This window comes from Kitasatospora sp. NPDC048296 (assembly GCF_043201815.1).
Taxonomy (GTDB): domain Bacteria; phylum Actinomycetota; class Actinomycetes; order Streptomycetales; family Streptomycetaceae; genus Kitasatospora.
Genome location: NZ_JBICZB010000050.1, coordinates 1 through 56,683 on the forward strand (window position 1 = coordinate 1; position 56,683 = coordinate 56,683).

53 protein-coding genes and 5 tRNA genes (1 of these 58 cut by a window edge) are annotated in these 56,683 nt (G+C 72.6%); 48 read left to right on the forward strand and 10 right to left on the reverse strand.

The annotated features are described in order from the left end of the window. Window positions 1–256, reverse strand: a 256-nt coding sequence (locus ACGF12_RS25805; RefSeq protein ID WP_393034589.1) for a hypothetical protein, incomplete at its 3' end; no start/stop codon positions are given. A gap of 143 nt (window positions 257–399) precedes the next feature. Here ACGF12_RS25805 and ACGF12_RS25810 point away from each other — a divergent pair. The 7 genes from ACGF12_RS25810 to ACGF12_RS25840 all read left to right on the forward strand — a co-directional run bounded on the left by ACGF12_RS25810 (window position 400) and on the right by ACGF12_RS25840 (window position 3,604). Beyond that, the gene (locus ACGF12_RS25810) at window positions 400–1,200 is read left to right on the forward strand and encodes a fumarylacetoacetate hydrolase family protein (RefSeq protein WP_393034592.1); all 801 of its coding nucleotides are present in this window, start codon (window positions 400–402) and stop codon (window positions 1,198–1,200) included. Continuing rightward, entirely contained in the window at window positions 1,193–2,692 is a 1,500-nt protein-coding gene (gltX, locus tag ACGF12_RS25815) for a glutamate--tRNA ligase (protein ID WP_393034595.1), read from the forward strand. Before ACGF12_RS25810 ends, gltX begins: the two co-directional genes overlap by 8 nt. A gap of 398 nt (window positions 2,693–3,090) precedes the next feature. After that, a tRNA-Gln gene (locus ACGF12_RS25820) sits at window positions 3,091–3,162 on the forward strand. A 47-nt stretch (window positions 3,163–3,209) separates the two neighbouring features. After that, window positions 3,210–3,282 (forward strand) — tRNA-Glu (locus ACGF12_RS25825). A gap of 27 nt (window positions 3,283–3,309) precedes the next feature. Continuing rightward, a tRNA-Glu gene (locus ACGF12_RS25830) sits at window positions 3,310–3,382 on the forward strand. Window positions 3,383–3,407: 25 nt separating this feature from the next. Then, window positions 3,408–3,480, forward strand: a tRNA-Glu gene (locus tag ACGF12_RS25835). Between the two features lie 49 nt (window positions 3,481–3,529). Next, window positions 3,530–3,604 (forward strand) — tRNA-Gln (locus ACGF12_RS25840). Between the two features lie 155 nt (window positions 3,605–3,759). Here the strand turns inward: ACGF12_RS25840 and ACGF12_RS25845 are convergent. Beyond that, window positions 3,760–4,473, reverse strand: coding sequence for an IclR family transcriptional regulator (locus tag ACGF12_RS25845; protein WP_030246527.1), 714 nt, complete (start codon window positions 4,471–4,473; stop codon window positions 3,760–3,762). Between the two features lie 231 nt (window positions 4,474–4,704). On the opposite strand from ACGF12_RS25845, the gene leuC reads away from it, so the two are divergent. The 4 genes from leuC to ACGF12_RS25865 all read left to right on the forward strand — a co-directional run bounded on the left by leuC (window position 4,705) and on the right by ACGF12_RS25865 (window position 8,124). After that, window positions 4,705–6,144 carry a 3-isopropylmalate dehydratase large subunit gene (leuC, locus tag ACGF12_RS25850; RefSeq protein WP_393034598.1) on the forward strand — a complete coding sequence of 480 codons (1,440 nt, stop codon included), beginning with the start codon at window positions 4,705–4,707 and terminating at the stop codon, window positions 6,142–6,144. Window positions 6,145–6,147: 3 nt separating this feature from the next. Next, window positions 6,148–6,744, forward strand: a complete 597-nt coding sequence (gene leuD / locus ACGF12_RS25855) for a 3-isopropylmalate dehydratase small subunit (protein WP_380612652.1) — start codon at window positions 6,148–6,150, stop codon at window positions 6,742–6,744. 182 nt (window positions 6,745–6,926) lie between these two features. After that, on the forward strand, window positions 6,927–7,274 hold the full coding sequence (locus ACGF12_RS25860) for a hypothetical protein (RefSeq protein WP_380612653.1): 348 nt from the start codon (window positions 6,927–6,929) through the stop codon (window positions 7,272–7,274). A gap of 133 nt (window positions 7,275–7,407) precedes the next feature. Then, window positions 7,408–8,124 carry an HU family DNA-binding protein gene (locus tag ACGF12_RS25865; protein ID WP_393034601.1) on the forward strand — a complete coding sequence of 239 codons (717 nt, stop codon included), beginning with the start codon at window positions 7,408–7,410 and terminating at the stop codon, window positions 8,122–8,124. Window positions 8,125–8,301: 177 nt separating this feature from the next. Here ACGF12_RS25865 and ACGF12_RS25870 read toward each other — a convergent pair whose 3' ends face one another. After that, complete coding sequence (locus tag ACGF12_RS25870) at window positions 8,302–8,526, reverse strand: hypothetical protein (RefSeq protein WP_387622213.1); 225 nt, start codon at window positions 8,524–8,526, stop codon at window positions 8,302–8,304. An 87-nt stretch (window positions 8,527–8,613) separates the two neighbouring features. Further along, window positions 8,614–9,309 carry a 2-phospho-L-lactate guanylyltransferase gene (cofC, locus tag ACGF12_RS25875; RefSeq protein ID WP_393034606.1) on the reverse strand — a complete coding sequence of 232 codons (696 nt, stop codon included), beginning with the start codon at window positions 9,307–9,309 and terminating at the stop codon, window positions 8,614–8,616. A 230-nt stretch (window positions 9,310–9,539) separates the two neighbouring features. Between cofC and ACGF12_RS25880 the strand changes: the two genes are divergently transcribed. From ACGF12_RS25880 to ACGF12_RS25890, 3 genes are all read left to right on the forward strand, one after another. Next, complete coding sequence (locus tag ACGF12_RS25880; RefSeq protein ID WP_393034608.1) at window positions 9,540–10,373, forward strand: lysophospholipid acyltransferase family protein; 834 nt, start codon at window positions 9,540–9,542, stop codon at window positions 10,371–10,373. A 14-nt stretch (window positions 10,374–10,387) separates the two neighbouring features. Further along, window positions 10,388–11,371 carry an NAD(P)H-dependent glycerol-3-phosphate dehydrogenase gene (locus tag ACGF12_RS25885; RefSeq protein WP_393034710.1) on the forward strand — a complete coding sequence of 328 codons (984 nt, stop codon included), beginning with the start codon at window positions 10,388–10,390 and terminating at the stop codon, window positions 11,369–11,371. Between the two features lie 92 nt (window positions 11,372–11,463). Next, a complete protein-coding gene (locus ACGF12_RS25890) occupies window positions 11,464–12,609 on the forward strand; it encodes a D-alanine--D-alanine ligase family protein (RefSeq protein ID WP_393034610.1) in 1,146 nt (381 codons plus the stop codon). 308 nt (window positions 12,610–12,917) lie between these two features. On the opposite strand, the gene ACGF12_RS25895 is transcribed toward ACGF12_RS25890, so the two are convergent. Beyond that, window positions 12,918–13,436: a DUF3515 domain-containing protein gene (locus ACGF12_RS25895; RefSeq protein WP_393034613.1), complete on the reverse strand. Its 519-nt coding sequence runs from the start codon at window positions 13,434–13,436 to the stop codon at window positions 12,918–12,920. A gap of 20 nt (window positions 13,437–13,456) precedes the next feature. Continuing rightward, window positions 13,457–13,690 (reverse strand): Lrp/AsnC family transcriptional regulator, encoded by a 234-nt coding sequence (locus ACGF12_RS25900; protein ID WP_380612660.1) that lies wholly within the window; start codon window positions 13,688–13,690, stop codon window positions 13,457–13,459. A gap of 198 nt (window positions 13,691–13,888) precedes the next feature. On the opposite strand from ACGF12_RS25900, the gene ACGF12_RS25905 reads away from it, so the two are divergent. From ACGF12_RS25905 to thiD, 3 genes are all read left to right on the forward strand, one after another. After that, window positions 13,889–14,854 (forward strand): thiamine-phosphate kinase, encoded by a 966-nt coding sequence (locus ACGF12_RS25905; protein ID WP_387622227.1) that lies wholly within the window; start codon window positions 13,889–13,891, stop codon window positions 14,852–14,854. 178 nt (window positions 14,855–15,032) lie between these two features. Then, on the forward strand, window positions 15,033–16,058 hold the full coding sequence (locus tag ACGF12_RS25910) for an ATP-dependent 6-phosphofructokinase (RefSeq protein ID WP_393034617.1): 1,026 nt from the start codon (window positions 15,033–15,035) through the stop codon (window positions 16,056–16,058). A gap of 23 nt (window positions 16,059–16,081) precedes the next feature. Further along, window positions 16,082–16,954: a bifunctional hydroxymethylpyrimidine kinase/phosphomethylpyrimidine kinase gene (gene thiD, locus ACGF12_RS25915; RefSeq protein ID WP_393034620.1), complete on the forward strand. Its 873-nt coding sequence runs from the start codon at window positions 16,082–16,084 to the stop codon at window positions 16,952–16,954. Between the two features lie 377 nt (window positions 16,955–17,331). On the opposite strand, the gene rpmB is transcribed toward thiD, so the two are convergent. After that, window positions 17,332–17,517 carry a 50S ribosomal protein L28 gene (rpmB, locus tag ACGF12_RS25920; RefSeq protein WP_280718460.1) on the reverse strand — a complete coding sequence of 62 codons (186 nt, stop codon included), beginning with the start codon at window positions 17,515–17,517 and terminating at the stop codon, window positions 17,332–17,334. 281 nt (window positions 17,518–17,798) lie between these two features. Between rpmB and ACGF12_RS25925 the strand changes: the two genes are divergently transcribed. The 10 genes from ACGF12_RS25925 to mutM all read left to right on the forward strand — a co-directional run bounded on the left by ACGF12_RS25925 (window position 17,799) and on the right by mutM (window position 27,807). Then, on the forward strand, window positions 17,799–19,433 hold the full coding sequence (locus tag ACGF12_RS25925; protein WP_393034624.1) for a DAK2 domain-containing protein: 1,635 nt from the start codon (window positions 17,799–17,801) through the stop codon (window positions 19,431–19,433). Window positions 19,434–19,472: 39 nt separating this feature from the next. Then, window positions 19,473–21,701, forward strand: coding sequence for an ATP-dependent DNA helicase RecG (recG, locus tag ACGF12_RS25930; protein WP_393034627.1), 2,229 nt, complete (start codon window positions 19,473–19,475; stop codon window positions 21,699–21,701). A gap of 105 nt (window positions 21,702–21,806) precedes the next feature. Continuing rightward, complete coding sequence (locus ACGF12_RS25935; protein WP_393034630.1) at window positions 21,807–22,340, forward strand: hypothetical protein; 534 nt, start codon at window positions 21,807–21,809, stop codon at window positions 22,338–22,340. Between the two features lie 210 nt (window positions 22,341–22,550). After that, window positions 22,551–23,135 (forward strand): 16S rRNA (guanine(966)-N(2))-methyltransferase RsmD, encoded by a 585-nt coding sequence (gene rsmD, locus ACGF12_RS25940; protein WP_387622242.1) that lies wholly within the window; start codon window positions 22,551–22,553, stop codon window positions 23,133–23,135. A 47-nt stretch (window positions 23,136–23,182) separates the two neighbouring features. Next, window positions 23,183–23,674, forward strand: coding sequence for a pantetheine-phosphate adenylyltransferase (gene coaD / locus ACGF12_RS25945; RefSeq protein ID WP_393034633.1), 492 nt, complete (start codon window positions 23,183–23,185; stop codon window positions 23,672–23,674). A 187-nt stretch (window positions 23,675–23,861) separates the two neighbouring features. Continuing rightward, window positions 23,862–25,070, forward strand: coding sequence for an ATP synthase F0 subunit B (locus tag ACGF12_RS25950; protein ID WP_393034636.1), 1,209 nt, complete (start codon window positions 23,862–23,864; stop codon window positions 25,068–25,070). A gap of 132 nt (window positions 25,071–25,202) precedes the next feature. Beyond that, window positions 25,203–25,889, forward strand: coding sequence for a YceD family protein (locus ACGF12_RS25955; protein ID WP_393034639.1), 687 nt, complete (start codon window positions 25,203–25,205; stop codon window positions 25,887–25,889). 2 nt (window positions 25,890–25,891) lie between these two features. Beyond that, window positions 25,892–26,065, forward strand: coding sequence for a 50S ribosomal protein L32 (gene rpmF / locus ACGF12_RS25960; protein WP_030056747.1), 174 nt, complete (start codon window positions 25,892–25,894; stop codon window positions 26,063–26,065). A gap of 20 nt (window positions 26,066–26,085) precedes the next feature. After that, window positions 26,086–26,874 carry a ribonuclease III gene (gene rnc, locus ACGF12_RS25965; RefSeq protein ID WP_393034642.1) on the forward strand — a complete coding sequence of 263 codons (789 nt, stop codon included), beginning with the start codon at window positions 26,086–26,088 and terminating at the stop codon, window positions 26,872–26,874. Between the two features lie 54 nt (window positions 26,875–26,928). After that, on the forward strand, window positions 26,929–27,807 hold the full coding sequence (gene mutM / locus ACGF12_RS25970) for a bifunctional DNA-formamidopyrimidine glycosylase/DNA-(apurinic or apyrimidinic site) lyase (protein WP_393034645.1): 879 nt from the start codon (window positions 26,929–26,931) through the stop codon (window positions 27,805–27,807). Between the two features lie 4 nt (window positions 27,808–27,811). Here mutM and ACGF12_RS25975 read toward each other — a convergent pair whose 3' ends face one another. Further along, window positions 27,812–28,732, reverse strand: coding sequence for a hypothetical protein (locus ACGF12_RS25975; protein ID WP_393034648.1), 921 nt, complete (start codon window positions 28,730–28,732; stop codon window positions 27,812–27,814). Between the two features lie 315 nt (window positions 28,733–29,047). Here ACGF12_RS25975 and ACGF12_RS25980 point away from each other — a divergent pair, with 315 nt between their 5' ends. From ACGF12_RS25980 to ftsY, 6 genes are all read left to right on the forward strand, one after another. After that, window positions 29,048–30,385, forward strand: coding sequence for a hypothetical protein (locus tag ACGF12_RS25980; RefSeq protein WP_393034651.1), 1,338 nt, complete (start codon window positions 29,048–29,050; stop codon window positions 30,383–30,385). A gap of 121 nt (window positions 30,386–30,506) precedes the next feature. Next, a complete protein-coding gene (locus ACGF12_RS25985; protein WP_393034654.1) occupies window positions 30,507–31,025 on the forward strand; it encodes a winged helix-turn-helix transcriptional regulator in 519 nt (172 codons plus the stop codon). 29 nt (window positions 31,026–31,054) lie between these two features. After that, window positions 31,055–31,354 carry an acylphosphatase gene (locus tag ACGF12_RS25990; RefSeq protein ID WP_393034657.1) on the forward strand — a complete coding sequence of 100 codons (300 nt, stop codon included), beginning with the start codon at window positions 31,055–31,057 and terminating at the stop codon, window positions 31,352–31,354. A gap of 410 nt (window positions 31,355–31,764) precedes the next feature. Then, the gene (locus tag ACGF12_RS25995) at window positions 31,765–31,968 is read left to right on the forward strand and encodes a hypothetical protein (protein WP_045702518.1); all 204 of its coding nucleotides are present in this window, start codon (window positions 31,765–31,767) and stop codon (window positions 31,966–31,968) included. A 157-nt stretch (window positions 31,969–32,125) separates the two neighbouring features. Next, entirely contained in the window at window positions 32,126–35,716 is a 3,591-nt protein-coding gene (gene smc / locus ACGF12_RS26000; RefSeq protein ID WP_393034660.1) for a chromosome segregation protein SMC, read from the forward strand. Window positions 35,717–35,763: 47 nt separating this feature from the next. Next, entirely contained in the window at window positions 35,764–37,020 is a 1,257-nt protein-coding gene (gene ftsY / locus ACGF12_RS26005; RefSeq protein WP_393034663.1) for a signal recognition particle-docking protein FtsY, read from the forward strand. Between the two features lie 135 nt (window positions 37,021–37,155). Here the strand turns inward: ftsY and ACGF12_RS26010 are convergent, their stop codons facing one another. Then, window positions 37,156–37,833, reverse strand: a complete 678-nt coding sequence (locus tag ACGF12_RS26010) for a bifunctional DNA primase/polymerase (protein WP_393034666.1) — start codon at window positions 37,831–37,833, stop codon at window positions 37,156–37,158. A 616-nt stretch (window positions 37,834–38,449) separates the two neighbouring features. Here ACGF12_RS26010 and ACGF12_RS26015 point away from each other — a divergent pair. From ACGF12_RS26015 to ftsH, 7 genes are all read left to right on the forward strand, one after another. Then, on the forward strand, window positions 38,450–39,904 hold the full coding sequence (locus ACGF12_RS26015) for a hypothetical protein (protein ID WP_393034669.1): 1,455 nt from the start codon (window positions 38,450–38,452) through the stop codon (window positions 39,902–39,904). Between the two features lie 288 nt (window positions 39,905–40,192). Next, window positions 40,193–41,545, forward strand: coding sequence for an ammonium transporter (locus ACGF12_RS26020; RefSeq protein ID WP_393034672.1), 1,353 nt, complete (start codon window positions 40,193–40,195; stop codon window positions 41,543–41,545). Further along, the gene (locus ACGF12_RS26025; RefSeq protein WP_380612682.1) at window positions 41,545–41,883 is read left to right on the forward strand and encodes a P-II family nitrogen regulator; all 339 of its coding nucleotides are present in this window, start codon (window positions 41,545–41,547) and stop codon (window positions 41,881–41,883) included. Before ACGF12_RS26020 ends, ACGF12_RS26025 begins: the two co-directional genes overlap by 1 nt. A 142-nt stretch (window positions 41,884–42,025) precedes the next feature. Next, window positions 42,026–44,470, forward strand: a complete 2,445-nt coding sequence (locus ACGF12_RS26030) for a [protein-PII] uridylyltransferase (protein ID WP_393034675.1) — start codon at window positions 42,026–42,028, stop codon at window positions 44,468–44,470. Window positions 44,471–44,583: 113 nt separating this feature from the next. Further along, entirely contained in the window at window positions 44,584–46,149 is a 1,566-nt protein-coding gene (gene ffh / locus ACGF12_RS26035; protein WP_393034713.1) for a signal recognition particle protein, read from the forward strand. A gap of 151 nt (window positions 46,150–46,300) precedes the next feature. Beyond that, complete coding sequence (locus ACGF12_RS26040) at window positions 46,301–46,843, forward strand: GNAT family N-acetyltransferase (RefSeq protein WP_387622283.1); 543 nt, start codon at window positions 46,301–46,303, stop codon at window positions 46,841–46,843. Window positions 46,844–46,937: 94 nt separating this feature from the next. Next, window positions 46,938–48,974 carry an ATP-dependent zinc metalloprotease FtsH gene (gene ftsH, locus ACGF12_RS26045; RefSeq protein ID WP_393034678.1) on the forward strand — a complete coding sequence of 679 codons (2,037 nt, stop codon included), beginning with the start codon at window positions 46,938–46,940 and terminating at the stop codon, window positions 48,972–48,974. Between the two features lie 135 nt (window positions 48,975–49,109). Here the strand turns inward: ftsH and ACGF12_RS26050 are convergent, their stop codons facing one another. After that, window positions 49,110–49,934, reverse strand: coding sequence for a class I SAM-dependent methyltransferase (locus ACGF12_RS26050; RefSeq protein WP_393034681.1), 825 nt, complete (start codon window positions 49,932–49,934; stop codon window positions 49,110–49,112). Window positions 49,935–50,146: 212 nt separating this feature from the next. Between ACGF12_RS26050 and proS the strand changes: the two genes are divergently transcribed. The 8 genes from proS to lepB all read left to right on the forward strand — a co-directional run. Next, a complete protein-coding gene (gene proS / locus ACGF12_RS26055; protein ID WP_380612687.1) occupies window positions 50,147–51,559 on the forward strand; it encodes a proline--tRNA ligase in 1,413 nt (470 codons plus the stop codon). A 401-nt stretch (window positions 51,560–51,960) separates the two neighbouring features. Next, window positions 51,961–52,539, forward strand: a complete 579-nt coding sequence (locus tag ACGF12_RS26060) for a hypothetical protein (protein ID WP_188307074.1) — start codon at window positions 51,961–51,963, stop codon at window positions 52,537–52,539. Window positions 52,540–52,893: 354 nt separating this feature from the next. After that, a complete protein-coding gene (gene rpsP / locus ACGF12_RS26065) occupies window positions 52,894–53,316 on the forward strand; it encodes a 30S ribosomal protein S16 (RefSeq protein ID WP_393034686.1) in 423 nt (140 codons plus the stop codon). 2 nt (window positions 53,317–53,318) lie between these two features. Next, on the forward strand, window positions 53,319–53,558 hold the full coding sequence (locus ACGF12_RS26070; RefSeq protein WP_030056773.1) for an RNA-binding protein: 240 nt from the start codon (window positions 53,319–53,321) through the stop codon (window positions 53,556–53,558). A gap of 169 nt (window positions 53,559–53,727) precedes the next feature. Next, entirely contained in the window at window positions 53,728–54,366 is a 639-nt protein-coding gene (rimM, locus tag ACGF12_RS26075; RefSeq protein ID WP_393034689.1) for a ribosome maturation factor RimM, read from the forward strand. A 95-nt stretch (window positions 54,367–54,461) separates the two neighbouring features. After that, window positions 54,462–55,280 (forward strand): tRNA (guanosine(37)-N1)-methyltransferase TrmD, encoded by an 819-nt coding sequence (gene trmD, locus ACGF12_RS26080; RefSeq protein ID WP_393034715.1) that lies wholly within the window; start codon window positions 54,462–54,464, stop codon window positions 55,278–55,280. 154 nt (window positions 55,281–55,434) lie between these two features. Beyond that, entirely contained in the window at window positions 55,435–55,785 is a 351-nt protein-coding gene (rplS, locus tag ACGF12_RS26085) for a 50S ribosomal protein L19 (protein WP_063347674.1), read from the forward strand. Window positions 55,786–56,054: 269 nt separating this feature from the next. Beyond that, a protein-coding gene (gene lepB, locus ACGF12_RS26090) for a signal peptidase I (RefSeq protein ID WP_393034692.1) crosses the window boundary here: on the forward strand, window positions 56,055–56,683 show its 5' portion. Its footprint extends 151 nt past the window's final position; 629 of the gene's 780 nt are visible here — the first part of the coding sequence; the start codon lies at window positions 56,055–56,057; its stop codon lies beyond the right edge, outside the window.

The following is a 56,683-nucleotide window of genomic DNA, read 5'->3' on the forward strand; positions in this document are numbered from 1 at the left end:
TCGGGGCGGTGTTGGTCGCCCGCTCGGCTGTGAGTCGCTGGCTCGGGGCGGTGTTGGTCGCCCGCGCGGCGGTGAGTCGCTGGCTCGGGGCGGTGTTGGTCGCCCGCTCGGCTGTGAGTCGCTGGCTCGGGGCGGTGTTGGTCGCCCGCTCGGCTGTGAGTCGCTGGCTCGGGGCGGTGTTGGTCGCCCGCTCGGCTGTGAGTCGCTGGCTCGGGGCGGTGATTCGCCCGCTCGTATCCGGGTCCGCCCCAACCACGCTGAACAGGGGCAAAGCGGTCGGGAGGGGCCCCACGCGATAGCCTGGACGACGATTGACGGGGCCGCGCCCACGGAGGGCGGGGCGCCCAGCAGCGCCCGGGGGCGCCCCGGGCGGCCGACGAAGCGAGGGGTAGCCCAGCCGTGCGCATTGCCAGGTTTTCCGTCCGGGAAGGGAGCCCTGCCGCGGGCAGCGTCTCCTTCGGCGTAGTGGAGGGTGACCCTTCCCAGCCCGACTCGCTGGTCGTCCACGCGCTGGCCGGCCACCCGTTCGGCCAACCCCAGCCCACCGGCGAGAGCTACCGCTTCCAGGACGTCCGGCTGCTCAGCCCGATGCTCCCCAACAAGATCGTGGCGGTCGGCCGCAACTACGCGGCGCACGCGGCCGAGCTGGGCAACGACGTCCCGGACGCCCCGCTCACCTTCTTCAAGCCCTCCACCTCGGTGATCGGCCCGACCGAGAGCATCGCGTACCCGCCGTTCTCCTCGGACGTCCACCACGAGGCCGAACTCGCCGTGGTGATCGGCCGGATGTGCCGCGAGGTGCCGTTGGACCGGGTGCCCGAGGTGATCCTCGGCTACACCTGCGCCAACGACGTCACCGCCCGGGACGTCCAGCAGCGCGAGGGCCAGTGGGCGCGGGCCAAGGGCTTCGACACGGCCTGCCCGCTGGGACCGTGGATCGAGACCGACCTCGACCCGGGCGACCTCGCGATCACCTGCACGGTCAACGGCGAGCTGCGCCAGACCGGCCGCACCTCCCTGATGGTCCGCTCGGTCGCCGAGCTGATCGTCCACATCTCCGAGGCCATGACGCTGCTGCCCGGCGACGTCATCCTCACCGGCACGCCCGCAGGGGTGGGCCCCCTCAACGTCGGCGACGAGGTCGCCGTCTCCATCGAAGGCATCGGCACTCTCACCAACAAGGTGATCAAGCGTGGCTAACACTGACCCGGCCGTCCGGGTTCGCTTCTGTCCCTCCCCGACCGGCAACCCCCACGTGGGCATGGTCCGTACCGCCCTCTTCAACTGGGCCTACGCCCGCCACACCGGCGGCACCATGGTCTTCCGGATCGAGGACACCGACTCCGCCCGCGACTCCGAGGAGTCGTACGACCAGCTGCTCGAGGCCATGCGCTGGCTCGGCCTCGACTGGGACGAGGGCCCGGAGGTCGGCGGCCCGCACGCGCCGTACCGCCAGTCGCAGCGGATGGACATCTACGCCGACGTCGCCCGCCGCCTGCACGAGGCCGGCCACGCCTACTACTGCTACTGCAGCACCGAGGAGCTGGACGCGCGCCGCGAGGCCGCCCGCGCGGCCGGCAAGCCCTCCGGCTACGACGGCCACTGCCGGGACCTGACGGACGACCAGGTCGCCGTCTGCAAGCTGGAGAAGCGCGAGCCGATCCTGCGCTTCCGGATGCCCGACGAGACCATCAGCTTCGACGACCTGGTCCGCGGCACGCTCACCTTCGAGCCGGAGAACGTGCCGGACTACGGCATCGTCCGGGCCAACGGCGCCCCGCTGTACACCCTGGTCAACCCGGTGGACGACGCCCTGATGGGCATCACCCACGTGCTTCGCGGCGAGGACCTGCTCTCCTCCACCCCGCGCCAGATCGCGCTGTACGCGGCGCTCGCCGAGATCGGCGTCGGCGCCGGCCTCACCCCGCGCTTCGGCCACCTGCCGTACGTGATGGGCGAGGGGAACAAGAAGCTCTCCAAGCGCGACCCGCAGTCCTCGCTCAACATGTACCGCGAGCGCGGCTTCATCCGCGAGGGCCTGCTCAACTACCTGTCCCTGCTGGGCTGGTCGCTGGCCGAGGACCGCGACCTGTTCGACATGGACGAGATGGTCGCCGCCTTCGACGTCGCCAAGGTGAACGCCAACCCGGCGCGCTTCGACCTGAAGAAGTGCGAGGCGATCAACGCCGAGCACGTCCGCAGGCTGGCCCCGGAGGACTTCGTCCGGCGCCTGGTGCCGTTCCTGCAGGCCCCTGGCCTGCTGCCGGCCGAGCCGACCGCCGAGCAGCTGGACCTGCTCGCCAAGGTCGCGCCGCTCACCCAGGAGCGGATGGTCGTGCTGAGCGAGATCGTCAACATGGCCGGCTTCCTGTTCGTCGATTCGGCCGACTTCACCGTCGACCCGGACGACGCAGCCAAGGTGCTCACCCCGGACGCCCGCCCGGTGCTGGAGGCCAGCGTCAAGGCGCTGGAGGAGCTCGCGGACTTCACCCCGGAGCCGATCCAGGCCGCGCTGCGCGAGGCGCTGGTGGAGGGCCTGGGCATCAAGCCCAAGTTCGCCTTCACGCCGCTGCGGGTGGCCGTCACCGGCCGCCGGGTCTCCCCGCCGCTGTTCGAGTCGATGGAGCTGCTCGGCCGCCCCGAGACGCTGCGCCGGCTGCGCTCCGCCCTGGACGCCCTGCCCACCGCCTAGGGGCTGTGAGGGCCTGCCCGGCGGGGGATCCGCAGGGCAGGCCCGGGCGGGCCGCTGAGCAGGCCGCGGGGGGGGGGGGGCGCCCGGGCCCCCCCCCCCCCCCCCCGGCCCCCCGCCGCCCCCCCCCCCCCCCCCCGGGGGGGGGGTTTTTGTTGGGGGGGGGGGGCGGTGCGCCGCCCCGGGGCGCGTCTGCCGGCCGGCCCCGCGGCGCACCCGGAGGTCACCGGACGGCCTCCCCACCGCTGCCTGCGGTTATCGATTTTGGAGCCGGGGCCGACGTCGGGTAATGTTCTTTCTGCGCCGCCCGGGAGGGAACGGACGAGGGAGCGAAAGCCCCTCGGAAGGGACCGATCGAGAGGCGCAACGCCTGAGAAGGCCCCGCAGGGGTTCAACTCTGGTGGGGTATGGTGTAATTGGCAGCACGACTGATTCTGGTTCAGTTAGTCTAGGTTCGAGTCCTGGTACCCCAGCGCTGTACAATCGGTGACGATCGCACCGCAGAACAAATGAAGATCAAGCCCCCGTTGTGTAGCGGCCTAGCACGCTGCCCTCTCACGGCAGTAGCGCCGGTTCGAATCCGGTCGGGGGTACTGATCCCGCAAGGGATCACCTGGAAAGCCCCCGTTGTGTAGCGGCCTAGCACGCTGCCCTCTCACGGCAGTAGCGCCGGTTCGAATCCGGTCGGGGGTACTGATCCCGCAAGGGATCGCCAGGAGCCCCCGTTGTGTAGCGGCCTAGCACGCTGCCCTCTCACGGCAGTAGCGCCGGTTCGAATCCGGTCGGGGGTACTTCAGAGCAGGAAGCCGGTGGGCTCGCCCATCGGCCCTTGCTTTGTGTTGGGGTATGGTGTAATTGGCAGCACGAGTGATTCTGGTTCATTTAGTCTAGGTTCGAGTCCTGGTACCCCAGCCAGAAATTGGAAAGGCCCCTGTTCCGGGGTCTTTTTGCTTTGCACCGGGAAATGCTTTTGAAGGGCCCCGCTCGAATCCGAGCGGGGCCCTTTTCGTTTTCGGTGGGGGAGGTGGGGGTGGGGGTGGGGGAAGGGGTGGGTGGGGGAGTCGGCCGGGTCAGCTCCGGCGCAGCGCCTCGGTGAGCCGGTTCGCGGCCTCGATGATGGCCTGGGCGTGCAGGCGGCCCGGGTGGCGGGTCAGCCGCTCGATCGGGCCGGAGACGGAGACGGCGGCCACCACGCGGTTGGAGGGACCGCGGACGGGCGCGGAGACGGACGCGACGCCCGGCTCCCGCTCGCCGATCGACTGGGCCCAGCCGCGCCGCCGGACGCCGCTCAGCGCGGTGGCGGTGAAGCGGGCGCCCTGGAGGCCGCGGTGGAGCCGCTCGGGCTCCTCCCAGGCCAGCAGGACCTGGGCGGCCGAGCCGGCCTTCATCGGCAGGGTGCTGCCGACCGGGACGGTGTCCCGCAGGCCGGAGAGCCGCTCGGCGGCGGCTACGCAGATCCGCATCTCGCCCTGGCGGCGGTAGAGCTGTGCGCTCTCGCCGGTGACGTCGCGCAGGTGGGTCAGGACCGGGCCCGCGGTGGCGAGCAGCCGGTCCTCGCCCGCCGCGGCGGAGAGTTCGGACAGCCGGGGGCCGAGGATGAAGCGCCCCTGCATGTCCCTGGTGACCAGGCGGTGGTGTTCGAGTGCGACGGCGAGTCTGTGGGCCGTGGGGCGCGCCAGACCGGTGGCGGCGACCAGCCCCGCCAACGTGGCGGGGCCCGACTCCAGTGCGCTCAGCACCAGAGCGGCCTTGTCGAGAACGCCGACGCCGCTAGTGTTGTCCATGCGCTAAGACTGCAGTCTCATTCCGCGAGACGCAAGTTCAATCTTCCAGGAAAAGCGCCACTCTGGATGCAGCAGCCCGGGAGACATCCAGGATGGGGCCTCGTCAGAGTGTCCGCATCGTGGACAGCGATCCGGCGTGCAGGTTGCGCGAACGCGCCCCGCGGTGGGCGGCGCAAGCGTTTACCCGACGACACGAAAAGGCCGGCAACGCGGCCGGCTGGAGGGAATCCGATGGGACGGACACTCGCAGAGAAGGTCTGGGACGACCACGTCGTGCGGCGCGCGGAGGGCGAGCCCGACCTCCTGTTCATCGACCTGCACCTGCTCCACGAGGTGACCAGCCCGCAGGCCTTCGACGGGCTGCGCCTGGCCGGCCGCAAGGTCCGCCGCACCGATCTGACGATCGCCACCGAGGACCACAACACCCCGACCCTGGACATCGACAAGCCGATCGCCGACCCGGTCTCCCGCGTGCAGCTGGAGACCCTGCGCCGGAACGCGGCCGAGTTCGGCGTCCGGATCCACTCGCTCGGCGACGTCGAGCAGGGCGTGGTGCACGTGGTCGGCCCGCAGCTCGGCCTGACCCAGCCCGGCACCACCGTGGTCTGCGGCGACTCCCACACCTCCACCCACGGCGCGTTCGGCGCGCTGGCGTTCGGCATCGGCACCAGCCAGGTCGAGCACGTGCTGGCCACCCAGACCCTGCCGCTGGCGCCGTTCAGGACCATGGCGATCACCGTCGAGGGCGAACTGCCCGAGGGCGTCACGGCCAAGGACCTGATCCTGGCCGTCATCGCGAAGATCGGTACGGGCGGCGGCCAGGGCTACGTCCTGGAGTACCGCGGCTCGGCGATCCGGAGCCTGTCCATGGAGGCCCGGATGACCGTCTGCAACATGTCCATCGAGGCCGGCGCCCGGGCCGGCATGATCGCCCCGGACGAGACCACCTTCGCCTACCTCGAAGGCCGCCCGCACGCCCCGCAGGGCGAGGACTGGGACGCCGCCGTCGCGTACTGGAAGACCCTGGTCACCGACGAGGACGCGGTCTTCGACCACGAGATCTTCATCGACGCGAGCGAGCTGACCCCGTTCGTCACCTGGGGCACCAACCCCGGCCAGGGCGCCCCGCTGGGCTCCAACGTCCCGAACCCCGCGGACTTCGCCGACCCGCAGGAGCGCCTGGCGGCCGAGAACGCCCTGGCGTACATGGGCCTTGAGGCCGGCACCCCGCTGCGCGAGGTCGCGGTCGACGCCGTCTTCGTCGGCTCCTGCACCAACGGTCGGATCGAGGACCTGCGGGCGGCCGCCGCCGTGCTGGAGGGCCGCAAGGTCGCCGACGGCGTACGGATGCTGGTCGTCCCGGGCTCGGTCCGGGTCGCCCTGCAGGCCGTGGAGGAGGGCCTGGACAAGGTGTTCACCGCCGCCGGGGCCGAATGGCGGCACGCCGGCTGCTCGATGTGCCTGGGCATGAACCCCGACCAGCTCGCCCCCGGGGAGCGCTGCGCCTCCACCTCGAACCGCAACTTCGAGGGCCGGCAGGGCAAGGGCGGCCGCACCCACCTGGTCTCGCCGCAGGTCGCCGCCGCGACCGCCGTCCTGGGCCGCCTCGCGTCCCCGTCGGACCTTTCCGCCAACGCCCTCTCTTCGATCCAGCACAGCGTGGAGGCCTGAGCCATGGAGAAGTTCACCACCCACACCGGCCGGGCCGTCCCGCTGCGCCGCAGCAACGTGGACACCGACCAGATCATTCCGGCCCATTGGCTCAAGAAGGTCACCCGATCCGGTTTCGAGGGCGGGTTGTTCGAGGCCTGGCGCAAGGACGAGTCGTTCATCCTCAACCGGCCCGAGCGCCAGGGCGCCACCGTCCTGGTGGCCGGCCCCGAGTTCGGCACCGGCTCCTCCCGGGAGCACGCCGTCTGGGCGCTGCAGAACTACGGCTTCCACGCGGTGATCTCCTCGCGCTTCGCCGACATCTTCCGCGGCAACTCTCTGAAGAACGGCCTGCTGACCGTCGTGCTGCCGCAGGAGACCGTGGAACGCCTCTGGGTGCTCACCGAGAGTGACCCTTCGGCCGAGATCACCGTTGACCTGGAGAAGCGCGAAGTGCGCGCCGAAGGCGTCACCGCGAGCTTCGAACTGGACGACAACGTGCGGTGGAGGCTGCTCAACGGGCTGGATGACATCAGCATCACGCTGCAGAACGAGGCCGACATCGCGGCCTACGAGGCGACCCGCCCGGCGTTCAAGCCCCGTACTCTGCCGGTCTCCTGAGTTGCCTTCAGAACAAGCATTCTGACGATCCACCGGATGGCCCGCGCCCCCCTCGGGGGGGCCGGGCCATCCGGCGTTCCGGAGCACGAGTTAGCGCCGAGGCCCGCCCCGGATTGCCCATTTGGCTTTGCGGAAGAGGGCCCCGCGCAAGTACAACTGCGGGTAGATGGCACAATCAGTACATGCACCGGCACCATGAACCTCCGTACGCGGGCGGCGAACCCGCGTCCGAGGAGTCCACGGGCCGGGGATCCGAACGCCGAATTGACGATCGGCCGGACGTCACCTCCGCACCAGCTGAGGGGCCGGACGACCAGGAAGTCGCAGCGCTCTACGCGCTTGTGGCCGAGCGGTTGAAGCAAGCTCACGCCCGCGTGCATGCGCTGAACGTGTCTGCCGATGCAAAGACCGCTCTCACCCGTCAACTGCTCATCGTCACGGAGACCGCCAAGCGCGATCTTCCCGAGGCGGCACGGCGGTTGAGTCGCTTTGTACATGACCTCGACGAGGGGCGCCCGCCGCTCGACTGAGGTCGCGGACGCGCAAATCCATTGCGACACTAGGGTGATTCGCGCGTTTGGTAATTGAAAGTCCGCAGATACATACCTAACGTGCGAAAAGAACGGATGGAATCATCCGGCGCCCGTTTCCGAAGGGGAAGACGTGAACAAGGCTCAGCTTGTCGAAGCGGTGGCCGAGCAGCTGGGCGGTCGCAAGGCTGCCGCAGAGGCCGTCGACGCAGTGCTCGACACCATGGTCCGTGCCGTTGTGGCCGGTGACCGGGTTTCGGTCACCGGTTTCGGCACCTTCGAGAAGGTGGAGCGCTCCGCGCGCTTCGCCCGCAACCCGCAGACCGGCGAGCGGGTCAAGGTCAAGAAGACCTCGGTCCCCCGCTTCCGTCCGGGCCAGGGCTTCAAGGACCTGGTCAGCGGCAGCAAGAAGCTGCCGAAGGAAGGCCCCTCGGTGAAGAAGGCCCCCAAGGGCTCCCTCACCCCGGGCAAGGCCGGCGTCGCCGCCACCCCGGCCGCCAAGCGTGCCGCCACCAAGCGCGCCGCCGCCGCTGCCGCCGCCCCGGCCGCGACCAAGAAGGCCGCCGCCAAGAAGACGGCCACCACGGCTGCCGCCAAGAAGACCACGGCCACCGCCGCGAAGAAGGCGCCCGCCGCCAAGAAGGCCGCCACCACCACCGCTGCCGCCGCCAAGAAGACCACGGCGACCGCGACCAAGAAGACGGCCGCCGCGAAGAAGGCGACCACCACGGCTGCCGCCAAGAAGACCACGGCCACCGCCAAGAAGGCGACCGCCACGGCCAAGAAGACGGCTCCGGCGAAGAAGACCGCCACCCGCAAGACCACCGCGCGCAAGACCACTGCCAAGTAAGTCCCGCGCGACTGTCCTCGGACGGCCTTCGGCTCAGAGCCGCGGCACCCCTTCCGCGAATTGCGGGGACCGGGTGGCCGCGGCTCTTTCGTTTTCCGGGCGCTTAGTCAGGATTCGGCGGCGGCCGGTGCCCGATGCGTGGGAAAAGGCGGGCGCGCGGTCCGAATCCCGGCCCGGTCAGCGTTCGTCGGCCGGGTCGGGGAAGGTCTGGAGGGTCACGAAGACCACCCGACGGGCCTCGCCGGTGCCCTCGGTGCGGATCCGCACCCGCTGGCCGGGCCGCAGCAGTCGCAGGCCGCCGGCGTCGAAGGCGGCCGCGTCGAACGGCACCGGGGTCCCGTCGTCGAGCAGCACGGAGCCGGCCCGGGTGGCGGGGTCGAAGGTGAACGCGGTGGCCTGCATGCCAGCAGCATAGCGAGCGGGTCCGACAAGCCCCCGGGCCAGGACCCTCGGTCGGGACCGCGGCCAGGACCGCGGTCGGTGCTGCGGTCAGGTCTGCGGGCGGGACCGGCCCAGACGGGCGAACAGGGCACTGGTGTGCGGGCCGAGGCCGAGCCTCGCGGCCTCGCCGAGGTCGCTGCCGGTGTCGACGTCCCGGCGCACCGACTCCACGTCCGCCAGGCGCAGTTCGAGCGCCCCTCCGGCCGCGTGCCGGGCCCGTGAGCCGTCCCCGAAGGCGGGGGAGAGCGGGTGGCCGGGGGCACTGGCGAGCAGGGTGGTGCCGAGGCCGGGGGAGTCCGGCAGGAAGGCCCGGCCGTCCGTCGGCACCGCGCCCAGCACCCGGGCCAGTTCGGCCGGGCGCAGGGCGGGCAGGTCGGCCGAGAGGGCGGCCAGCGGTGCCCGGGGGGCGAGCGCCAGCGCGGCCGAGGCGCCGTGTACCAGCGCCCGGTTGAGGCCCCCGCCCGGCTCGTCGGCGACGACCAGGGCGCCCAGCGCCGCCAACCGGGCGCCGGCGACGGCGTCCCTGGTGACCACCAGGACCCGGGCCACGCCCGGTGTGGCGAGTGCCGCGGTGACGGTGTCGAGCGCGAAGGACAGGGCCAGGTCCGGCCGGTGCCGCCCGGCGTACGGGGCCAGTCTGCTCTTCGCCAGAGTGAGCGGCTTGAGCGGCAGCACCAGCGACCAGTCGGCGGTGGGTGCGGCGGGCGCGGCGGGCCCGCTGGGGCGTACGGTGTCCTGGGTCATCGGCGTCATTGTGACGCCGGTCCCGGAGCCCTCGCCAGGCCGTCCGAGCTGTGTGGACGTGCGTTTGATCACGACCGTCGGGCGGGTTGGGGCGGTCGCTCGACAGTCGGCGAGCGAGCGGGCGACACTGTTCCGCGCCCGTGGACCGGGCACCGGACAGACCGGTGCGAGGCACCGGGACGCACTGACCGCGGCACCCCACGTGCCGCATGTGATGAGAAGGAGCTGGGGTGGCCCGCCGCTCGTACGCCAAGTTCGGCAATGCCGACTACGGCATCTGGTACCGCTTCGCGGCCGTGCTGGTGAAGCCGGTGACGACCGCCCTGGTGAAGCCCGACTGGCGGGGCTGGGAGTACATTCCGAAGGAAGGCGGCTTCATCGCCGCGGTGAACCACAATTCGATCATCGATCCGGTGGTCTACGCGCACTGGCAGTACAACAGTGGCCGTCCGCCGCGGATTCTCGGTAAGTCCTCGCTGTTCTCGATTCCCTTCATCGGATTCATGCTGCGCAAGACCGGCCAGATTCCGGTGTTCCGCGAGTCCACCGACGCCGCGCAGGCCTTCCGGGCCGCGATCGACGCCGTCAACGGCGGGCAGTGCGTGCAGTTCTACCCGGAGGGAACGCTCACCCGCGACCCGGACCTGTGGCCGATGACCGGCAAGAACGGCGTCGCCCGGGTCGCGCTGATGACGGGTGCGCCGGTCATCCCGGTCGCGCACTGGGGCGCCCACGAGATCATCCCGCCGTACGGCCGGCCCGGTTACGGCAAGGGCAAGTTCAACCTCTTCCCGCGCCACAAGGTCACCGTCGCGGCCGGGCCCGCGGTGGACCTCAGCAAGTACGAGGGCCAGGAGCTGACCGCCCAGGTGCTCTCCGACGCGACCGAGGACATCATGACGGCGATCACCGCCGTGCTGGCCGGAATCCGCGGCGAGGAGCCGCCGGCCGAGCGCTACGACATGCGCAAGGCCGCCCGTGAGCGGGCCGCCGCCGCGGTGGCCGAGCGCCGCCGGGCCAAGGGCGCCAGGAACGACAACGACGGTGAGGGGACGGGCCGGTGACCCGCTGCGCAGTGATGGGGACCGGGTCCTGGGGCACCGCCTTCGCGATGGTGCTGGCGGACGCGGGCTGCGAGGTCGTGCTGTGGGCGCGCCGCCAGGAGCTGGTGGACGCCGTCAACAGCACCCACGAGAACCCCGACTACCTGCCGGGCGTCCGGCTGCCCGACACCGTCCGGGCCACCACCGACGCCGCCGAGGCGCTGGCCGGCGCCGACTTCGCGGTGCTGGTGGTGCCCTCGCAGACGCTGCGTGACAACCTGGCCGCCTGGGCACCGCTGATCGAGCCGCAGACCGTGCTGGTGAGCCTGATGAAGGGCATCGAACTCGGCACCGCCAAGCGGATGAGCGAGGTGATCGACGAGGTCACCAAGGTCGGCCCGGAGCGCGTCGCGGTGGTCAGCGGGCCCAACCTGGCCAAGGAGATCGCCAACCGGCAGCCCGCCGCCAGTGTGGTCGCCTGCACCGACGAGGCGGTCGCCAAGCGGCTCCAGGCGGCCTGCCACACGCCGTACTTCCGGCCGTACACCAACACCGACGTGGTCGGCTGCGAACTCGGCGGCGCCGTCAAGAACGTGATCGGCCTGGCCGTCGGCATGGCGGCCGGCATGGGGCTCGGCGACAACACCAAGGCGACCCTGATCACCCGCGGGCTGGCCGAGACCACCCGGCTCGGCGAGGTGCTGGGCGCCGACCCGCACACCTTCGCGGGGCTCGCCGGGATGGGCGACCTGGTCGCCACCTGCTCCTCGCCGCTGTCGCGCAACAACACCTTCGGCATGAACCTGGGCCGCGGCATGTCGCTGGCCGAGACCATCGCGGCCACCCGGCAGACCGCGGAGGGCGTCAAGTCCTGCGAGTCGGTGCTGGACCTGGCCCGGCGCAGCGGGGTCGACATGCCGATCGTCGAGGCCGTGGTGGACGTGGTGCACAACGGGCGGCCCACCCAGGAGGCGCTGCAGACGCTGATGTCCCGCTCGGCCAAGGCGGAGCGGCGCTGAGGGCTCCGGGACTCCCCGGACCGGCGCTACGGGGCCCGTCGGGCGACCGTTGACTTCCCGGAAACACCTCGCACGGTAGTCTCAAACCCGATATGAGCATCGAACAGTCCTCCCCGAACCCGTCCGCCCGCAAGCCGCGCGTCGCGCTGGTCTTCGGCGGCCGCAGCTCCGAGCACGCCATCTCGGTCTCCACCGCGGGCAGTGTGCTCAGGGCGATCGACCGTGACAAGTACGACGTGCTGCCGATCGGCATCACGCACGAGGGCCGCTTTGCGCTGACCAGCGACGAGCCGGCCCGGATGGCCATCACCGACGGCAGGCTGCCGGACGTGGCGCACGTCGCCGAGTCCGTGGACGGGCAGGTCACGCTGCCCGCTGCCCCGGGCAGCCGGGAAGTGGTCCTCAGCGAGCCGGGAAGCGCCCCCAAGGCCCTCGGCGAGGTCGACGTGGTGTTCCCGCTGCTGCACGGCCCGTGGGGCGAGGACGGCACCCTGCAGGGCCTGCTGGAGCTCTCCGGCGTCCCGTACGTCGGCAACGGCGTGCTGGCCAGCGCCGCCGGCATGGACAAGGAGTTCGCCAAGCGGATCCTGGCCTCGCACGGCCTGAACGTCGGCAGCTACACCATCGTGCGGCCGCGGGACTGGGAGACCGAGCAGGGCCGCGCGGCCGTGCGCGAGCGCGCCGCCGGGCTCGGCCTGCCGCTGTTCGTGAAGCCCTGTCGGGCCGGCTCCAGCATCGGCATCACCAAGGTCGGCGACCTCGCCGAGCTGGACGCCGCGATCGAGGAGGCCCGCCGGCACGACCCCAAGCTGATCATCGAGGCCGGTGTCTCCGGCCGCGAGATCGAGTGCGGCGTGCTGGAGTTCGAGGACGGCCCGCGGGCCAGCGTCCCGGCCGAGGTGCTGGTCGGTGAGGGCTTCGACTTCTACGACTTCGAGGCCAAGTACATCGACTCCTCCGAGGTGCAGATCCCGGCGCGGCTGACCGCCGAGGAGACCGCCGAGATCCAGCGCCAGGCCGTGATCGCGTTCGAGGCCTTCGGCTGCGAGGGCCTGGCCCGGGTGGACTTCTTCCTGCTGGCGGACGGCACCTGGATGATCAACGAGATCAACACCATGCCGGGCTTCACCCCGATCTCCGCCTACCCGAAGATGTGGGAGGCCAGCGGGGTCGCGTACGCGGAGCTGATCGACCGGCTGCTGGCGTCGGCGCTGCGCCGCTCGACCGGACTGCGGTAGTCGTACCGACGGTGCGAGGGCGGGCCGGGAGCTTCCGGCCCGCTCTGTGCTGGTCGCCCGCTCGCCTCCGGGGCGCTCTGATCCGGTGCCGACGGTCGGCGCACTGATACTCGCCCGCTCGCCTCCGGGGCGCTCTGATCCGGTGCCGACGGTCGGCGCACTGATACTCGCCCGCTCGCCTCCGGGGCGCTCTGGCCCGGTGCCGACGGTCGGCGCTCCGGCGCTCGTGCCTCGCTTGTCGCTTCTCCCTTTCGGCACCGGCGCGCCCCTTCGGCTCGGGGCGGGGCAGCGTGGTCGGGGCGGGGAGCTCAGCCCGGGATCTTGGCGTTCACCAGGCTGCTCAGGGCGGCTGCCGGGTCGAAGGAGTTCTGTGCGGCGCAGGCCGGGACGGTCACCTCGACGTAGGCGGCGCGCATGGTCGTCACGAAGCGGTAGCCGCCGTCGGAGAGCTTCTGCGACCACCAGGTGACGTCGTCGGCGGTCGGGGACCAGTCCGCGGCGTGCTCGCCGTCCAGTTCCTCCGGCCGGTCGATGCCGCAGCGCAGCACCGTCCGGGGCGAGCTGCCCCAGGCCGCCGTGTACGGGGACGCGGGCGACGGGTCCTTTCGGGCGTGCCCGAGCAGCTCCTGCGGCAGCGCGGCGGAGAGCGCGCGACAGTAGTCCGCGGCCTTCCCGCTCGGCCGCGGAACCTCGACCTGGGAATCGGCCGAACTCCAGCTGCCGATCAGCACCACGACCGTGCAGGTCAGTGCGACCGGCACGGCCAGCCAGCGGACCGGCGCCGGAAGCGCGGTCAGCGCCTTGGGGATGCGGAGTTCTCTGGCCACCCGCCGATGGTAGCCGGGGCTTACAGGTGAACCACCGGACAGGTGAGGGTGCGGGTGATGCCCTCGACCTTCTGCACGTTGGCGACGACCATGCGGCCCAGGTCGTCCACGGTGTCGGCCTCGGCCTTGACGATCACGTCGTAAGGGCCGGTGACGTCCTCGGCGGTGAGCACTCCGGGGATCTCGCCGATCGTGTCGGCCACGGCGCTGGCCTTTCCGACCTCGGTCTGGATCAGGATGTATGCCTGTACCACGGGGGCCTCCCGGCGGCCGGTTACGGGGGTCGCCGCCGTGATCGCCCGGTCGGGCACAGGGGTGGGAACGGGTTCACCGGCAGACTGATCACCACGCTACCGTGCAGCGGGCAGGGGAGGGGAGACTTTCGCACCCTCGAAGGGCGTACGCTGCGCGCGGGGGAGCCATACACGGATGGAAACGCGAGAGGACGGCAGATGCAGGGGACCGTGGGCGAGCTGGGCGAGTTCGGCCTCATCAGGGAGCTGACCGCCCGGGTACCGCTCACCGACGCGGTCGACCTCGGTCCCGGGGACGACGCCGCGGTGGTGAAGGCTCCGGACGGCCGGGTGGTGGCCACCACCGACGTCCTGATCGAGAACCGGCACTTCCGCCGGGACTGGTCCACCGCCTACGACGTGGGTCGCAAGGCCGCCGCCCAGAACCTCGCCGACGTGGCCGCGATGGGCGCGGTGCCGACCGCGATACTGCTCGGCCTGGTCGCCCCCGCCGACCTGCCGACCACCTGGGCCACCGAGCTGATGGACGGCCTGCGCGACGAGTGCCAGGTGGCCGGGGCGACGGTGGTCGGCGGCGACGTGGTGCGCGGCGACACCGTCACGCTGGCCATCACGGCGCTCGGCGACCTCCAGGGGCGCGCGGCGGTGACGCGCTCCGGCGCCCAGGTCGGCGACGTGGTCGCGGTGACCGGCTGGCTCGGCTGGTCGGCCGCCGGACTGACCGTGCTGCAGCGCGGCTTCCGCTCCCCGCGCGCCTTCGTCGAGGCGCACCGCCGGCCCGAGCCGCCGTACCACGCGGGCCCGGCCGCCGCCGAGTTGGGCGCGACCTCGATGATCGACGTGAGCGACGGGCTGGTCGCCGACCTCGGCCACGTGGCCCGGGCCAGCGACGTGGACATCGACCTCAAGGCCGCCGACTTCGACGTCCCGGCGCAGATGGCCGACATCGGCCAGGCGGTCGGGGTGGACCCGCTGGTCTGGGTGCTGTCCGGCGGCGAGGACCACGCGATCGTGGCCACCTTCCCGCGCGGGGTCCAACTCCCGGCCCGCTGGCGGGTGGTGGGCGAGGTGACCGGTCGTCCGCGGGGCTCGCGCAGCGGCCGGGTGACGGTGGACGGCGCGCCCTGGGACCGGGTCGGCGGCTGGGACCACTTCGCCGAGTGAGCGCCGATCGGCGTACGGAGTACGGCCGATGGGCGCTGGACGCCGGTACGGCACGTGGCGCTCCGGGCGTGCGGCGGACGGGCTTCGGGGGTGCGTTTTGCGTAGGCTTGCGGCATCCGAGCCCGCCCGCCGTCCCTCGCGGGTGGTCCGAACCACTGCGAGCGGGAGCACACCACACATGCGTATCGGTGTACTGACCAGCGGCGGCGACTGCCCCGGCCTCAACGCGGTGATCAGGTCGGTGGTGCACCGGGGAACGGACGTCCACGGGGACGAGATCGTCGGCATCGAGGACGGTTTCCTCGGCCTGATCGAGGGCCGCACCCGGCCGGTCTCGCACGACGACGTCACCGGCCTGCTCACTCTCGGCGGCACCATCCTGGGCTCGGCCCGGGTACGGCGGGAGCGGATCGCCTGGGCGGTGGAGAACGCGCGGACGCTGGCCCGGGACATCGGCATCGACGCGCTGATCGCGATCGGCGGCGAGGGGACGCTCACCGCGGCCAAGCTGTTCAGCGAGGCAGGGCTGCCGGTGGTCGCGGTGCCGAAGACCATCGACAACGACATCGAGGCCACCGACGTCACCTTCGGCTTCGACACCGCGGTGCACGTCGCGACCGAGGCGATCGACCGGCTGAAGACCACCGCCGAGTCCCACCAGCGCGTCATGGTGGTCGAGTTGATGGGTCGGCACACCGGCTGGATCACCCTGACCGCGGGCATGGCCGGCGGTGCGCACGGCATCCTGATCCCGGAGAAGCCCTTCGACATCGAGGCGGTGGCCCGGATGGTCGACGACCGCTTCGCCCGTGGCAAGAAGTTCGCCATCATCGCCGTCGCCGAGGGCGCGGCCCCGCAGCCCGGCACCATGCGCTTCGACCACGGCGAGGTCGACCAGTTCGGGCACCGCACCTTCGGCGGGATCGGCAACCGGCTCGCCCACGAGCTGGAGGACCTGCTCGGCAAGGAGGCCCGCCCGGTCATCCTCGGCCACGTCCAGCGCGGCGGCACCCCGACCGCCCGGGACCGGGTGCTCGCCTCGCGCTTCGGCTGGCACGTGGTGGAGGCCGTCCACCAGGGCGCCTTCGGGCACTTCACCGCGCTGCGCCGGACCGAGATCGAGCTGGTGCCGATCGGTGACGCGGTGACCCGGCTGAAGACGGTGCCGGAGGACCGCTGGGCGGAGTCCGAGGCGGTGCTCTGAACCCTCAGGAGTAGGTTGACCTCATGTCCCTCCCGTCTCCCACCCCCGCCCCTGGTCGGCCCTCCCCCGGACTCCGTCCGGGGGCACCCCCACCGCGTGGCGCCTCCGATGCGCCGCCCCGCGTCCTCACGATCGCCGGCTCCGACTCCGGCGGCGGCGCCGGCATCCAGGCCGACCTCAAGGCGATGCTCGCCCTCGGCGTCCACGGCATGAGCGTGATCACTGCCGTCACCGCGCAGAACTCGCTCGGCGTCCAGGGCTACTGGGAGCTGCCCGCCGAAGCCGTGCGGGCGCAGTTCCGCAGCGTGGTGGACGACATCGGGGTGCAGGCCGTGAAGACCGGCATGCTCGCCTCGATCGAACTGGTCGAGACCGTCTCCGAGCTGCTGTCCGGGGTGGCCGCCCCGGTGGTGGTCGACCCGGTCGGAGTCTCCAAGCACGGGGACGCGCTGCTGGCCGCCGAGGCGGTGGCCACCGTCCGGGAGAAGCTGCTGCCGGTCGCCACCGTGGTCACCCCCAACCTGCACGAGGTGACCCAGCTCACCGGCCGGACGGTCGAGGACGAGTCGCAGATGCTGGACGCCGCCCGGGCGCTGGTCGACCTCGGGCCGCGCTGGGCGCTGGTCAAGGGCGGCCACCTGGAGGGCGAGGCCGCCGACCTGCTGTACGGCGGGCCGGACGAGGCGCACTGGTACCGCGCGCCGCGCTACGACAACCGGCACACCCACGGCACCGGCTGCACCCTGGCCAGCTCGATCGCGGCCGGCCTGGCCAAGGGTGAGTCGCTGCCCGAGGCGGTGGGCTCGGCCAAGGAATACATCACCGGCGCGATCGCCGGAGGCTTCGCGCTGGGCGCCGGGATCGGCCCGGTCGACCACGCCTGGCGCTGGCGCTAGCCGTCAGCCGCGGAGCAGTGCCGGAAAGCAGTGGTGGGGGGGGGGGGGGGGGGGCCCCCCCCCCCCCCCGCCGGCGCGCGGGGGGGGGGGGGGCCGCGCCCCCCCCCCCCCCGCCCCCCACGCAGTAACACAGCACAACGAGAGGGCGCGGACGGGGGGGGGGGGGGGGGCCGGGGGCGCCCGCGCGCCCCCCCCCGGGGGGCGGGGGCCCGCGCCGCCCCCGGCGGCGCCGCGCCCGGGGGGGGGGGGGGGCGCCCCCCCCGCCCCCCCCCCCACCACGGTTACGTCCGGAAAGCGTGACCGGTCCCGGAAACAGCGAAGCCGGTCCATCCGAGGATGAACCGACTCACTGGAGGACCGGCATGCCGGTCTGCGCGTCAGCGCGAGACCTTACCGGCCTTGATGCACGAGGTGCAGACGTTGAGCCGCTTCGGCGTCCGCCCAATCACAGCGCGCACCGTCTGGATGTTGGGGTTCCAACGACGGGGGGTACGGCGGTGCGAGAAGGAGATGCTGTTGCCGAAGCCCGGCCCCTTGCCGCAGACGTCGCAGTTGGCAGCCACAGGAGTCACTCCAAGACTTCAGATCAGATACTTTCGAAAACCCCACTCACCCACCGGAGCACTCACGTGAACCAGACCGGACAAGGAGGTGAGCCTGGACGGTTCCAGGCAACCGGAAGAGCATACAACGCTTGCTTCCGTCCCACGAAACTACCATGACCGGCTGAGTGATCGCTCCGGTCGCCGGACCGGGCGACCCCGCCCGGCCCCGATAACCTGCCGGTATCACCCCATGCCGCTGCCCGTCAGGCCGTATCGGCGTCCCATCCGGAGGAGACCTGGTGCTGCACACGCTCGACGCCCCGGCCGTGCGCACCTGGTGCCAGCTCGCCCTGCGCGCGCTCGGCCAGGCCCGCGAGGAGATCGACGCGCTCAACGTCTATCCCGTCCCGGACGGCGACACCGGCACCAACCTGTACCTGACCGTCGAGTCCGCCGCCGCCGAGGTGGAGAGCCGCTTCGCCGACCCCGCGGCCGACCCGGCCCCCGGGCTGGCCGACGCGGTCCGGGCGATGGCCCGCGGCGCCCTGGTCGGCGCCCGCGGCAACTCCGGGGTGATCCTCGCCCAGTGGCTGCGCGGCACCGCCGAGACGCTCGCCGACGGCGGCGGCGCCGAACAGCTGCGGGCCGCCCTCCAGCGGGCCGCCGACTCCGCCTACCAGGCCGTCGCCGAGCCCGTCGAGGGCACCCTGCTGACCGTCGCCCGGGTCGCCGCCCGGGAGGCCGTCCGGGCCGGGGACGGGCTCGCGCAGGTCGCCGACACCGCCTACCGGGCCGCGCGGGACGCGCTTCGGCACACCCCCGAGCAGCTCGCCGTACTGGCCGAGAACGGGGTGGTGGACGCCGGCGGGCGCGGCCTGGTGGCCGTGCTCGGCGCGCTCGCCGACGCCGTCGCCGGGCAGCAGCCGATGGGGCCGGTCGCGTTGCGCGGGGACGTCCGGGCCGTCGAGAGCTGCGAGGTCCACCTGCGGCCGCCCGGCCCGGGCCACCCCGCCTTCGAGGTCATCTACCTGCTGGACGCCCCCGACCAGGCGCTGCCCGCGCTGCGCGAGCGGCTCGGCGGGCTCGGCGACTCCCTGGTGATCGGCGGCGGCGACGGCCTGTGGAACGTGCACGTCCACGTGGACGACGCGGGCGCCGCCGTGGAGGCCGGCGTCCGGGCCGGGCGCCCGCGCCAGATCCGGATCACCCACTTCGCCGAGGCCGCCGCCCGGGCCGGCAGCGCCGCCGCCGAGCGCGGCGAGCGCGAGGAGCGGGCCCGTACGGTGCTCTGCGTGGTCTCCGGCGAGGGCCTGGCCGAACTGTGCGAGCAGGCCGGCGCCGTCGCACTGCACACCGACCCGGACCGCCGCCCGGCCAGCGCCGAACTCGCCGCCGCGGTCCGCCGCTCGGCCGCCCGCGAGGTGGTGCTGCTGCTCAACGACCCCGAACTGCGCGCCGCCGCCGGGGCCGCCGCCGACCAGCTGCGCGAGGAGGGCGTGCGGATCGCCGTCCTGCCCACCCGCTCGCCGGTCCAGGGGCTCGCGGCGCTCGCGGTGCACGAGGGCGGCCGCCGCTTCGACGAGGACGTGGTCGCCATGACCTCGGCCGCCGGGGCCACCCGGTACGCCGAACTCGCCGTGGCCGAGGGGGAGTCCTGGACCATGGCCGGGGTCTGCCAGGCCGGGGACGTGCTCGGCCTGATCGACGGCGACGTCGCAGTGATCGGCGGCGCACTGGCCGAGGTCGGCGAGAGCGTGCTGGACCGGATGCTCGGCGCCGGCGGCGAACTCGTCACCCTGATCGTCGGCGAGGGCGCCGACCGGACGCTCGCCGACCGGCTGGTCGCGCACGTGCGCCACCAGCGGCCGGAGGTGGACGCGGTGGTCTTCCACGGCGGGCAGGAGTCCACGCCCCTGCTCATCGGAGTGGAGTAGGGCCCGGTTTGTCGGTCCCGTGGTGTAAACAGGGGCCTGATGGGCGCTCTCGATGAACCACTGACCAAGCTCGTCGGCGACCGTACCGCGAAGGTGCTCGCCGACAGCCTCAAGCTGCGCACGGTCGGGGACCTGCTGCACCACTACCCCCGCCGCTACGTCGAACGCGGCCAGCTCACCAGCCTGGACGAGCTGGAGATCGACGAGCACGTCACCGTGCTGGCCCGGATCGAGAAGGTCACGCTCATCCCGTTCCGCGGCCGCAAGGGCGACCGCCTGGAGGTCGTGGTCACCGACGGCCGCAGCCGGCTCTCCCTGGTCTTCTTCAACCAGGGCTGGCGGCAGAAGGAGCTCAAGGCCGGGGCCCAGGGCCTGTTCGCGGGCAAGGTCGGCGTCTTCAACCGCACCCGCCAACTGGTCTCGCCCGACTACCAACTGCTCGACGAGGACGCCGGGTCCGACGCCGCCCGGCAGTTCGCCGGCCGGCTCATCCCGGTCTACGGCGCCAGCGCCCAGATGCCCAGCTGGAAGCTGTCGATCTGCATCGAGACCGCGCTCACCAAGCACCTCGGCGACGTCGGTGAACCGCTGCCCGCCGAACTGCGCGAGCGGCACGACCTGATCCCGCTGCCCGAGGCGCTGGAGCTGATCCACCGCCCGCGCAGCCAGGCCGACCGCGAGCGCGCCCAGAGCCGGCTGCGCTGGGACGAGGCCTTCGTGCTGCAGGTCGCCCTCGCCCAGCGCCGCGCCGCCGACTCCGCCCTGCCCGCCAAGGCGCGCAAGGCCCGCGAGGGCGGCCTGCTGGACGCCTTCGACGCCCGGCTGCCGTTCACCCTCACCGAGGGCCAGCAGAAGGTGTCCGGCGAGATCGCCGCCGACCTGGCGACCGAGCACCCGATGCACCGCCTGCTCCAGGGCGAGGTCGGCTCGGGGAAGACCCTGGTCGCGCTGCGCGCGATGCTCGCCGTGGTGGACGCGGGCGGCCAGGCCGTCCTGCTCGCGCCCACCGAGGTGCTGGCCCAGCAGCACCACCGTTCGATCGTCGAGATGATGGGGGACCTGGCCGAGGGCGGCATGCTCGGCGGCTCCGACCTCGGCACCCGGGTGGTGCTGCTGACCGGCTCGATGGGCGTTCCCGCCCGTCGGCAGGCGCTGCTCGACATGGCCTGCGGGGACGCCGGGATCGCCATCGGCACCCACGCGCTGATCGAGGACAAGGTCCAGTTCCAGGACCTCGGCCTGGTCGTGGTGGACGAGCAGCACCGCTTCGGCGTCGAGCAGCGGGACGCGCTGCGCGCCAAGGGCGAGCAGCCGCCGCACCTGCTGGTGATGACCGCCACCCCGATCCCGCGCACCGTCGCGATGACCGTCTTCGGCGATCTGGAGACCTCCGTCCTGGACCAGCTCCCGGCCGGGCGCTCGCCGATCTCCACCCACGTCGTCCCCGCGCTGGAGAAGCCCAACTTCCTCACCCGGGCCTGGGAACGGGTCCGCGAGGAGGTCACCAAGGGCCACCAGGCGTACGTGGTCTGCCCCCGGATCGGGGACGAGGAGCCCGCGGCCGCCACCAAGGGCGAGTCGAAGAAGAAGCGCAAGGCGGCCGAGGAGGACTTCGAGGAGGTCGCCGACATCGGCGCCGCCAGTGACGAACGGCGGCCGCCGCTCTCGGTGGTGGAGACCGCCGAGAAGCTCGTCGAGGGACCGCTGAGCGGCCTGCGGGTGGAGATCCTGCACGGCCGGCTCGCCCCGGAGGCCAAGGACGAGGTGATGCGCCGGTTCGCGACCGGGGAGGTGGACGTGCTGGTCGCCACCACGGTCATCGAGGTCGGCGTCAACGTCCCCAACTCCACCGTGATGGTCATCATGGACGCGGACCGCTTCGGCGTCTCCCAGCTCCACCAGCTGCGCGGCCGGGTCGGCCGTGGCAGCGCGGCGGGCCTGTGCCTGCTGGTCAGCGACATGCCCGGGGGCAGCGCCGCCCGGGCCCGGCTGGACGCGGTGGCCGGCACCCTGGACGGCTTCGAGCTGTCCCGGATCGACCTCGAACAGCGCCGCGAGGGCGACGTGCTGGGCCAGGCGCAGTCCGGGGTGAAGTCCTCGCTCAAGGTGCTCTCGGTGCTGGAGGACGAGGAGGTCATCCTCACCGCCCGGACCGAGGCCACCCGGCTGGTCGCCGAGGACCCGGACCTCGCCGCCCACCCGGAGCTGCGCACCGCACTGGAGAGCCTGCTCGACGAGGACCGCGCGGCCTACATGGAGAAGGGCTGAGCGGGCCCTCGGGGAGGCCGGACTGTCAGACCCCCACGAGAGAATGAAGGTGTTCAGGACGCACCCTCAAGGTGCGTACCTGGCGCGACACTTGGGGGTCCTGCCATGGCATTCCGTCATCTCAACGAGCTCCCGCTCGGCGACAAGGTCTTCCGGATCGAACTCGCCAGCGACGACGACCGCGAGGTCACCCTCACCCTGACCGGCTGGCGCGAGGGGGCGGCCGCCGCGCCGCTCGCCTCGGGCAAGCTCCGCCTGCCGGTCGAGGACGTCGCCTCGCTGCGGATCGCGCTCAACCGCGCGCTGCGGGCGCTGGCGATCGTCGCCGACGTCTCCGAGCCCATCCCCGACCGCGACGTGCTGCGCGAGCTGTACCCGGGCCACGGTGCCCCCTGGGTTCCGCAGCACGAGGAGGAGCTGGTCCGGCGCTTCCACGACGGCGAGACCGTCGCCCGGATCGCCGCCCGCTTCGGCCGTACGCCCGACTCCGTCCGGACCAAGCTGCGCGAGCTCGGGCACGACCCGCGCCGCCCCGAGTTCTGCCCGCCCGACGGCTGCCTGTCCTGGTCCCGCTACGCCTCGCCGGCCCTGCTCGGCGCGGCGGTCCCGGCTCAGGGGGCGGGCTCCGAGGCGAGCTGACCGCCCTGGTGTGCGGGTGCGGTCCGTCGGGCCGCACCCGCTCGCTGTGACTCGCCCGCTCGCCTCCGGGGCGCTCTGGCCCGGTGCCGACGGTCGGCGCTCCCGCGCTCCTTCGTCGCTCCGTCGCTTCTCCCTTTCGGCACCGGCGCGCCCCTTCGGCTCGGGGCGGGATAGCGTGGTCGGGCAGCGACGAAAGGACCCTTCACCACCATGACCCGCGTGATCGCCGGGTCGGCCGGCGGCCGCCGGCTGGCCGTACCGCCTGGCCGGGGCACCCGCCCGACCTCCGACAAGGCCCGGGAGGCGATGTTCTCCACCCTGGAGGCGTTTCGCGGCACCCTGCACGGGGCCCGGATGCTGGACCTGTTCGGCGGATCGGGCGCGGTCGGCCTGGAGGCCCTGTCGCGCGGGGCCGAGCACGTCCTGCTGGTCGAGGCGGACGGCCAGGCGGCCCGGGTGATCCGGGAGAACGTCCGCACCATCGGGCTGCCGGGCGCCGAGGTGCGGGCCGCCAAGGCGGAGAAGGTGATCGTCGGCCCGCCCCCGCAGACCCCCTACGACCTGGTGTTCCTCGATCCGCCGTACGCCGTGACGGACGGGGAGCTGCGGGAGATGCTGATCACACTGTTGGCTGGGGGCTGGCTCGCGGAGGACGCACTCGTCACCGTGGAGCGCAGCACCCGTGGCGGCGAGTTCGGCTGGCCCGAGGGCTTCGAGGTGCTGCGCTCCCGCCGCTACGGCGAGGGCACGCTCTGGTACGGTCGCGCCGCCGCCGAGGCCAGCGACCACGAGTAGCGGGCCGCGGCCCGCAGCAGCCGTCACCCCACGAGGGAGCACACGCCATGCGCCGAGCCGTCTGTCCCGGTTCGTTCGACCCGATCCACAACGGCCACCTCGACATCATCGAGCGCGCCTCGAAGCTGTACGACGTGGTGCACGTCGCGGTCCTGGTCAACCCGAACAAGCAGGGCATGTTCACCATCGGGGAGCGGATCGGCCTGATCGAGGACGTCACCGCGGAGTTCGGCAACGTGGTGGTCGAGTCGCACCAGGGCCTGCTGGTGGACTACTGCCGGGAGCGCGGCATCCCGGCGATCGTCAAGGGCCTGCGCGCGGTCAGCGACTTCGACTACGAGCTGCAGATGGCGCACATGAACAACGGCCTGACCGGCGTGGAGACGCTGTTCCTGCCGACCTCGCCGACGTACAGCTTCCTCTCCTCGACGCTGGCCAAGGAGGTGGCCTCGTACGGCGGTGACGTCTCGCACCTGCTGCCGGAGACGGTGCACCGCCGGCTGGTCGAGCGGATCGCGGAGCGCAAGGCCGAGCAGTAGTCGACCTTTAGTCCGTTTCTGCCGGTTCGTCACGGATTGTCCAGGGCGGTGGAGGCCGGTTCGGCTCAGGCGTTGTGAGCTCGCCGCGCGGGGGCCGTACAGTCTGTATCCCTGCCCCGCGGTGAGGTACGCCGTGCCGGGCCTGCCTCCGCCGGACCGTCGGCGGCACACGGAAAGACGAAGCCCCGTGGACGTGCAGAACAAGGTCGACGAGATCGTGGCGGCGGTCGAGAACGCCCGCTCGATGCCGATGTCGGCCTCCTGCGTGGTGAACCGGGCCGAGCTGATCGGCCTGCTCAACGACCTCAAGGCGGCCCTGCCCGCCGAACTCGCCCAGGCGCAGTCGGTGATGGCCGACCACGAGCAGGTGGTGGCGGACGCCGAGGCCGAGGCCGAGCGGATCATCCAGGGCGCGCACGCCGAGCGCGGCTCGCTCATCTCGGACACCGAGGTGGTCCGCCGGGCGCAGGCCGAGGCGGACCGGATCCTGGCCGAGGCCCGGGGCGAGGTCGAGACCAAGCGGGCCGAGGCGGACGACTACGTGGACAGCAAGCTGGCCAACTTCGAGGTCGTGCTGACCAAGACGCTCGGCGCGGTCGGCCGCGGCCGGACCAAGCTGCGCGGCGACTCCAGCGTCTTCGAGGCCGACCACGAGGGCGAGACCGACGGCGAGGAGTTCCAGCCGCAGCGGATCAGCCCGAGCCCCGAGGTCGACGAGTACGTCGATGTGAAGCTCGCCACGCTGGAGAACGTGCTCGGCGCCACCCTGGAGGCGGTCGGCAAGGGCCGCGACAAGCTCCTCGGCAAGCGGCCGATCGACGAGCTGGGCGCCTACCTGGCCGCCGCCGACGAGGCGCAGCAGGCCAAGGAGCGGGCCGAGGCGGTGGCCGCCGGCTTCGCCGCGGACGCCGACGGCGACGACATCGCCTGGTACCGCGAGGACGTCCCGCAGCAGCAGACCTGGCCCGAGCAGACCCCGGCCGCGGCCGGCTGGCAGGACTCCGGCGCCGACCAGTACGCGGCCGCCGCCCACCAGCAGGGCGGGCAGTACGCCGAGGTGTACGGCGGGGGCTTCGACCCGGCCGGCCAGGGCGACCCGTACAGCGCCCAGTGGGGCCACCAGCAGCAGGGCGGCTACCCGCAGCAGCAGGGCTATCAGGACCAGCAGCAGGGCGGCGCCTACGGGTATCCCCAGCAGCAGGACGGCTACGGGGCCCAGCCGTACGACGGCTACACCTACCTGCAGCAGCAGGCTCTGCCCCCGGCCGTGTCGCACCACCAGCAGCCCGCCCTGCCCCCGGCGGTGCCGCACCAGCAGCAGGGCCTGGACGAGACCAGCTTCTTCGACACCAGCATGATCGACATGACCCGGCTGCGGGAGCTCGGCGGTCGCTGAGCCGGCCCCCGGTGGGGCTGCCGGGAGTCTCTTGACGGGGCCGAAGTTGGGCCTGACGGGAGACTCCGGTAGTCTGACCACTCCGGCATCCCCATGTCCGGCCGTCGGCTTGCCCTCGCAACGCCGATTCGAATGGGGACACAGAGCATTGATTCCGATGGAAGTCAGGACACCTTGAACCGCCTCGACCACCGCGACCCCCTCGTGTTCGACACGCACGAGCTGGGCCGTCGTGCGGGCGCCATGCGCAAGGTGAGTCGGACCCTGGAGGCCCCCGAGGGTTTCGGGATCATCGACGTGATCGGCGTCCCGGAGAAGAGCCCGATCGAGCTGGAGCTCCGCCTGGAGTCCGTGGTCGAGGGCGTGCTGGTCACCGGCACCGCCGACGCCCACGTCGAGGGCGAGTGCGTCCGGTGCCTGGAGCCCGTCGAGTTCGACATCGACGTGGACTTCCAGGAGCTGTACTACTACCCGGAGTCCGACGAGCGCCACCGCGCCCGGACCACCGGGACCGAGGACCTCGACGAGGACTCGGAGGAAGAGACTTACCGCCTGGAGGGCGACTTCTTCGACCTCCAGCCGGTGCTGCGTGACGCGGTGGTGCTCGCACTGCCGCTGCAGCCGGTGTGCCAGGACGACTGCCTGGGCCTGTGCTCCGAGTGCGGAGCACGCCTGAGCGACGACCCGGCGCACCACCACGACGCCGCCGACCCCCGGTGGGCGGCTCTGCAGGGACTCTCCGCCGCCCCCGGCGACGAGGGTGACGGGATCAAGAACAGCGACACCCGTGAGGGTGCCGCCGAGAACCAGGAGAAGTAGCCGTGGCTGTTCCGAAGCGGAAGATGTCGCGCAGCAACACGCGCCACCGCCGTTCCAACTGGAAGGCCGTCGTTCCGGCCCTCGTGGCGTGCGACCGCTGCCACGAGCCGAAGCTCGGCCACATCGCGTGCCCCAGCTGCGGCACGTACAACCGCCGCCAGGTCCTCTCGGTCTGATCGGCGGGGTGTACGGATCGATGTCGGACGGTAACTCCACCCGCAAGGCGTCCTCTGCCTCGAAGGGTTCTTCGGGTAGCGGCAAGGCCGGCGGGCCGGCTTCGACCGAATACGACGTCCTGGAAGGGCGCCTCGGGTACACGCTTGAGCGCGCCCTTCTGGTACGTGCCCTGACCCACCGCTCGTACGCGTACGAGAACGGGGGTCTTCCCACCAACGAGCGCCTGGAGTTCCTCGGCGACTCGGTGCTGGGCCTGGTGGTGACCGACACCCTCTACCGCGTCCACCCGGACGTCCCGGAGGGCACGCTCGCCAAACTGCGCGCCGCGGTCGTCAACTCCCGCGCGCTCGCGGACGTCGGCCGGGGCCTGGACCTCGGCACGTTCATCCGGCTCGGCAAGGGCGAGGAGGGCACCGGCGGCCGCGACAAGTCGTCGATCCTCGCCGACACGGTCGAGGCCGTGATCGGGGCCGTCTACCTGGACCGCGGTCTGGAGGCGGCGACCGAGTTCGTCCACCGGCTGTTCGACCCGCTGATCGAGGAGTCCTCTCAGCTGGGAGCCGGCCTGGACTGGAAGACCAGCCTCCAGGAGCTCACCGCCTCGGTGGGCATCGGGGTGCCCGAGTACGTGGTCATGGAGTCCGGACCGGACCACGAGAAGACCTTCACCGCGGCGGCCCGGGTGGCCGGCGAGGACTTCGGCAGCGGCGTCGGCCGCTCCAAGAAGGAAGCCGAGCAGAAGGCCGCCGAGAGCGCCTGGCGCGCGATCAAGGAGAAGTACGCGGACCGGCTGCCCGCCGGGGCGTGACCTCGAAGTAGCCTTCACTCCTGTCGACATCTTCTTCGCAGGAGGCCTGTTCCCGTGCCCGAACTTCCCGAGGTCGAGGTCGTCCGCCGCGGTCTGGCGAACTGGGTCGCCGGGCGGACCGTCGCCGACGTCCAGGTGCTGCACCCGCGCGCGGTGCGCCGCCAGCCGGCCGGCGCGGCCGACTTCACGGCCCGGCTGACCGGCACCACCCTCGGCACCGCGCAGCGGCGCGGCAAGTACCTCTGGCTGCCGCTGACCGGCACCGGCGCGGGTTTCTCGCTGATCGGCCACCTCGGGATGAGCGGCCAGCTCCTCGTCCAGGACCCGTCGACGCCGGACGAGACCCATCTGCGGGTCCGGCTGCGCTTCACCGACGGCGGGCGCGAGCTGCGCTTCGTCGACCAGCGGACCTTCGGCGGCCTGGCGGTCGAGGAGGCCGAGGAGGGCGACCCGGAGGGCACGCCGGTCTCCATCGCGCACATCGCCCGCGACCCGCTCGACCCGCGCTTCGACGACGAGGCCTTCGCGGCCGCGCTCCGGGCCAAGCGCACCACGGTCAAGCGGGCGCTGCTGGACCAGACCCTGATCAGCGGCGTCGGCAACATCTACGCCGACGAGGCGCTGTGGCGCTCCAAGCTGCACTACGACCGCCCGACCGGGACGCTCACCCGCCCGCAGGCCGCCCTGCTGCTGGCCAACGCCCGGGACGTGATGACCGCGGCGCTCGCCGTCGGCGGCACCAGCTTCGACAGCCTGTACGTCAACGTGAACGGCGAGAGCGGCTACTTCTCCCGGGACCTCGACGCCTACGGCCGCGAACAGGAGCCCTGCCGCCGCTGCGGCACCCCGATCCGGCGGGCCGCCTGGATGAACCGTTCCAGCTACTTCTGCCCCCGCTGCCAGCGCGTGCCGCGGACCCGCAGCGGGGGCTGAGCCGCTACTTCCCGGCGAGTTCCGGCTGCCCGGCGGGCTCCTCGGCCGGGGCGCCGTGAGTGTCCTGGCCGAAGTAGGCGACGCCGACCGCGGACACCACCGCGAGCAGGAAGCCGACCACGCCGAGCCAGCCCAGGCCGGCCTTGGAGGAGTCGCCGAGCCAGAGCACGCCGACCGCGCCGGGCAGCACCGTCTCGCCGACCACCAGCGCGGCGGTCGCGCCGTTCACCGAGCCGATCTGCAGCGCCACGGTGTGCACGTACATGCCGCCGAGGCCGCCGATCAGGATCGCGTACAGCGCCGGGTCGGAGAGCAACTGCCCGAGGTCGAAGGGCCCCAGGCCGTTGAGGATGCGCACGCCCACGCCTAGGCCGCCGAAGCCGAGGCCGGAGAGCAGACCGGCGACGATCGCGCCCTTGGAGCCCATCCGGCGCACCAGCAGGCCGCCGCCGACCAGCAGCACGGTGGTGACGATCAGCAGCCACCAGTGGAAGGCCATCTCCGCGTGGTGGCCGCCCTCCGGCCCGGCCGAGACGGCCAGCAGCACCAGCGCCGAGCAGAGCACGCCGATCGAGGCCCACTCCAGCTGCTTGAGCCGGATGCCCAGCAGCTTGATGCTGAGCAGCGCGGTGATCACCAGGTTGGCGCTGATGATGGTCTGGGAGAGGAACAGCGGCAGCAGCCGCGCGGCCAGCGCGCCCAGCCCGAAGCCGATCAGGTCGAGAACCGAACCGGCGATGAACTCCCAGGTGACGGCGGCCTTGGCGGTGGAGGACAGACTCGGTCCGCCGTGCTCGGTGGTCGAGGTGGTGGCGCCCTTGGCCGCCTCCTCCTCGGCGGAGCGGCGGGATCCGACGGCCTGCAGGACCGAGCCGGTGCCGTAGCAGGCGGATGCCGCCACGGCTGTGACGAGGCCGATGATCACCGAGCACTCCGATCGGGAGTTGAGTCAAGAACAGGCAATGGGACCAGCGGTCCGGGACCCACTATGCCCGTTCGCGCGGTACGGTCGGGACGCCCCCCGGGCCGCCGCAGGGCCGCCCCGCACCACCCCGGGCCCGCCGGGACGTACGTCCGGGCGCCTCCGCTGGTTCCCGCGCCCCACCCGTCTCAGGGTCGACTGGGGGAAATCTCATCCGCGAGAAGGGGTACCGCCCCGGCGGTCGGCGGGGAATCCTGTCATAACCAGTATGCGAAGGGTATGCCGTGCTCTGCCGCTGGTCGCGGTAGCGTCGGGGACATGAGAACCCTTGCACGACGTACCCGGGGCACCGGGCCGCTTGCCCTGGTGGCGGCGCTGCTCGGGCTGATGCTCCTCCTGGCGCCCTCGGCCTCCGCGGCCGGCGGCCTGAGCGACGCCGCAGCCACCCTGAAGAAGGGGCAGGTCTACGTCGCCCCGACGATGCTGGACCGCTTCAGCCAGGCCCAGGCCGACGCCCTGACCAAGAAGATCGAGAAGGCCGACAAGCCGATCTTCATCGCGGTCGTCCCCGACGCCGCCAACAAGGACACCGTCCTCACGGACCTGCGCACCCTGGTGGGCATCGACGGCGTCTACGGCGTCTGGCGGGGCAACAGCGGCTTCCTGGCCCGCGCCGACCGCGGCGCGATGGGCGTCGGCGTCGCGGACCGGATCGGGGGCGCCGTCTCCCGTGCCGACAAGGGTGACATCAACGCGACCCTGAACGACTTCGTCGACCAGGCCGCCCCACAAACCAAGGGCACCGGGGTCAACCACAGCACCTCGATCGCCTGGGTGATCATCCCGGTCGTGCTGGTGGCGCTGGCCGGCGCCGGCGTCTTCTTCCTCTTCCGCCGCGCCAAGAAGCGCAAGGAGGAGCAGGCCCGCGCCGAGCTGGAGCAGCTGCGCCGCGTCGTCGACGAGGACATCACCGCCTTCGGCACCGAGCTGGAGCGGCTGGACTTCAGCCCCGGCGCGTCGGACGCCGACGACGCCCAGCGCACCGACTACAGCCGCGCCCTGGACTCGTACGAGACCTCCAAGCGGCTGATGAACGAGGCCAAGAAGCCGGACGACGTCAAGCAGGTCACCGAGGCGATCGAGGACGGCCGGTTCGCGCTGGCCACCCTGGCCGCCCGGCGGGAGAAGCGCCCGCTGCCCGAGCGTCGTCCCCCGTGCTTCATGGACCCGCGCCACGGCCCGTCCGTCAAGGACGTCGACTGGGCCCCGGCCGGCGGCGCCGCCCGCTCCGTCCCGGTCTGCCAGGCCGACGCCGACCGGGTCGCGGCCGGCCTCGACCCGGCGGTCCGCACCGTCGACACCGAGTACGGCCCGCAGCCGTACTGGAACGCCGGCCCGGCCTACGCGCCGTACGCGGGCGGGTACTACAGCAGCTTCGGCGGCGGCCTGCTGCCGGGCCTGCTGGTCGGCACCGTGCTCGGCTCGATGATGAGCGAGCCCGCCTACGCCGCGGCGCCGATGATGGAGAGCCACCACGGCTACCAGGACCAGTACGACGGCGGCGACTACACCGGGGCCGACTTCAACGCCGCGGACTTCAGCGGCAGCGACTGGAGCGGTGGCGGTGACTTCGGTGGCGGTGGCGACGACTGGTGACCCGCTGATCCGAGCCTGACCCCACGGCCCCGCCGGTTCTTCCGGCGGGGCCGTTCGCCGTCCTCGGGCGGGGCCGAGCGAAGCGGTTTGAGAAGCCAACCCGGTGTGGCAGGCTGGCGCTGTGACCTCCGACACCACCGGCACCGCCGACACCCCTGCGACCGCTCGGGCCGCCGTTCCCGGCCGACCGTGCTCGATGGCGGCGGCGCTCCAGGTGGTGGGCGAGAAGTGGGCGCTGCTGGCGGTGCGTGAGCTGTTCTACGGCAACCACCGCTTCGACCGGATCGCCCGCAACACCGGCGCCCCGCGCGACCGGCTGACCGCGCGGCTGCGGGCGCTGGAGGAGGCCGGGGTGGTCGAGCGCCGCCCGTACAGCGAGCGGCCGCCGCGCTACGAGTACCACCTCACCGAGGCCGGCCGGGACCTCGCCCCGCTCGCCCACGCGCTGCGCGTCTGGGGCGACCGCTGGCTGGGGCCGGATTCCCCGGTGACCTTCGCCCACGAGCCCGAGGGCCACCAGTCGCACCCCTTCGACCCGGCCTGGGTCTGCCGCACCTGCGGCCGGGAGGCCCGCCGTGGCGAACTGCACGCCGAGGTGCACACCCCGGGCTGGACGGTCGAGGGCCCCGTGGAGCTGTGACCGGCCGCACCGCCGGTTAGGGTCGGGGCATGCACGGTCGCGACGCCCACAGTGATGAACCGGTCCGGGTGACCGCCTGGGTCCGGGGGAAGGTCCAGGAAGTCGGGTTCCGCTGGTGGACCAGGGCGCGGGCGCTGGAGATCGGCCTGACCGGCTACGCCAGCAACCTCGGCGACGGCCGGGTGCAGGTGGTGGCCGAGGGGCAGGCGGCCGACTGCGAGGAGCTGCTGACCCTGCTGCGGGGCCCCGACACGCCCGGCGCGGTGAGCGGTGTGACCGAGATCTGGACCGCCGTAGGCGCGGGTTACGAGGGCTTCGAGATCCGCTGAGCCCCCGTTTCCCGGCCTGCTGCCGTCGCGTTCCGGAAATGATCCGCAACCGTCGGTGTCAGACGGTTGCCATTCGGGCAGACTCGTGGTTGACTCCGCTTCGAACGATGATCCACGAGCACGTGGTGGAACCGGCCCGAGACCCCCAGGCGTGACGACACCGCCAGGCAGGTGACAGGGGCGCGGTAGCGTGCGGTGATCGTGTTGACCCGTACCGTCTTTGGTGAGACGCTTGAAGCCCGCGCACACGATCGCGTATCCCGGCAGGCGCATGCCGTCGTGAGCCCAGCTCACGGTGGTTGTGTCGTAGTGCCCAGCCAGCACTTCCGGTGCGCGCCGCGCGTGCGTCCCCCTTCCCCCTAGACCTGTACCGTTCCGGTTCGGTCACTCAGCGTGGAGGACCATTCATCATGGCAAAGGCGCTTCTCGGGTACGTCGGCGGCCCCGACCCGCGAATGCTCTCCGAGATGCGACGGCTTCAGCAGCGCGTCCAGGACCTTGAAGCCGAGCTCCTTCGGATGCAGGCTGAGAACGACGCGCTCACCGCTGTCGCTGACGAGCACTCGCTGCTCAACAGCATCGATCTGGACCAGCGGGAGCCGGCTCTGACCTGAGCCCCGCCCCGGTCCTCACAGATCGACGCCGCTGTGCACTGAGCCGCCCCGAAAGGGACGCAGCTTTGCAAGGGACGCCCGGATGTGGCGTCCCTTCGTCGTGTCGGACTCCGGATACAGTCGGTTCCCGTCGTGAGCGATTGAGGGGACCGGCCGCGTGCACCTGAAGAGTCTGACGCTGCGCGGGTTCAAGTCCTTCGCCTCCAGCACCACTCTGCGTTTCGAGCCGGGCATCACCTGCGTCGTCGGCCCGAACGGCTCCGGCAAGTCGAACGTGGTCGACGCGCTGTCCTGGGTGATGGGCGAGCAGGGCGCCAAGTCGCTGCGCGGCGGCAAGATGGAGGACGTCATCTTCGCCGGGACCAGCGGGCGCGCCCCGCTCGGCCGCGCCGAGGTCAGCCTCACCATCGACAACGCCGACGGCGCCCTGCCGATCGACTACTCCGAGCTGACCATCACCCGGACCATGTTCCGCAACGGCGGCAGCGAGTACGCGCTCAACGGCGAGACCTGCCGCCTGCTGGACATCCAGGAGCTGCTCTCCGACTCCGGCATCGGCCGCGAGATGCACGTCATCGTCGGCCAGGGCCGGCTCGACTCCGTCCTGCACGCCGACCCGACGGGCCGCCGCGCCTTCATCGAGGAGGCGGCCGGCGTCCTCAAGCACCGCAAGCGCAAGGAGAAGGCGCTGCGGAAGCTGGACGCGATGCAGGCCAACCTCAACCGCGTCCAGGACCTGGTGGCCGAACTGCGCCGCCAACTCGGACCGCTCGGCCGACAGGCCAGGATCGCCCGCCGCGCCGCCGGCATCCAGGCCGACCTGCGCGACGCCCGGCTGCGGCTGCTCGCCGACGACCTGCTCACCCTGCGCCAGGCCGTCGAGGCCGAGATCGCCGACGAACTCGCGCTGCGACTGCGCCGCACCACCGTCGAACAGGAACTGGCCCGCGCCGTGCAGCGCGAACGGGTCCTGGATGCGCAGGTCCAGCAGCTCGGCCCGAGCCTGGAGGCCGCCCGGCAGACCTGGTACCGGCTCTCCGCGCTCGCCGAACGCACCCGCGGCACCATCGGACTGGCCGAGGCCCGGGCCCGGCACGCCGCCGCCGGGGGGCAGGCCGAGGAGCGGCGCGGTCGTGACCCGGAGGAACTGGAACGGGAGGCCGAACGGGTCCGCGAGGAGGAGGCCGCCCTCGCCGAGGCACTGGAGGAGGCCCAGTGCGCGCTCGCCGAAACGGTCGAGCGCAAGAGCGAGCTGGAACGCGAGCTGGCCGCCGAGGAACGCCGGCTACGGGACGCCGCCCGGGCCATCGCGGACCGCCGGGAGGGCCTGGCCCGGCTGCAGGGGCAGGCGGTCGCGGCCCGCTCCAAGGCCGCCTCGGCCGAGGCCGAGATCGGCCGGCTCACCGAAGCCCGGGACGAGGCGCTGCTGCGCGCCGAGGCCGCCCAGGGTGAACTGGACGAGCTCCAGCAGCAGGTCGACGGCCTGACCGGGGACGACGAGCAGGCAGAGGCCGGGCACCAGCAGGCCCGGGAACGGCTGGCCGTGGTGGAACGGGAGCTGGCCGCCGCCCGGGAGACGGCCGGGGCCGCCGAGCGCGAACGGGCCGGGCTCACCGCGCGGCACGAGGCGCTCTCGCTCGGACTGCGCCGCAAGGACGGCACCGGCGCGCTGCTGGACGCGGGGGAGCGGCTGACCGGACTGCTGGGCCCGGCGGCCGCGCTGCTGCGGATCGAGGCCGGGTGCGAGGTGCCCGTCGCCGCGGCGCTCGGGGCGGCGGCCGACGCGGTGGCCGTGGACTCGCCGTCCGCCGCCGCCGGGGCGCTGCGGCTGCTGCGCGACCAGGACGCCGGGCGGGCCGCGCTGCTGATCGCCGGGGCCGCGGAAGTTCCGCATCCGGCCGGGGAGTTGCCGGACGGGGCCCGCTGGGCCGGTGAACTGGTGGACGGCCCGGCCGAGTTGCTCGCCGCCGTCCGGAACCTGCTGGCCGGGGTGGCGGTGGTCGCCGACCTGGACTCGGCGCTGCGACTGGTCGCCGAACGCCCCGGACTGTCCGCCGTCACCGCCGAGGGGGACCGGCTGGGCGCCGGCTTCGCCCACGGCGGCTCCGGCGGCGCGCCCAGCCTGCTGGAGACCCAGGCGGCCGTGGACGAGGCGGCCCGGGCGATCGGGGAACTCGCACTGCGCTGCACCGAGGCGGCCGAGCGGCTGGCCGAACTCACCGAGCTGCGCCGGGAGTCGGCCACCGAGGTGGAGCAACTCGCCGAGCTGCGGAGGCAGGCGGAGAAGGAGCGGGCCCAGGTGGCCGGTGCGCTCGGCCGCCTCGGCGGGCAGGCCCGTGCCGCCGCCGGGGAGGCCGAACGGTTGTCGGCCGCCGCCGCCCGGGCCGAACAGGGCCTGGCCGAACTGCTCGCCACCGCCGAGGAGCTGGCCGAACGGCTCGCTGTGGCCGAGGAGTCGGCGGACGCCGGGGAGGACGAGCCGGACCCCGCCGAGCAGCAGCGACTGGCTGAGGCCGCCTCCGCCGCCCGGCAGGCCGAGCTGGAGGCCCGGCTCGCGGTGCGCACCCACGAGGAGCGGGTCCGCGCCCTGGCCGGCCGGGCCGACCAGCTGGACCGGGCCGCCCGCGCCGAACGGGAGGCGCGCGCCCGGGCCGCCGAGCGCCGTCGCCGCGCCGAGCACGACGCCGGGGTGGCGACGGCCGTCGCCGCGGGCGCCCGGCAGCTGCTGGCCTGCCTGGAGGTGTCGCTGTCCCGCGCGGACGCCGGGCGTGCGGTGGTCGAACAGGCGCGTGCCGAGCGCGAGGACGAACTGCGGGAGCACCGGGAGCACGGCCGCGGCCTCAAGGAGGAGCTGGACAAGCTGGTCGACGCCGGGCACCGGGACGAGGTGCTGCGGGCGGAGAAGCGGCTGCGGATCGAGCAGCTGGAGGCCCGGGCGCTGGAGGAGTTCGGCATCGACGGGGGCGAACTGCTCGCCTCGTACGGGCCGGACCAGCCCGTCCCGCCGTCGACGCCCGAGGAGGGGCAGGATCCGGGGGAGCCGTACCCGTACGTCCGGGCCGAGCAGGAGAGGCGGCTGAAGGCCGCCGAGAAGGCGTACCAGCAGCTCGGCAAGGTCAACCCGCTGGCGCTGGAGGAGTTCGCCGCGCTGGAGGAGCGCCACCAGTTCCTCGGCGAGCAACTGGACGATCTCAAGCGCAGCCGGCGCGACCTGCTGGACATCGTCCGGGACGTGGACCAGCGGGTCGAGCAGCTGTTCACCTCGGCGTACCACGACACCGCGGCCCAGTTCGAGGGCGTCTTCGCCCGCCTCTTCCCGGGCGGCGAGGGACGGCTGGTGCTGACCGACCCGGACAACATGCTCACCACCGGGGTCGAGGTGGAGGCCCGCCCGCCCGGCAAGAAGGTCAAGCGGCTGTCGCTGCTGTCCGGCGGCGAGCGCTCGCTGACCGCGGTGGCGCTGCTGGTGGCGATCTTCAAGGCCCGGCCCAGCCCCTTCTACGTGATGGACGAGGTGGAGGCGGCGCTGGACGAGACCAACCTGCGCCGACTGATCGGGATCATGGAGGAGCTGCGGGAGAGCTCCCAGCTGATCGTGATCACCCACCAGAAGCTGACCATGGAGTCCGCCGACGCCCTGTACGGCGTGACCATGAAGGGCGACGGGATCTCCCAGGTGATCAGCCAGCGGCTGCGGGAGGAGCACAAGGAGCGGCGGCCGGCAGGCGTCCGTACGGTGACGGTCTAGGGCGGCTGCGGTCCATCCGGGCTCCGGTCACGGATACTGGACGGGTTATGGAATACGTGATCCTTGCCGTAGTCATCGCCGTGATCGCCATCGGCGCGATCGCGGGCCTCGTCGTTTCCGGCAGACGACGCCAGCAGCTGCCCCCGAAGTCGCAGGCGCCGGTCATCACGGCGCCGAAGACCACCCCGCAGGAGCCTCAGGTCGGCGAGGAGGCCGCGCCGCCCACCGAGGCGCCGCGCCGCACCGTCGAGGAGGTTCCGCTTCCCGAGGCCCCTGCGGCCCCCGAAGCCCCCGAAGCCCCCGAGGCTCCCGAGGTCGTCGAGGCCGTCGAGGTCGAGGCTCCCGAGGCGGCCGAGGCGGCGCCCGCCGTCGAGGTCCCCGAGCCCACCGCCGGCCGGCTGGTCCGGCTGCGCTCCCGCCTCTCCCGCTCGCAGAACTCGATCGGCAAGGGCCTGCTCTCGCTGCTCTCCCGCGAGCACCTGGACGAGGACACCTGGGAGGAGATCGAGGACACCCTGCTCACCGCCGACGTCGGTGTCACTCCGACCCAGGAGCTGGTCGAGCGGCTGCGCACCCGGGTGAAGGTGCTCGGCACCCGGACGCCCGACGAGCTGCGCGCGCTGCTGCGCGAGGAACTGGTCGAGCTGATCGGCAAGGACTCCGACCGCACCGTCCGCTCCGTCAAGCACGAGGAGGGCCCGGCCGTGGTCCTGGTCGTCGGCGTCAACGGCGTCGGCAAGACCACCACCACCGGCAAGCTGGCCCGCGTCCTGGTAGCCGACGGCCGCAGGGTGGTGCTCGGCGCCGCCGACACCTTCCGGGCCGCCGCCGCGGACCAGCTGCAGACCTGGGGCGAGCGGGTCGGTGCGCACACCGTGCGCGGCCCGGAGGGCGGGGACCCGGCCTCGATCGCCTTCGACGCGGTCAAGGAGGGCATCGCCGAGGGTGTGGACACCGTGCTGATCGACACGGCCGGCCGACTGCACACCAAGACCGGCCTGATGGACGAGCTGGGCAAGGTCAAGCGGGTCGTCGAGAAGCACGGCCCGGTGGACGAGGTGCTGCTGGTGCTGGACGCCACCACCGGTCAGAACGGCCTGATCCAGGCCCGGGTGTTCGCTGAGGTGGTGGACATCACCGGCATCGTGCTGACCAAGCTGGACGGCACCGCCAAGGGCGGCATCGTGGTTGCGGTGCAGCGCGAGCTGGGCGTGCCGGTCAAGCTGATCGGTCTGGGCGAGGGCGCCGACGACCTGGCGCCGTTCGAGCCGGGTGCGTTCGTGGACGCGCTGATCGGGGACTGACCGGGGCTCCCCGTCGGTCGAAGGGTCCGCTCCTGCGGGGGCGGGCCCTTTCGCATGCCCCGGGAGGGCCCGCCCCGGAGGCGAGCGGGCGAGTACCGCCGCCGGGTCAGAGCGCTCCGGAGGCGAGCGGGCGAGTCACGAGGCGATCCAGGCGGGCTCGGCGGTGCGCTCGCGGCTGCGGTGGCAGGCGTAGGCGAGGGTGCCGAGCAGCAGTCGGGCCTCGGGCGGGCAGCCGGCGTTGTCGCGGGTGGGGCGGCGCAGCCAGCGGACCGGGCCGAGCCCGCCGAGGACGGTGGGCGGGGCGGCGACGTAGCCGCCCTCGCCGTGGCAGGCCAGGTCGAGCGCGGCGTCGTCCCAGCCCATCCGGTAGAGCAGGTCGGGCAGTCGACGGGCGGTCCCGGCGGCGACCAGGAACTGCAGCCGGCCGGTGGGCGGGGCGAGCACCGGGCCGACCTGGGTGCCCATCCGCTCCAGCCGGACCAGCGCCTGCAGGCCGGCCTGTTCGGGGACGTCCAGGACGTCGAAGGCGCGGCCGGTGGGGAACAGGACGGAGCCCTCGGCGCCGACGGCCCGGGCCCGGCTCCCGGTGCCCGGCACGGGGTGCAGGCCGGGCGCGGCGCAGCGGTGGGCGCCGCAGGGACAGCGGGTCGGGGCGGTGGCGCCACCGGCCGATGCGCCGGTGGCGACCGTCCAGCCCCAGCGGCCGGTGTACTCCGCAGCGGCCTGGGACGCGGTGACCTTGGTGCGGCGGCGCGCGCCCAGCGGTGCCAGCCGCAGGTGCCCCAGTCGAAGTTCGCCGAACAGGTTGTCCATGCCTCCCCCAACAGGTTCTTGTTGCCGATGGTTACGGGATGGTGACTGTGTGTTGATTGTCCGTTGCGTGGTGCGTTGTGCGGTGGCGGCGCGCAGCGCTTGGCGTGCGCCTGTTGCGGTGGTGCGCCTCGGGCGCCGCCTTGTGGGGGCGGCGCCGATGCCGGATCGTCGGGTGCGCGAGGCTGTTGCTGTCCCGAGTGGGCGGCGAACTCGCTTGTGACTGCGGTGGATTGCGGGGTCCGCCGGGTCCGTCGGCGTTGGCCGGAGGACTTGGCGGTCCGCATATGCCGGACCGTCGGGCCTATCCAGTGAAGCGCGTGCCCCCTGGCTTCGGTTCACTCCTGGGGGTGGCGAAAGGTGGCGTTTCGCCAGGGCCGCTCCCACGGGTACCTCGCGGGGCACTACGTTCAGCACACGGACGTCGCCATGGAGTCTGCTCCGGGCCGCCGGGGAACGGGAGTTGGGGATCTGATGCACCGTCCGGGGCGATGGCGCACCAGTACGACGAGGCGGTACCGCAACACCTCGGACACGGCACGTCTGGCAAGAGCCCGCAACCGTCGGGCGGTCACGATCGGGGGCCCCGAAGGGGCCGGGCGGGATGGGGACGTTACCCATGGCAGAGAAGCAACCCAATGAGAAGCTGACCACGTGGTTCGCCCGCAGTGGCTGGTCAAAGGGGGAGTTGGCCCGCCAGGTCAACCGCCGGGCCCGGCAGATCGGCGCCCACCACGTGTCGACCGACACCTCGCGGGTGCGCCGCTGGCTCGACGGCGAGCAGCCCCGCGAGCCGATCCCCAAGATCATGTCGGAGCTGTTCTCCGAGCGCTTCGGCTCCGTGGTCTCGATCGAGGACCTCGGCCTGCGCGCCGCGATCCCGGTCTCCACCGTCGGCGGCGGCGTGGACCTGCCCTGGAGCGCCCCGCAGACCGTCCAGCTGATCAGTGAATACTCCCGCAGCGACCTGATGCTCAACCGCCGGGGCTTCCTCGGCACCTCGCTCGCGCTGACCGCCGGCGCCGCGCTGATCGAGCCGATGCAGCGCTGGCTCGCCCCCGGCCCGACCGGCGTGCCCACCCCGATCCTCACCGCGGCCAACGGCGGCGAGGCGTTCACCGGCCGGCTCTCCGAGCCCGAGCTGGAACTGCTGGAGCAGACCACGGTCATGTTCCGCCAGTGGGACGCCCAGAACGGCGGCGGGCTGCGCCGCAAGGCCGTGGTCGGCCAGCTCCACGAGGTCACCGACCTGCTCCAGGAGACGTACACCGAGAACACCACCAAGCGGCTGTTCCGGCTCACCGCCGAGCTCGCCCACCTGGCCGGCTGGATGTCCTACGACGTCGGGATGCACCCGAGCGCGCAGAAGTACTACGTGCTCGCCCTGCACGCGGCCAAGGAGGCCGGCGACCGCCCGTTCGGCGCCCTGATCCTCACCGACATGAGCCGCCAGATGATCCACCTCAACCGGGGCGAGGACGCCCTGGAACTGATCCACCTGGCGCAGTACGGCAGCCGGGACACCGCCACCCCGCGCCAGCAGTCCCTGCTGTACGCGATGGAGGCGCGCGCCTACGCCACCATCGGCGAGGTGAACCGCTGCGCCAGGGCGATCCGGCTGGCCGAGGACACCTTCACCGACATCCGGGAGGGGGACGGCGATCCGGACTGGCTGAAGTTCTTCTCGCCGGCCGAGCTGAACGCCGAGAACGCGCACTCCTTCCGCGACCTCGCGTACCACTCGGACAACGCCCAGCTGTACGCCTCGCTGTCCGCGCCGGTGATGGAGCGCGCGGTCGACCTGTTCCGGCAGGACGAGGACCACGTGCGCTCGTACGCCTTCAACCTGATCGGCATGGCCAGCGTGCACCTGCTGCAGAAGGAGGCCGAGGAGGCGGTGGTGTACGCCGAACAGGCGGTGGACATCGCGACCAAGGTGCGCTCGGAGCGGCTGAACTCCCGGGTGCGCAAGACCACGGAGGCCGCCTCCGCCCGGTTCAAGGGCGTGGACGCGGTGAGCCGGCTCAAGGAGCGGGTGGTCCAGGACATCCCGGAGTACGTCTCGGTGGTCTGAGCGACCCCCGCACCGGACTCCACCGACCGCGACGGCCGCCGCCGCCGCGGTCGGTGGCTTCTGGGCCACCGGTGGTGACGTGCGGCGGCACGGTAGCCCATCCGGCCCTGGGACGGGGCCGCGGTTCACGTGCCCGTAACCCGCGCGACGCACGCGTCACGGCCGCGAAACAACCGACCGCACTGGCCGAAACCAGTCTTCGGCACTCTCCTCTTCATCGCCGCCACCCCGGGTGGCACGGGACAGGTACCCGGGGTGTGGAGCGGCTTTCACGCAGAGGAGACGCCGATGCCGGACGGCTTCAGCGCGGGCGACACCGCCTTCGTGCTCATCAGTGCGGCCCTGGTCATGGTGATGACCCCGGGCCTGGCCTTCTTCTACGGGGGCATGGTCAGGGCCAAGAGCACACTGAACATGCTGGCGATGAGCTTCCTCTCGCTCGGCATCGTCAGCGTGCTCTGGGTCCTCTACGGGTACTCGCTCAGCTTCGGGCCCGACTCCTTCGCCGGACTCATCGGCAACCTGGACTTCCTCGGGATGCGCGGGATCGGGCTGAACGAGCTGACCGGGTCCATCCCGGTGACCGCGTTCGCGGTCTTCCAGCTGATGTTCGCGATCATCACCCCGGCGCTGATCAGCGGCGCCATCGCGGACCGGGCCAAGTTCGCCGCCTGGGGCCTGTTCATCGCGCTCTGGGTGACGATCGTCTACTTCCCGGTGGCGCACTGGGTGTTCTTCTTCGACAACGGCCACGGCGGCTGGCTCGGCGACAGAAACGGCGTGATCGACTTCGCCGGCGGGACGGCCGTGCACATCAACGCCGGTGTCGCGGGCCTCGCGCTCTGCCTGGTGCTGGGCAAGCGGGTCGGCTTCAAGAAGGACCCGATGCGCCCGCACAGCCTGCCGCTGGTGATGCTCGGCTCCGGGCTGCTGTGGTTCGGCTGGTTCGGCTTCAACGCCGGCTCGGCGCTGGCCGCCAACGGCGTGGCCGCGATGGCGATGGTCAACACCCAGGTCGCCACCGGTGCGGCGCTGGTCGGCTGGCTGATCTACGAGAAGCTCAAGCACGGCGCGTTCACCACGCTGGGCGCCGCCTCCGGCGCGGTGGCCGGACTCGTCGCGATCACCCCGGCCTGCGGCTCGGTCAGCCCGCTCGGCGCCGTGGCGATCGGCCTGATCGCGGGCGCGGCCTGCGCCGCCGCCGTCTCGCTGAAGTACCGCTGGGGCTTCGACGACTCCCTCGACGTGGTGGGCGTGCACGCGGTCGGCGGGGCGATCGGCTCGCTGCTGATCGGCCTGTTCGCCACCGGCGGGGTCGGCCAGACCGCCAAGGGCCTGTTCTACGGCGGCGGGCTGGGCCAGCTCGGCAAGCAGGCGATGGGCGTGGCGGTGGTCGCGGCGTACTCGTTCGTGCTGTCCTGGCTGCTGGCGAAGGCGGTCGACAAGCTGGTCGGCTTCCGGGTCACCGAGGAGGTCGAGGTGGCCGGCATCGACCAGGCCGAACACGCCGAGTCCGCCTACGATTTCAGCGCCGTGGGCGCCGGCCTGGTCCGGGCCCTGCCGAGCCTGGGCGGTGTCGCCCCCGCGCCGGTTGCCGTGTCCGTCGAGAAGCCCGTTGAGAAGACCGAGGTCGACGCCTGATGAAGCTCATCACCGCTGTGATCAAGCCGTACCGCCTGGACGAGGTGAAGGCCGCCCTGCAGGCCTTCGGGGTCCACGGCCTGACCGTCACCGAGGCCAGCGGCTACGGCCGCCAGCGCGGCCACACCGAGGTCTACCGGGGCGCCGAGTACACCGTGGACCTGGTGCCGAAGATCCGGATCGAGGTCCTGGTCGAGGACGAGGACGCCGACGGCCTCATCGACGCCCTGGTGAAGGCCGCCCGGACCGGAAAGATCGGCGACGGCAAGGTGTGGAGCATCCCGGTCGACACCGCCGTCCGGGTCCGCACCGGCGAACGCGGGCCGGACGCCCTGTGACGCCCTGACCGATCGGCGGGCCCGCACCCCTCCCGGGGGCGCGGGCCCGCCGACGGCGTACCGGCGCCCGGCCGGGCCGCAGGCCGTACGGCGCCGACGACCGACCGCTCGGCGGCCCACCTGACGGACGGGACCCACGCGCATGACCACCGAGACCAGCCCCTCCGACTCCTCCGCCCCCTCCGACCACGCCGCCGCCCGGGCCCAACTGCTCGACCGGCCCGGCCTGACCGGCCGCGACCGTCGGGCCGCGCTCGCCCGGCTCACCGACGACTGGCTGGCCGGGCTGCTCGCCGCCGCCGGCGCCCCCGCCTCCGGCGTCGCCCTGGTGGCCGTCGGCGGCTACGGGCGCGGCGAACTGTCCCCGCGCAGCGACCTGGACGTCCTGCTGCTGCACGACGGCCCGATCGCCCGCGAGCTGCCCGAGCGGATCTGGTACCCGGTCTGGGACGCGGGCGCCAAGCTCGACCACTCGGTGCGCACCGTCGCCGAGGCCCGCTCCGTCGCCGCCGCCGACCTCAAGGCCCAGCTCGGCCTGCTGGACGCCCGCCACCTCGCCGGGGACGCGGCGCTCACCGCCGCGCTGCGCTCCGCGGTGCTCACCGACTGGCGCGCCGGCGCCCCCGCGCGCCTGCCCGAGCTGCGCGAGCTGGGCCGGGAGCGGGCCGAACGCCACGGTGAGCTCTCCTTCCTGCTGGAGCCCGACCTCAAGGAGGCCCGCGGCGGGCTGCGCGACCTGGTCGCGCTGGACGCGATCGCCGCCACCTGGCTCGCCGACGCGCCCCGGGACGGCCTGGAGGCCGCCGCGCTGCGGCTCGCCGACGTCCGCGACGCGCTGCACCTGGCCACCGGACGGGCCACCGAGCGGCTCAGCCTCCAGGACCAGGACCAGGTCGCCGAGCGGCTCGGTGTGCTGGACGCCGACACCCTGCTGCGCCAGGTCTACGAGGCCGCCCGGACCATCGCCTACGCGAGCGACGTCACCTGGCGGGCGGTGGACCGGGTCCTGGCCGCCCGCTCCGGCCGGGGCCGCCGGACGGGCCGGCGGGGCTTCCCGTTCACCGGCGCCGGCCGCGGCAGCGGTGCGGTGGCCCGCGGCGCGGTCGAGCGCCGCCCGCTCGCCGAGGGCGTGGTCGAGCAGGACGGCGAGGCGGTGCTCGCCCAGGCCGCCCGCCCGGCCACCGACCCGGTGCTGCCACTGCGCGCCGCGGCCGCCGCCGCCCAGAACGGGCTGACCGTCTCGTACGCGACGGTGCGCCGGCTGGCCGCCGAGTGCCGACCGCTGCCGGTGCCCTGGCCGGACGAGGCGCGCGCACAGCTGGTCACCCTGCTCGGTGCGGGGGAGGCCGCCGTCCCCGTGTGGGAGGCGCTGGAGGCGGAAGGGCTGGTCACCCGGCTGCTGCCGGACTGGGAGCGGGTGCGCTGCCGTCCGCAGCGCAACGCGGTGCACCGCTGGACGGTGGACCGGCACCTGGTGGAGACGGCGGTGCGGGCCGCCGCGATGACCCGCCGGGTGGCCCGGCCGGACCTGCTGCTGGTCGCCGCGCTGCTGCACGACATCGGCAAGGGCTGGCCCGGTGACCACAGCGAGGCGGGTGAGGTGATCGTCCGCGACGTGGCCGCCCGGATGGGTTTCGGGGCCGAGGACACCGAGACCCTGGCGGTGCTGGTCCGCCACCACCTGACCCTGGTGGACACCGCGACCCGGCGCGACCCGGACGACCCGGCCACCGTCGAGGCGATCACCAAGGCGGTCGGCACCCTGCCGGAGCTGGAACTGCTGCACGCGCTCACCGAGGCGGACGCGCTGGCCACCGGCCCGGCCGCGTGGAGCAGCTGGCGGGCCTCACTGGTGGACGGCCTGGTGGCCCGGGCCGCCGCCCGGCTCGCCGGGGCCGGCGGCGCGCCCGCGGAGGGGGCGCCCACCGCCGGGCAGGAGCGGCTCGCGGTCGAGGCCGCCCGCACCGGCGAGCCGGCGCTGTCGCTGCTGGCCCAGGCCGCGGGGGCGGACCCGGGCACCGAACCGATGGGCGTCGAGCTGACCCTGGCCGTCCCGGACCGCCCGGGGCTGCTCGGCACGGTCGCCGGGGTGCTCGCGCTGCACCGGCTGACCGTCCGCTCGGCCGGCCTGCGCGAACTGGACCCGATCGGCGCGGGCCCGGTGCTGCTGCTGTCCTGGCGGGTGGCCGCCGAGTTCGGCGAGCTGCCGGAGGCCGCCAGGCTGCGCGCCGACCTGCGCCGGGCGCTGGACGGCTCGCTGGACGTCTCCCGCCGCCTCGCCGAGCGGGACGCCGCCGCCCCGCGCCGCAAGGGCATCCCCACCCCGCCGCCGCTGGTCGCGGTGGCGCCCGCGGTGGCCTCGGCGACCGCGACCGTGCTGGAGGTCCGCGCGCACGACGCCCCCGGACTGCTGCACCGGATCGGCCGGGCGCTGGACGGGGCGGGGGTGCGGGTGCGCACCGCGCACGTCTCCACGCTGGGCGCGGAGGCCGTCGACTCGTTCTACCTGACCGACGCGGCGGGCCGTCCGCTCACCGCCGAGCGGGCCGGAGAGGTGGTGGCGGCGGTGCGGGCGGCGCTGGACTGAGAACCGGTCGGGGCATGGGTTTCGGCAGGGGTGGAGACCGTACCCGGGGCGGCCGGATACCCTGGGGGACGACGACCGTACCGATACCGATGCCGCAGAGGACCCGCGCCGACGTGTTCGACACCCTTTCCGATCGCCTCGCAGCGACGTTCAAGAACCTCCGGGGCAAGGGCCGCCTGAGCGAGGCGGACATCGACGCCACCGCCCGCGAGATCCGCATCGCGCTGCTGGAGGCGGACGTCGCGCTGCCGGTCGTCCGGGCCTTCATCAAGCAGGTCAAGGAGCGGGCGCTCGGTGCCGAGGTCTCCGGCGCGCTGAACCCGGCGCAGCAGATCATCAAGATCGTCAACGAGGAGCTCATCGCGATCCTCGGTGGCGAGACCCGCCGGGTGCGGTTCGCCAAGAACGGCCCGACGGTCATCATGCTCGCCGGTCTGCAGGGTGCCGGTAAGACCACCCTCGCGGGCAAGCTCGGCTTCTGGCTGAAGAGCCAGAAGCACACCCCGCTGCTGGTCGCCTGTGACCTCCAGCGTCCCAACGCGGTCAACCAGCTCCAGGTGGTCGCCGAGCGGGCCGGCGTGGCCTTCTACGGCCCGCAGCCGGGCAACGGCGTCGGCGACCCGGTGCAGGTCGCCAAGGACTCGATCGAGTACGCCAAGCAGAAGCAGTACGACGTCGTCATCGTCGACACCGCCGGCCGCCTGGGCATCGACGCCGAGCTGATGCAGCAGGCCGCCGACATCCGCGCCGCGGTCAGCCCGGACGAGGTCCTGTTCGTCGTCGACGCGATGATCGGTCAGGACGCGGTCACCACCGCGCAGGCCTTCCTCGACGGCGTCGACTTCACCGGTGTGGTGCTCTCCAAGCTCGACGGCGACGCCCGCGGCGGTGCCGCCCTGTCGGTCGCGCACGTCACCGGCCGGCAGGTCATGTTCGCCTCCAACGGCGAGAAGGTCGACGACTTCGACGCCTTCCACCCGGACCGGATGGCCTCGCGCATCCTGGGCATGGGTGACGTCCTCTCGCTGATCGAGAAGGCCGAGCAGACCTTCTCGCAGGCCGAGGCCGAGAAGATCGCCGCCAAGCTGCGCGGCGGCCCGAAGCAGTTCACCCTGGACGACTTCCTGTCGCAGCTGGAGCAGGTCCAGAAGATGGGCTCGATCTCCAAGCTGCTCGGCATGCTGCCCGGCATGGGCCAGATCCGCGAGCAGATCAACAACATCGACGACAAGGACGTCAACCGGGTCGGCGCGATCATCAAGTCGATGACCCCGGCCGAGCGCGCCGAGCCGGAGCTGATCAACGGCTCCCGCCGGGCCCGCATCGCCAAGGGTTCGGGTGTCCAGGTCGGCGAGGTCAAGAACCTGGTCGAGCGGTTCTTCGACGCCCGCAAGATGATGTCCGCGATGGCCTCCGGCAAGGGCATGCCCGGCATGCCGGGGATCCCGGGCATGGGCGGCGGCGCGAAGAAGTCCGCCAAGAAGGCCCCGCAGGCCAAGGGCAAGCGCAAGAGCGGCAACCCGCTGAAGCGTGCGCAGGAGGAGGCCGCGGCCGCCGAGCGCCGGGCGCTCGGCCCGGGCGCCGGCCAGGGTCCGGCCGATGGCGGCGCGTTCGGCCTCGGTGCGGGCAAGGGCCCGGCCGACTTCGAGCTGCCCAAGGAGTTCAAGGACCTGCTGTAGTCCTCGGCCCTCGGCCCGGCCTGCCCGGCCTGCTCGGCCTGTTCGGTCTGAGCGCTTCTGATCGGCTTCGGTCGGTCCTGAGCCGTTGTGATCGGCCCGTCGTTCGGTGTTCTCCGGACGGCGGGCCGTTCATATGTCCGATGATGCTGCCATGTCCGATGATGTTGGCGTGCGAGTGATGATCAGGGCCCCGAGGGCCGAGGACGAGGTTGTGTACGCCGAGGCGGTCCGCCGGTCCGCCGAGCACATCGGGCGGTGGAACCCGGTCGAGCCGGACGGGCTGCCGGAACTTCTGGAGCGCCAGGGACCGGGCCTGCGCACCTTCCTGATCTTCGACCGGGACTCCGGCGGGCTGGTCGGCAAGGTGAACGTCGCCAACATCGTGATGGGCCGGTTCTGCAACGGCGCGCTGGGCTACGACTCGTACCTGCCGTTCGCCGGCACCGGGCGGATGACCGAGGGCCTGCGGCTGGTCCTGGACCGCTGCTTCGCCCCGCAGTCGGCCGACGGGCTGGGCCTGCACCGGCTGGAGATCAACGTGCAGCCGGAGAACGAGCGCTCGATCGCGATGGCCAAGCGGCTGGGCTTCCGGCACGAGGGCTTCACGCCGCGGATGCTGTTCCTGCAGGGGGACTGGCGCGACCACGAGCGCTTCGCGTTGACCGCCGAGGAATGGCCGGGCACCGCGGCGTAGCCACCGGGAGCGCGGACCCCGGCGCGGCCGTACGGCCGGTGGGGCGCGGCGTTGCGGTTGGCTCGTCCGAGCACCTGTCCGTATCGTCCGGTGGGTGACCGAACCCGCGCCGCCGCGCCAAACCCCCGACCAGCCCTGGCGGTCCGAGGGCGCCCCGCCCCCGCTGCCGCCCCGCCGCCGGATGCCCGGCGGCTGGGCGGGCCTCGTCCTCACCGCACTCGTGGTGTTCCTGATCTCCGACCTGCTGTTGTCGTTCTTCGGCAACGAGGGCACCACCACGATCTCCTACACCGAGTTCAACAACCAGTTGAACAAGGGCAACATCACCAAGATCTACTCCAAGGGCGACGCGATCGAGGGCACCCTCAAGAGCGCCCAGCCCAAACCGGACGGCGGCAAGGGCAGCTACACCGAGTTCGACACCCAGCGCCCCTCCTTCGCGGGTGACAACCTGTGGGCCACCCTGCAGCAGCACGGCGTCGAGGTGACCGCGACCTCGCCGGTGCAGCAGCGCAGCTTCCTCACCAACCTGCTGCTCTCGCTCGCCCCGATGCTGCTGCTGGTCTTCATCTGGGTGCTGCTCGCCCGCCGGATGGCCGGCGGCCTCGGCGCCGGGCCGCTCGGCCGCAAGGCCCCGCCCAAGCCGGTCACCGCCGAGCAGGGCAAGCGCACCACCTTCGCCGACGTGGCCGGCATCGACGAGGTCGAGGCCGAACTCACCGAGGTGGTCGACTACTTGAAGAACCCCGACCGGTACCGCAGGCTCGGCGCCAAGATGCCGCGCGGGGTGCTGCTCAGCGGCCCGCCCGGGACCGGCAAGACCCTGCTGGCCCGGGCCGTGGCCGGCGAGGCGGACGTACCGTTCTTCTCCGCCTCCGCCTCCGAGTTCATCGAGATGATCGTCGGCGTCGGCGCCAGCCGGGTGCGCGAACTGTTCGCCGAGGCCCGCAAGGTCGCCCCGGCGATCATCTTCATCGACGAGATCGACACCATCGGCCGCCAGCGCGGCGCCGGCGGCGGCATGGGCGGGCACGACGAGCGCGAGCAGACGCTCAACCAGATCCTCACCGAGATGGACGGCTTCTCCGGCTCCGAGGGCGTCATCGTGATCGCCGCGACCAACCGGGCGGACGTGCTCGACCCGGCGCTGCTGCGCCCCGGCCGCTTCGACCGGCGGATCACCGTCAGCCCGCCCGACCGGGAGGGCCGCGCCGCCATCCTGCGCATCCACACCCGGACCGTCCCGCTGGCCGGCGGCACCGACCTCACCCAGCTGGCCAAGGTCACCCCCGGGATGACCGGCGCCGAACTCGCCAACCTGGTCAACGAGGCCGCCCTGCTGGCCGTCAAGCGCCAGCAGGACGCGGTCAACGAGCGGAACCTCTCGGACGCCCTGGAGAAGGTCCAACTCGGCGCCGTGCGGCCGCTGGTGATGCCCCAGGAGGAGCGCGAGCGGACGGCGTACCACGAGAGCGGACACGCGCTGCTGGGCATGCTCCAGCCCGGCGCGGACCCGGTCCGCAAGATCACCATCGTGCCGCGCGGCCGCGCGCTCGGTGTGACCCTCTCCACCCCGGAGAACGACCGCTACTCGTACACCGAGCCCTACCTGCGCGGCCGGATCATCGGCGCGCTCGGCGGGATGGCGGCCGAGCAGGTCGTCTACGGCGTGATCACCACCGGCGCGGAGAGCGACCTGGAGCAGGTCACCAGCATCGCGCGGGGGATGGCCGGGCGCTGGGGGATGAGCGAGCGGGTCGGGCGGCTCACCGCCGTGCCCGCGGACGTGCAGGGCGCCGGTGCCTACGGGCTCTCCGCGGCGCCGACCACGCTGGACGCGGTGGACGAGGAGGCCCGGCGGATCGTCGCCGAGTGCTACGAGGACGCGGTGCGGATCCTGACCGAGCAGCGGCACCGGCTGGACGCGCTGGCGGCGGCGCTGCTGGAGGCGGAGACGCTGGACGAGGAGGCGGCGTACCGGGCGGCGGGGGTGCCGCGGGAGGCCTCGGACTCGGATGCGGAGCCGGGCTCGGGCTCGGGCTCGGCTTCCGCCTCGGGCTCCGGCTCGGGCTCGGGCTCGGGTGGGGACGGGGACGGCGGGTCGGACGGGAAGTCGCTCGACCAGGCGTGAAGTCGGTGCCGGGGGCGCTCGCCGAGATGGCGGGCGCCCCTGGTTTCCGTTGTCCGGCTTCCGTTTCCGATCGGTTCTGTTCGTGCCCGGTGCCGTCTCCGCCTGGTCCTGGCGCGGTCGTTCTCTGTGAACGCCCTACCGCGGCCGTTCGGCGACCAGGTAGCGGAAGACGTTCTCCATCCGGACCGTGCCGTCCGGGCGCAGGTACGGCTGCAGCGCCTCTTCCAGCTCCTTGGCCACCAGCGAGGCGCCGGAGAACTCCTCGGCCGCCTCGAACAGCCCGGTGGAGAGCAGGCCGCGGACCGCGCTGTCGAGGTCCGGGTAGGCGAACGGGCAGCTCACCCGGCCGCTGCCGGCCGGACGCAGGCCGGCCGGGGCGAGCAGGTCCTCCAGCGTGCCGGGCGCGCTCAGCTCGAACGGGTCGCGCGCGGTGGTCCGGCCCGCCCTCCGGCGGGCCACGTCCAGCACCGGGGCGCTCTGGCAGCGCTCCGGCGGGCCCCAAGCGGCGAGCACCACGTGCCCGCCCGGAAGGGTGAGCCCGGCCGCCTCGGCGACCACCGCGCGGGGCTCGGCGGCGCCGGGCAACTGCTCGAAAACGGTCACCAGGGAATGGGCCGAGCGGGGGACGGCGGCGGTCGGCCGGGACCCGGCGCACACCCGCAGCCGACGGTTGCGGGCCAGCTCGCGCAGCTCGTCCCGCGGCTCCTGCCCGGCGACCTGGGCGCCCCGTCCGGCCGCCAGCAGCAGGGCCAGTCCGGACCGGCAGCCCAGTCCCAGCACGCTGCTGGCAGGGCCGACCTCCAGGCGGTCGTACACCGCCTCGTAGAGCGGTACCAGCATGCGTTCCTGGATCTCCGCCCAGTCGCGCGCCCGCGCGGGCGCGGCGGCCCCGGGCTGCGGGTGGTGCGATCGTGCGCCTGTTGGTCGTACGGTCGTGCCGGTCGTCCGAGCTGAAGCCATCGCGGCCTCCCATCCGGTCCTTCGGTGTGCTGCTACGGCTCCCCCAAAGTCCCGCCCCACTCAAGCGAACAGCGGGTCGGGCCCGGCGTCCAGAGGGGTGCAGGGTGGTGCGCGCGTGTCGCGGTCGTGCGCCCCCTGCGGGGGCCGTAACCACTGCCGCGGGTGTGATACCGATTCGAAACCGGAGGGCCGCGCCCCGTACGATTCGGCCCATGGCTAAGGCACCCGTTCTCACCCCCCAGGCGGAAGACTTCCCCCGCTGGTACCAGGACCTCATCAACAAGGCCGAGCTGGCCGACAACGGTCCGGTGCGCGGCACCATGGTCATCCGACCGTACGGCTACGGCCTGTGGGAGCGGATGCAGCAGGAGATGGACGCGCGCATCAAGAAGGCGGGCGCGCAGAACGCCTACTTCCCGATGTTCATCCCGCAGTCCTACCTGACCAAGGAAGCCGAGCACGTCGAGGGCTTCGCGCCCGAGCTCGCGGTGGTCACCCACGGTGGCGGCAAGCAGCTGGAGGAGCCGGTCGTCGTCCGGCCGACCTCCGAGACGATCATCAACGAGTACTTCTCCAAGTGGGTGCAGAGCCACCGCGACCTGCCGCTGCTGATCAACCAGTGGGCCAACGTGGTCCGCTGGGAGTTGCGTCCGCGCGTCTTCCTGCGCACCACCGAGTTCCTCTGGCAGGAGGGCCACACCGCCCACGCCACCTACGAGGACGCCCGTGAGTACGCGTCGATGATCCACACCCAGGTCTACGGCGACTTCATGACCAACGTGCTCGGCATCGACGTCGTGCTCGGCCGCAAGACCGCCAAGGAGCGCTTCGCCGGCGCCATCAACACCCTCACCCTCGAGGGCATGATGGGCGACGGCAAGGCCCTGCAGATGGGCACCAGCCACGAGCTGGGCCAGAACTTCGCCAAGGCGTTCAACACCACCTACCAGCTGCAGGGCGCCGAGCGCGAGCACGTCTGGCAGACCTCCTGGGGCGTCTCGACCCGCATGGTCGGCGGCCTGATCATGTCCCACGGCGACGACAACGGCCTGCGGGTGCCCCCGCGCCTGGCCGCGGTCCAGGCCGTCGTGCTGGCCATCAAGGGCGACGACGCCGTCATCGCCAAGGTCCGCGAGATCGGCGCCGCGCTGGAGGCGGCCGGCATCCGGACCGTCGTCGACGACCGCACCGACACCCCGTTCGGCCGCCGCGCCGTCGACTGGGAGCTCAAGGGCGTTCCGCTGCGGATCGAGGTCGGCCCGCGCGACCTGGAGAACGGCACCGCGATGCTGGCCCGCCGCATCCCGGGCGGCAAGGAGCCGGTCTCCATCGACGCCCTGGCCGCGCTGCTGCCGGGCATCCTGGAGGAGGACCAGGCGCTGCTGCTGCGCCAGTCCCGCGAGCGCCGCGAGGCCCGTACCGTCGACGTCAAGACCCTCGACGAGGCCGTCGAGGCCGCCGCGACCGGCTGGGGCCGGATCTCCTGGGCCGACCTCGGCCCGGAGGGCGAGGCCAAGCTGTCCGAGCAGGGCGTCACGGTGCGCTGCATCGTCGCGGCCGACGGTTCGGTGCCGCAGTCGGACGACCAGGACGGCAATATCGCGATCGTCGCGCGTGCGTACTGATGCCTGTTACCCGCAGGCGATGACCGTTAGCGGCGACATTCGCCCGGAATGCGGGTTGGTAAGAATCCGGTAACTCTCTCGGGGGACTACCGACACCCGACATCCCTACTGGCCGGTCAACTGCCGGTATTAACGGAATAGCGGTACGGTGTACGGCCCGTGGCCCTGTCAACTTCGGCGGGTCCACGGGCCGTACGTCCCTGGGGCGACAGCCCGCCCCTCGGATGGAATTCACGAGGCCCGCCGACTCTGCGACGGGCCGAAACCGGCAGGGGGTTGGTCTTGCGTCAGATCCGGAACGCGCAATTCGCGCACAGTCGCGCATTCCTGGGAGTTCCCTGGGAATTCCCGGAGAACGGGAACATGCGGAACATCAGCTCGCCCTGCATCGTTGGTCTAGCGTGAGCACGACACAGCCCCTCGTCCTCGCGGCCGAACTGGCCGCCGCCTGGAGTGACATCCAGGCCTACCACCAGGACCTCCCGGACCTGGCCTCGCCCGAGGCCCTGATCGGAGAGTCCTCCTCGGCCTGTGGCACGCGGCTCGGTTTCGAGCGGCTCCTCCACGAGGCTGCCCACGGTCTGGCCGCGGCCCGGGACATCCGGGACACCTCGCGCGCGGGCCGCTACCACAACCGGCGCTTCCTGATGCTCGCCTCCGAGCTGGGTCTGGCGCACCCGGTCGAGCCGCACGCGAGCAGCGGCTTCTCCCAGGTGACCATGCTCAAGGAGACGCAGGAGCGCTACGCCGAAACCATCGAGCGCCTGGACCGCGCCCTCGGCGCGCACCAGGAAGCGGTGGCCGGCGACGGCACCAACCGAGCCTTCCGCGGCCCGGCCGCCCGGCACGGGTCCTCCGGCGGCGGCGTTCGGGTCAAGGCGGTCTGCGGCTGCGGACGCAATGTCCGGGTCGTGCCGTCCGTGCTGGCGCAGGCGTCCATCGTCTGCGGCGCGTGCCAGCAGCCGTTCAAGATCGCGTAACCGGTCGTCCGGGACCGGTCGGCGACTGTGCGGGCAGTCGGTGCGACCGGGGTGATCGGACGATCGGAGTCGGTGAGTCTGTGGGCTGACCGGGAGCGGGGGCTCCCGGTCGAGCCCTGAACCGCGTGTTCCGGGCCTTGGGCGCCGCGGTCCCCGGCGGTCTGAGCAGCTCAGTCCGCGGAGGTCGGGTGAAGGCCGTCCTCGCCGGTATGGCAGAATGGACAGCTGAGTACTCGGCAGCCGAGCAGGACCCCTCTCTCCTACGGCTGGCGTGTCCCTTGAACGCCCCGCCCCGCAACCCCACGCGGATGGCGAGGACGCTCACCCACGTCAACACCAGGAGAATCCACTCCCGTGGCAGTCAAGATCAAGCTGAAGCGTCTCGGCAAGATTCGCTCCCCGCACTACCGCATCGTCGTCGCCGACGCCCGCACCAAGCGTGACGGTCGCGCGATCGAGGAGATCGGCATCTACCAGCCGACCTACAACCCCTCGAAGATCGAGGTCGACAGCGACCGCGCCCAGTACTGGCTGTCCGTCGGCGCCCAGCCGACCGAGCCGGTGCTCGCCATCCTGAAGCTGACCGGCGACTGGCAGAAGTTCAAGGGCCTGCCGGCTCCGGCGCCGCTGAAGGTCGCCGAGCCGAAGGTCGAGGACTTCTCGCACCTGTTCGCCAAGGCCGTCGCCGGCTTCGAGGACGCCACCACCGGTGTCGCCATCACCCCGAAGGCCAAGAAGTCGGACAAGGCCGACGCCGACGCCGCCGCCGAGGCCTGATCGTGATCGAGGACGCCCTCGACCACTTGGTGAAGGGCATCGTCGAGCACCCCGACGAGGTGCAGGTGCGCTCGCGCAACCTGCGTCGGGGCAACACCATCGAGGTGCGAGTGCACCCCGATGACCTCGGCAAGGTGATCGGCCGGGGCGGCCGCACGGCGCGCGCTCTGCGCACCGTGGTCGGCGCCCTCGGCGGTCGCAACGTCCGGGTCGACCTGGTCGACGTGGACAACATTCGCTGACGCAGCTGCTCGTTCAGCCGTCGGGCTTGAGGCCGACCGGGACGCATGTCGTCCCGGTCGGCCTTTTTTGCTGGCTCCCGCGGCGCGTGTGCCACGCGCCGCCACGTGCCGGCTGCTCTGCTTACCTGTCTCTGCCCTCTCGCTCAGCAACTCCAGGAGAACGATCACCGTGCAGCTCGTCGTCGGCAGGATCGGCCGCGCCCACGGCATCAGGGGGGACGTCAGTGTCGAGGTCCGCACCGACGAGCCGGAACTCCGGCTCGGCCCCGGTGCCGTCCTGCTCACCGACCCGGCCTCGGCCGGACCGCTGACCATCGAGTCCGGCCGGGTGCACAGCGGCCGACTGCTGCTGCGCTTCGTCGGCGTCAAGGACCGCAACGCGGCCGAGGCGCTGCGGGGCACCCTGCTCATCTCCGAGGTCGACCCGGAGGAGCGGCCCGAGGACCCGGAGGAGTACTACGACCACCAGCTGATCGGCCTCGATGTGGTGCTGCTCGACGGCACCCCGGTCGGCGAGCTGACCGAGGTGGTCCACCTCCCGTACCAGGACCTGCTCACGGTGAAGAAGGCCGACGGGACGGAGGTGCTGGTGCCCTTCGTCAGCCAGATCGTGCCGACCATCGACCTGGAGAACCAGCGTGCCGTGATCACCCCGCCGGCCGGGTTGATCGACCCCGAGCAGGCCGAGGTCGCCGGTGCGGCGGCGGAGGATCCGGCTGAGGAGTCGACGGAGGCGTCGGCGGCGCCCGGTGAGGTGGGCGGGGCCGGTGAGTCCGGTGATTCGGCGAAGTCGGGGGAGTCGGCGTGACCGCTGAGCAGACCCCCCAGGTCGACGGTCCGGGTGTCGTTCCCGATGCCGGTCCGGCCGTCGGCCGGGATGCCGTCGCGGGCGTCCAGTCCGGGATGCGGATCGACGTCGTCACGATCTTCCCCGAGTACCTGGAGCCGCTGAACATCTCGCTGGTCGGCAAGGCCCGCGCCCGCGGCCAGCTGGACGTGCACGTCCACGACCTGCGCGAGTGGACCCACGACGTGCACCGCACGGTGGACGACAGCCCGTACGGCGGCGGCCCCGGCATGGTGATGAAGCCCGAGCCGTGGGGCGAGGCGCTGGACGCGGTCGTCGCCGGCGGACCCGAGGGCGAGCTGCCCACGCTGGTCGTGCCCACTCCGAGCGGGCGCCCGTTCACCCAGGAGCTCGCCCAGGAGCTGGCCGGCCGCCCCTGGCTGGCGTTCACCCCCGCGCGGTACGAGGGCATCGACCGCCGGGTGATCGAGGAGGCGGCCACCCGGATGCCGGTGGTCGAGGCCTCGATCGGCGACTACGTGCTGGCCGGCGGCGAGGTCGCGGTGCTGGTGATGGTCGAGGCGATCGCCCGGTTGCTGCCCGGCGTGCTCGGCAACGCCGAGTCCCACCGGGACGACTCCTTCGCCCCCGGTGCGATGGCCGATCTGCTGGAGGGCCCGGTCTTCACCAAGCCCGCCGAGTGGCGCGGCCGGACCGTGCCGGACGTGCTGCTCAGCGGCAACCACGGCAAGATCGCCCGTTGGCGCCGGGAGCAGGCCTTCGCCCGCACCCTGGCCAACCGGCCCGACCTGGTCGAGCGCTGGCAGTACGGCGCCTTCGACAAGAAGGACCGCCAGGCGCTCAGCGTCCTGGGCCTGGCCTGGGACGAGGAGCTCGGCCGATTTCGGTCCGTGGCCGGTGGTGTGGAAGAATAGGCGGCTGCTGTCTGTCGCTGGTTCCCTCCCGTAGGGGGCACGTGGACCGGCGCCCCCGCCACGGGGGGATCGCCGTCAGCCGACGCGGCCCGCAGCAGACCCCATTGTGACGAACTTCCGTGGGCGGCCCGTGGCGCCTGCGATGGAGAGCAACATGAGCAACAAGCTCGCTGCTGTCGACGCGGCCTCGCTGCGTAGCGACATTCCGGCCTTCCGCGCCGGTGACACCCTGAAGGTCCACGTCCGGGTCATCGAGGGCAACCGCTCCCGTGTCCAGGTCTTCCAGGGCGTCGTCATCCGCCGCCACGGCGCCGGCGTCGGTGAGACCTTCACCGTCCGCAAGGTCAGCTTCAACGTCGGCGTGGAGCGCACCTTCCCGGTGCACACCCCGGTCGTCGAGAAGATCGAGGTCGTGACCCGCGGTGCGGTTCGCCGCGCCAAGCTGTACTACCTGCGTGACCTCCGCGGCAAGGCCGCGAAGATCAAGGAGAAGCGCGACCGCTGATCCACCGGCCCCCGGCCACGCCGGGGGATCGGAGCGCTCTGAAGGGCCGGGCGGCCGCAAGGTAAGCTCAGCCCCCGATGAGCACGCACGAACCACCCGCGGACCGCGACGGCAGTCCCGCACCCTCCGGTGCGGACTCGCTGTCGCGGTCCGCGGTCGTTTCCGGGGGTGTTTCCGGGGGTGTTTCGGGGGAGGGTTCCGCGGCGGTTTCTGGTGCGGGTGCGGGTGCGGGTGCGGGTGCGGGTGCGGGTGCGGGTGTCGTCGCCAGCGTGGGTGCTGGTGTCCTCGCTGAGGAGTTGCGCGACGGCGAGGAGCCGCACGAGGGTGCGGAGCCGAGCGAAGGCGAGGGCGAGGAGCCGGACGAGGGGTCCGGGCACTCGCGGTCGCGGGACCTGCTGCTGTTGGTCGGGATCTGCCTGGCGACCGTGCTCCTGGTGAACGCCTTCGTCGCCCGTCCGTTCACGGTGCCCTCCGGCTCGATGGAGGACACCCTGCGGCCCGGCGACCGGCTGATCGCCAACCAGCTCGCCTACGCCTTCGGCGGCCACCCCCAGCGGGGCGATGTCGTGGTCTTCGACGGGACGGGCTCCTTCCTCCCCGAGTCGGCCGAGCAGCCGGGCTTCTGGGACAACCTTCGTTCGCTCGGCCGGGACCTCGGGCTCGCCCCGGCCGGGGACACGGTCTACGTCAAGCGCGTGATCGGAGTCGGCGGGGACCGGGTTACCAGCACCGGCCCGGGCAAGCCGATCACCGTCAACGGCGTGCCGGTCGACGAGACCTCCTACCTGGACCCGGGCGACCAGCCGTCCGACGTGGCCTTCGACATCGTGGTGCCGGCCGGCAAGCTGTTCGTGCTGGGCGACCACCGGAGCGCCTCCCGGGACTCCCGCGACCACCT

Coding starts and splice junctions, on each gene's coding strand:
- recG (WP_393034627.1), top strand. CDS start 19,473: ATGGGCGCTCTCGATGAACCACTGACCAAGCTCGTCGGCGACCGTACC.
- coaD (WP_393034633.1), top strand. CDS start 23,183: ATGCGCCGAGCCGTCTGTCCCGGTTCGTTCGACCCGATCCACAACGGC.
- ACGF12_RS26025 (WP_380612682.1), top strand. CDS start 41,545: ATGAAGCTCATCACCGCTGTGATCAAGCCGTACCGCCTGGACGAGGTG.
- ACGF12_RS25845 (WP_030246527.1), bottom strand. CDS start 4,473: ATGGACAACACTAGCGGCGTCGGCGTTCTCGACAAGGCCGCTCTGGTG.
- ACGF12_RS25860 (WP_380612653.1), top strand. CDS start 6,927: ATGCACCGGCACCATGAACCTCCGTACGCGGGCGGCGAACCCGCGTCC.
- trmD (WP_393034715.1), top strand. CDS start 54,462: ATGCGGATCGACGTCGTCACGATCTTCCCCGAGTACCTGGAGCCGCTG.
- proS (WP_380612687.1), top strand. CDS start 50,147: ATGGCTAAGGCACCCGTTCTCACCCCCCAGGCGGAAGACTTCCCCCGC.
- rnc (WP_393034642.1), top strand. CDS start 26,086: ATGTCGGACGGTAACTCCACCCGCAAGGCGTCCTCTGCCTCGAAGGGT.
- ACGF12_RS25995 (WP_045702518.1), top strand. CDS start 31,765: ATGGCAAAGGCGCTTCTCGGGTACGTCGGCGGCCCCGACCCGCGAATG.
- rplS (WP_063347674.1), top strand. CDS start 55,435: ATGAGCAACAAGCTCGCTGCTGTCGACGCGGCCTCGCTGCGTAGCGAC.
- ACGF12_RS26010 (WP_393034666.1), bottom strand. CDS start 37,833: ATGGACAACCTGTTCGGCGAACTTCGACTGGGGCACCTGCGGCTGGCA.
- ACGF12_RS25905 (WP_387622227.1), top strand. CDS start 13,889: ATGCAGGGGACCGTGGGCGAGCTGGGCGAGTTCGGCCTCATCAGGGAG.
- ftsY (WP_393034663.1), top strand. CDS start 35,764: ATGGAATACGTGATCCTTGCCGTAGTCATCGCCGTGATCGCCATCGGC.
- ACGF12_RS25870 (WP_387622213.1), bottom strand. CDS start 8,526: ATGCAGGCCACCGCGTTCACCTTCGACCCCGCCACCCGGGCCGGCTCC.
- leuC (WP_393034598.1), top strand. CDS start 4,705: ATGGGACGGACACTCGCAGAGAAGGTCTGGGACGACCACGTCGTGCGG.
- rsmD (WP_387622242.1), top strand. CDS start 22,551: ATGACCCGCGTGATCGCCGGGTCGGCCGGCGGCCGCCGGCTGGCCGTA.
- leuD (WP_380612652.1), top strand. CDS start 6,148: ATGGAGAAGTTCACCACCCACACCGGCCGGGCCGTCCCGCTGCGCCGC.
- ACGF12_RS26020 (WP_393034672.1), top strand. CDS start 40,193: ATGCCGGACGGCTTCAGCGCGGGCGACACCGCCTTCGTGCTCATCAGT.
- ACGF12_RS25910 (WP_393034617.1), top strand. CDS start 15,033: ATGCGTATCGGTGTACTGACCAGCGGCGGCGACTGCCCCGGCCTCAAC.
- ACGF12_RS25885 (WP_393034710.1), top strand. CDS start 10,388: ATGGGGACCGGGTCCTGGGGCACCGCCTTCGCGATGGTGCTGGCGGAC.
- ACGF12_RS25935 (WP_393034630.1), top strand. CDS start 21,807: ATGGCATTCCGTCATCTCAACGAGCTCCCGCTCGGCGACAAGGTCTTC.
- ACGF12_RS25955 (WP_393034639.1), top strand. CDS start 25,203: ATGGGGACACAGAGCATTGATTCCGATGGAAGTCAGGACACCTTGAAC.
- ACGF12_RS26030 (WP_393034675.1), top strand. CDS start 42,026: ATGACCACCGAGACCAGCCCCTCCGACTCCTCCGCCCCCTCCGACCAC.
- ACGF12_RS26040 (WP_387622283.1), top strand. CDS start 46,301: ATGTCCGATGATGTTGGCGTGCGAGTGATGATCAGGGCCCCGAGGGCC.
- cofC (WP_393034606.1), bottom strand. CDS start 9,309: ATGACCCAGGACACCGTACGCCCCAGCGGGCCCGCCGCGCCCGCCGCA.
- ACGF12_RS25890 (WP_393034610.1), top strand. CDS start 11,464: ATGAGCATCGAACAGTCCTCCCCGAACCCGTCCGCCCGCAAGCCGCGC.
- ACGF12_RS25980 (WP_393034651.1), top strand. CDS start 29,048: ATGAGAACCCTTGCACGACGTACCCGGGGCACCGGGCCGCTTGCCCTG.
- ACGF12_RS25990 (WP_393034657.1), top strand. CDS start 31,055: ATGCACGGTCGCGACGCCCACAGTGATGAACCGGTCCGGGTGACCGCC.
- ACGF12_RS26050 (WP_393034681.1), bottom strand. CDS start 49,934: ATGGCTTCAGCTCGGACGACCGGCACGACCGTACGACCAACAGGCGCA.
- thiD (WP_393034620.1), top strand. CDS start 16,082: ATGTCCCTCCCGTCTCCCACCCCCGCCCCTGGTCGGCCCTCCCCCGGA.
- ACGF12_RS26015 (WP_393034669.1), top strand. CDS start 38,450: ATGGCAGAGAAGCAACCCAATGAGAAGCTGACCACGTGGTTCGCCCGC.